The sequence below is a fragment of the Paenirhodobacter huangdaonensis genome, assembly GCF_004022465.1.
Classification (GTDB): Bacteria; Pseudomonadota; Alphaproteobacteria; order Rhodobacterales; family Rhodobacteraceae; genus Rhodobacter; species Rhodobacter huangdaonensis.
Map to the genome: position 1 here is coordinate 217910 of NZ_SAVA01000006.1, position 56193 is coordinate 274102.

Genomic DNA, 56193 nt, shown 5'->3' on the forward strand with positions numbered 1-56193 from the left:
GGAAGATCGCCGAGCCGAAGCCGATCAGCATCGCGCCGACGATCAGCAGCGGCCAGCTTGGCGCGAAGGCGAGCACCATCACGCCGAGGAAGGTGGAGACCGAGGCGAGCGGCAGCGACCAGGGCTGCGGCCGGGCATCGGTGAGAATGCCGATCGCCGGCTGCAAGAGCGACGCCGTGCCCTGAAAGGCCAGCGTCATCAGCCCGATCTGCCAGTAATCCAGCGCGAAATCCGCCTTCAGCATCGGATAGATCGCCGACAGCATCGACTGCATCACATCGTTCATCAGGTGACACAGCGAGATCGCGATCAGGATCGGGAAGACGGTCGCGCCCGCGCTGGCGCGGGCCGGGTGCGGCATGGCGGTCATCGGGCAGTCCCTCGGGTTTGCCCGATGATCTAGCGCCCGCTGCGGCATTCCGTCACGTGCGGAATTGTGACGGTTACATCACGCGCGCTGCAGCTTTACCGGCTCGGTCCGTGCGAGGCGCAGGAAGTCGGCCATGTAGCGCTCGCCCAGATCCTCGTCCCGGGTCGCGGCATAGAGGCGCTTGCGCAGCCCCGTCTCGGTCACCGGGCGGGTGATGTAGTCGGGCTGATATTTCACCTCGCGCAGCACCCAGTCGGGCAGCACCGCGACACCGCGCCCGGCCGCGACCAGAAGCAGGATCACCGCGGTCAGCTCGACCTGCCGGTGCGCCTTCGGCTCGACCCGCGCCGGGCCGAGCAGCAGCGAGAACACGTCCGAGCGCGCCCGGTCGATCGGATAGGTGATGAGCGTCTGATCGGCGAAATCCTCGGCCGTGACATAGGGTTTCGCGGCCAGCGGGCTGGTCGAGGCGGCGATGAAGGTCGGCGAATAGTCGAAGAGCGGGTTGAAGGTGATGCCGGCGATCTTCTCGGGGTCAGAGGAGATCACCAGATCCACCTCCTCGCGCGCCAGCGCCGGCAGCGCTTTGAAGGCAAGCCCCGGGCGGATGTCGATGTCGACCTCGGGCCAGTCGCGGCGGAAGGCCTCGAGCACCGGGAACAGCCAGTCGAAACAGGCGTGGCACTCGATCGCGATGTGCAACCGCCCGGCCCGGCCCGCCCGCAGCGCCTCGAACTCATCGGCAACGGCGTCGATCTCGGGCAGCACCCGCTCGGCCAGACGCAGAAGCTTCATCCCGGCGACCGACAGCCGCAGCGGTTTCGAGCGGCGCACGAAAAGCTCGACGCCGGCCTGCTCCTCGAGCCCCTTCACCTGGTGGCTCAGCGCCGATTGCGTGATGTGCAGGACCTCCGCCGCGCGGGCGAGCCCGCCCGCGTCATGGATCGCCTTCATCGTGCGCAGGTGTCGCAGTTCGAGATGCATCTTGTCGACAGACTCATAACGTTCTTGAGTATTATGAATTTGTCTCACATCCCGGAATCAGGCACAAGGGCGCCGGAAAACAAGGATGCCGCCATGACCACGCCGACCGTCAGCTTCGAATTCTTCCCGCCGCAGACGCTCGACGCGTCGTTCCGCCTGTGGGAAACGGTGCAGGCGCTCGCCCCGCTGAAGCCGGGCTTCGTCTCGGTCACCTATGGCGCCGGCGGCACGACGCGCAAGCTGACGCATGAGGCGGTGGCGACGATCCACAAGAACTATGGGCTGAATGTTGCCGCGCACCTGACCTGCGTCGACGCCACCAAGGCCGAAACGCTGGAGATCGTCGACGCCTATGCCGAGGCCGGCGTGACCGAGATCGTGGCGCTGCGCGGCGACCCGCCGAAGGGCGCCGACCGCTTCATCCCGCATCCCGAGGGCTTCGCGAGCTCGGTCGCGCTGATCGAGGCGCTGGCCGCCGACGGCCGCTTCACCATCCGCTGCGGCGCCTATCCCGAGCCGCACCCCGAGGCCACCGACGCGCTGGCCGATGTGCGCTGGCTCAAGCGCAAGACCGAGGCCGGCGCGACCTCGGCGATCACCCAGTTCTTCTTCGAGGCGGACACCTTCTTCCGCTTCCGCGATGCCTGCGTGAAGGAAGGGATCAGCGCGAAGATCATCCCGGGCATCCTGCCGATCCAGTCGTGGAAGGGCGCGAAGGGCTTTGCCAGCCGCTGCGGCGCGGCCATCCCGGCGCATGTGGCCGAGGGCTTCGAGGCGGCGATCGCCGCCGGGCGCGAGCGCGAGCACGCCACCGATCTGTGCATCGCGCTGTGCGAGGCGCTGATCGCGGGCGGCGTGGAGGATCTGCAGTTCTACACGCTGAACCGGCCGCAGATGACCCTTGCGGTCTGCGCCGCACTCGGCGTGACACCTGCGGCCGCGGCCGCCTGAAGCCGGGTGACGTTACGGAACTTTGCTGCAGGGGGGCCTCGCGCCCCCTTTTCGCTGCGCATGCGAGACGGCAGGCTGCCGCCCGAAAAGGGAGAAGACGATGACCGAACCGATGTATGCCGAAGGCCCCGGCGATTTCCTGCCCCTCGAGGCGCTGCGCGCGATGACCGGGCTCGAGTTCATGCGCAAGATGATCGCGGGCGAGGTGCCGACGACGACGCTGGCGCAGTCGATGAACTATCGCATCACCGCCGCCGAGGAGGGCCTTGTCGAGGTCCGCGGCACGCCCGAGTTCCGCCATTCGAACGCCTTCGGCGGCACCCATGGCGGCTGGTACGGGGTGATCCTCGACACCTGCCTGACCTGCGCCGTCATCACCGGCCTGCCGCGCGGCCAGTTCCAGACCACCCTTGAATACAAGGTCAACATGCTGCGCGCGATCCCGATCGGCACCGAGGTGGCGGGCATCGGCCGGCTCGAGCACCTCGGCCGCTCAACCGGGGTCGCGCGCGGCGAGATCCGCGGCGTGGCCGACGACCGGCTCTATGCCGTCGGCACCGCCACCTGCTTCATCATGGGCGAGGCGCACTGAGCGCCTCTGCCTTAGCCGGCGGATGCGGGCGCTCTTCCCGGCCAGCCAGGGGCGGATCGTCAGCCACCATTCCCGCCCGGCGATGAAGGCGGTGTCGTGCACGCTCTCGGACGGGTCGCGGCCGATCACCCGCGGCGCGCGCAGCCAGAACAGCTTGCCCCAGCCCCCCCCAGCTGCCGACCGAGGGGGCAAGCGGATCGGTCGGAAACTCCTCCTGCCAGCCCGCGGGCAGCGCCAGGCCCAGCTCCGCGGCACGGTCGAGCATCCACACCAGCGGGATGTTGGCGAGCGGCCGCGCCGTTTCGGCATCGCCAAGCTGACCGCCGATGTCGCCATGGCAGCCGCGAAACCAGACCTGCTCTATCCGCGCCGCGCCGGTGTCCTCGCTCGCCCAGAGCAGCGGCTCGAGCACCGAGCGGGTCTCGTGCAGGGCAAGCGCGTGAAAGCCGTGCCGCACCGAGGGACCGAGCCGGTGATCGTGGAAACGATAGCGCGGTTCGCTCAGCATCCACAGCAGCGGAAACTGCACGCCGAGCGCGCGCACCGTGTCGAAGGCGCCGACCATCTCGATCGGCGTCGCGGCATGGCAATGGGCGTGGCGGAAGGCCTCGGGCGACAGCACCCCCTCGTAATGGCGCCAGGCAAGGGTGACGTTGCGCTCGGTCGCCTCCTCAGGGCGCAACAGGCCCACCCGCTCGATCATGCCGGCAAGCGAGCGCGCCGCGAAGGCGCCGCGGGAATAGCCGATGAGGAAGATCCGGTCGCCCGGCCGGTAGCGCATCGCCAGCCAGCCATAGGCACGGCGGATCTGCGCATTCACCCCCCAGCCGAACCAGACGTCAGTGAGGTCGCGCCATTCGCGGAACTGCAGCCCCTTGCCGTAATAGACCGAGGTGCGCGGCACGCGCCGGCGCAGGAACCGCCAGATCAGCCCGATCGAGGTGATCCGCGCCGGATCAAGCGCGCCAAGCGTGCCGTCGAGCAGCAGCACGTGATCGACCGGCCCGCGCGTGCGCGGTGCGGGCGGCGCCGCCTCGGGCTGTCGCCGGTGCAGATGATGGCGCGCAAAGGCCACCAGCCGTTCGATCAACCCGCGCATCACCCGGAACCTCCGGGGATGCGGGCGGCGAAATCCGCGCCCATCTCCCCCTCGCGTGAAAAGACCTTGCCCCGAGCATAGGGCAAGGTCGGTAAACGGTCATTGACGATGTCGTGCGCGGCTCCCGGGGGCGCCGACGAAGGGCGCGCCCTCAGCCCTTCAGCGACAGCGCGGTGACGATCTCCATCGCCCCGAAGCCGTTGAACCGGGTGTTGGTGGCCGAGGAATAGGCGCCCATGCCATGAAAGACGATGAAATCGCCCTCGGCCAGATCGCCCGGCAGCGGCAATTCCCCCGGCAGCCGGTCGACCGAATCGCAGGTCGGACCGAAGACGGTGCGGCCGACCGGCGCGCCGACACGGCGCACGCCCTCGGGCGAGACCACCTCGATGCGGTCAATGTTGCCGATCAGCGGCAGCTCGGCCAGCCCGCCATAGACACCGTCGTTCAGGAACACCTGCGTGCCGTCGCGCAGCGCCTTCACCCGGGTGATATGGGTGAAGGCATCGCCCACCAGCCCGCGGCCCGGCTCGCACACCAGCACCGGACGATCGGCGCCGAAGGCCTCGGTCGCGACCCGGTCGATGAGCGCGAAGATCGCCTCGAGCGCCGGCGCAGCCGCCTCGTGACGATGGCTCGGGAAGCCGCCGCCGACATTGAGCCGCGCCGCCGTCACCGCGGCCGCGGCGCAGATCCCGGCCGCGGTGCGGATATAGGCGTCCCAGGCCATCGGGTCGGTGCATTGCGTCCCCGGATGGAAGGTGAGCGAGGGGAGGAACCCTGCCCCGGCTGCCCGCTTCAGCAGTTCGGCCGCGGCCTCGGCCGTCGCGCCGAACTTGGCACCGAAATGATAGGCCGCCCCCGCGACCGGCAGCTTGAAGCGCACCGAAATCTCAGAGCCCTCGGCCGGCACCATCTCGATCAGCTTCTCGAGCTCGGACCCGGAATCGACCGACCAGGTCTTCACCCCGGCCTTCACCGCATGGGCGATCTCGGCGCGCGCGCGGACCGGGTTATGGTAATGCAGCGCCGCCCCCGGGGCGAGACGGCGCACGAGATCGATCTCGAAGGGCGAGGCGACATCGAAGCCGCGCACACCGGCCGCGACGAGGTTCTGGATCACCATCTCGTCGGGGTTCGACTTCACGGCATAGGTCACGATGCCCGGAAAGCCCCGGATGAAGCGCCGCGCGCTCGCCTGCAGCGCCGCGGGCGAGAACACCAGCACCGGGTGCTCGGGTTGCTTGTGACGGATGATTTCGGACGGCGCCGCCCAGATCGTCTTCGACAGTCCCATCGGCTTCTCCCTCGCCAACAGAATTGCAGCCACCTCTTGCCCCGGCTTCACGGGTCGGGAGACGCTTACAGCGTTTCAACCAACCAGGCCAGGTGCGTATGAGGCGCCCTTTTCCTGTCTTCTCAGTCTGCGCTACATGGGGCACAGTTTCACCGATCAAAAGAGTAGATCTGTGGCGCATCTTCGTTATAATGACGAAATATCCGGTCAATCTGCAGGCACCCACAATGGATGAACTCGACACGGCGATCCTCGGCCTGCTCTCGGGCGATGCCCGGATGTCGGTGGCGACGCTGGCGCGGCGGCTGAAGGTGGCGCGCTCGACGATCCAGGCGCGGCTCGAGCGGCTGGAGACGACGGGCGTCATCGCGGGCTATACCGTCAAGCTCGGCGAGGCGGCGCGGGCCGGGCGGCTGCGCACCACCGTGCTGCTGACCATCGAGCCGCGCGCCCAGGCCGCGATCCTGACCCGGCTGAAGGCGATCCCCGAGGTCGAGCGGATCTCGACCACCTCGGGCCGGGTCGATCTGCTGCTGCAGGTCGCGGCGAACTCGACCGCGCAGCTCGACGCGGTGCTCGACCAGATCGGCGAGATGCAGGGGGTGAAAAGCTCGGAAAGCCTGATCCACCTGTCGACCAAGCTCGACCGGGCGGTCTAGGCGGCACGGCCGGGGGCGCCGCCCCCCCTTGCGACGCGCGGAAAGGCTTTTCCTTGCGGGGTGTGCGCGCTAAACAGCCGTCAAGCCCTGAAAGGACAAGACCGATGACGATGGAAAAGACCTTCGACGCGCGCGAGGCCGAGCCTCGGATCTATGCGAAATGGGAAGAGGCCGGCGCCTTCAAGGCGGGGGCCAATGCCTCGCGCCCGGAAACCTTCTGCATCATGATCCCGCCGCCGAACGTCACCGGCGCGCTGCATGTCGGCCATGCCTTCAACAACACCATCCAGGACATTCTGGTGCGCTGGCACCGGATGCGCGGCTTCGACACGCTGTGGCAGCCCGGCCAGGACCATGCCGGCATCGCCACCCAGATGATGGTGGAGAAGGAGCTGGCGAAAACCGGCCAGCCCAGCCGCACCGAGCTTGGCCGCGAGGAATTCCTGAAGAAGGTCTGGGAGTGGAAGGGCAAATACGGCTCGACGATCGTCGGTCAGCTGAAGCGCCTCGGCTCGTCCTGCGACTGGTCGCGCAACGCCTTCACCATGTCGGGCGCGCCCGGCGCGCCGGCGGGTGAGGAAGGCAACTTCCATGACGCGGTGATCAAGGTCTTCGTCGAGATGTACGAGAAGGGCCTGATCTACCGCGGCAAGCGGCTGGTGAACTGGGACCCCCATTTCGAGACCGCGATCTCCGACCTCGAGGTCGAGAACATCGAAGTCGCGGGCCACATGTGGCACTTCAAATATCCGCTCGCGGGTGGCGTCACCTACACCTATCGCGAGAAGGACGAGGACGGCACCGTCACCTTCGAGGAAGAGCGCGATTATATCTCGATCGCCACCACCCGCCCCGAGACCATGCTGGGCGACGGCGCGGTTGCGGTGAACGGCAATGACGAACGCTATGCCGCACTGATCGGCATGCTGTGCGAGATCCCGGTCGGCCCGAAGGAACACCGCCGGCAGATCCCGATCATCGCCGACCCCTACCCCGACCCGACCTTCGGCTCGGGCGCGGTGAAGATCACCGGCGCGCATGATTTCAACGACTATCAGGTGGCGAAACGCGCCGGCCTGCCGCTCTACCGGCTGATGAACACCCGCGCGCAGATGCGCACCGACGGGCTGTCCTATGCCGAAGCGGCCAAGCGCGCGATGGAAATCTCGAAGGGCGCGGCCTTCACCGAGGCCGAGGTCGACGCGCTCAACCTCGTGCCCGAGGAGCTGCGCGGGCTCGACCGCTATGCCGCGCGCGAGGCGGTGATCGCCCAGATCACGGCCGAGGGCCTCGCGGTGATGGTCGCGAACCCGAAGGCCGGCGAAGAGGGTGAGCCGAACGTGATCCCGCTGGTCGAGGCGAAGCCGATCATGCAGCCCTTCGGCGACCGTTCGAAGGTGGTGATCGAGCCGATGCTGACCGATCAGTGGTTCGTCGATGCCGAGAAGATCGTCGGCAAGGCGCTCGACGCGGTGCGCAATGGCGACACGGTGATCATGCCCGAGGCCGGCGAGAAGACCTATTTCCACTGGCTCGAGAACATCGAGCCCTGGTGCATCTCGCGCCAGCTCTGGTGGGGGCACCAGATCCCGGTGTGGTACGGGCTCGACCTCGGCGCGCCGGGCTTCCGCGACGACGAGGGCGACGGCGCGCTCGACGAGGTGGAACTCGGCCGGCTGCTGAACGACGGCGGCATGCTGCACCGCAACGACGTCTATCATTGCGCCGCGGCCTTCGAGGCGGTGACGGCGGCCTTCCAGGACGAGATCGCCGATCTGCCGATCCCGCTCAGCCATGCGCGCATCGTCGAGGTGGCCGACAAGCAGGCGGCGATCGACACTCTGGCGGCAAGCCTTGCCGAGTACAACGTGAGCCAGGATCCGACCGTTCTGGTCTATCCGGTGTGGCGCGATGCGGATGTGCTCGACACCTGGTTCAGCTCGGGCCTGTGGCCCATTGGCACGCTCGGCTGGCCGAACTGGGACGAGACGACCTCGCGCTATTTCCCGACCGACGTGCTGGTGACGGGCTTTGACATCCTGTTCTTCTGGGTCGCCCGGATGATGATGATGCAACTCGCCGTCGTCGACCAGGTGCCCTTCCACACCGTCTACCTGCATCAGCTGGTGCGCGACGAGAAGGGCAAGAAGATGTCGAAGACGGCGGGCAACGTCATTGACCCGCTCGAGATCATCGACGAGTTCGGCGCCGACGCGCTGCGCTTCACCAATACCTCAATGGCGGCGCTCGGCGGCGTCCTGAAGCTGTCGAAGGACCGCATCGCGGGCTATCGCAACTTCGGCACCAAGATCTGGAACGCCACCCGCTTTGCCGAGATGAACGGCGTGTTCGAGGGCCCGGCCGCCGCCGGCGTGCCGCAGCCCAGGCACACGGTGAACCGCTGGATCATCGGCGAGACCGCCAAGGTGCGCGAGGCGGTGGACGCGGCCTTTGACAGCTACCGCTTCAACGAGGCGGCGCAGGCGCTTTACGCCTTCGTCTGGGGCAAGGTCTGCGACTGGTACGTGGAATTCGCCAAGCCCCTCTTCGACACCGAGGAGGCCGCCGAGACCCGCGCCACGATGCGCTGGGTGCTTGACCAGTGCTATACCCTGCTGCACCCGATCATGCCCTTCATCACCGAGGAACTCTGGGCGCTGACGGCCCCCGCCGAAGGCCGCGCCAAGATGCTGGTGCACGGCGACTGGCCCGTCTATGGCGCCGAGCTGATCGACGCCGAGGCCGACCGCGAGATGAACTGGGTCATCGACCTGATCGAGACGATCCGCTCGAGCCGCGCGCAGATGGGCGTGCCGGTGGGGCTGAAGCTGCCGATGGTGCTGGCCGAGGCCGACGCGGCCGCGCGCACCGCGCTTGCCCGCAACGAAGCGCTGGTGTTCAAGCTTGCCCGCCTCGACAGCCTGACCGAGACCGCGATCCCGAAGGGCGCAATCTCGATCCCCGTCGCGGGCGCGCTTTTCGGCCTGCCGCTCGAGGGGGTGATCGACGTCAAGGCCGAGAAGGCCCGGCTCGAGAAGACCCTCGGCAGGCTCGAGAAGGAGGCGGCGGGCCTGCGCGGCCGGCTCTCGAACCCGAAGTTCATCGAGAACGCCGCCGAGGAGGTGATCGACGAGGCCCGCGAGAACCTCGCCGCCCGCGAGGAGGAGGCCGCCAAGGTCGCCGCCGCGGTGAAGCGGCTCGCCGAGCTCGGCTGAGCGATGGCGGGCTGGCTCGAGAAACTCGCCGAGCGGCGGATGCTCAAGGCGCGGGCCGAGGGCAAGCTCTCGGGCCTTGCAGGGGAGGGCAAGCCCCTCCCCGACCGCACGGGCGAGGCCTTTCTCGATGCCGGCGAGGCGGTCGGTTTCCGGATGATGGCGGCGGCGGGCGTCCTGCCCGAGGAGATCGTGCTGAAGAAGCAGGTCGAGGCGGCCCGCGCCGAGCTTGCCGCCGCGACCGACGAGACCGCGCGCCGCGCCCTGATGGCGCGCCTGTCCGAGCTGATGATGAAACAGGCGATCGCCGAAGAAGCGCGGCGCAAGTTCCTGAAGGGGTAAGTTCCCCGTCCGGTTTTTCCTTGTTCAAATACTCCCGCCGGAGGCTCCTGCATCGCGGCAAGCGCCTCCGGCGGGAGTATTTGCGCCAAGAAAAAACCGCCGCTCAGAAGACCGGCGCGCGGTGTTGCAGGTTGGCCGCGATCACCTCGAGCTGGTCGGGCTTGCCGATCAGCTTCACCTGCTCGCGGCTTTCGGCCATCAGCACGGTGTCGGCGGGCGCCGCCCAGGCGGTGGCGATCAGCCGTTTCGCCGCCCGGATTGCCGAGGGGCTGCGCGCGGCGATGGTCTCGGCCAGTTCGGTGGCGCGGGCCAGGGGATCCTCCGCGATCTCGGTGACAAGGCCCCAGTCACGCGCCTGCACCGCACCGATCTCCTCAGCGGTATAGGTCAGGCGCCGCACCACATCGGCGCGGGTCAGCTCGGGCAGGCTCACCATGCCGCCCATGTCGGGGACAAGGCCCCATTTCATCTCCATGATCGACAGCCGCGTGTCCGGTGCGGCAACCCGGATATCGGCGCCGAGCGCAAGCTGGAAGCCCGCGCCGAAGGCCACGCCCTGCAGCGCCGCGATCACCGGCACCGGCAGCGCCCGCCACACCAGCGAGAATTGCTGGAAGCGGTTCGCCGCGCCATGGCTGCGCGGCAGGATCAGCTCCTCGGCCCCGCCCTGCGCCAGACGAGCAAAATTCGCGACATCGAGCCCGGCGCAGAAGGCCCGCCCCTCGCCCGCCAGCACCACCGCGCGCAGCCCGGGCTGCGTGGCCAGTGCCTCGCCCGCCGCGATCACCGCGTCGATCATCTCGAAATCGACGGCGTTCATCTTCTCGGGCCGCGTGAGCGTGACATAGGCGATCCCGCCCAGGATTTCCGTGGTGAGCCGAGCCATGTGTCCCTCCCTGTCTGCCCTTTTTCCAGTATATGCGGAGACCTGGCGCTTGGCAGCGGGCCCGCGCGCGGATGACGCGACGAAATCTGCCCCCTTGCCGGGCGCGGGCTTTGCTCCTAGGGATTTCGCATCATGACCGGACCTCGCTACACCCCGCTGATCGATACCCTGCCCTCGACCGTGCCCTTCGTCGGGCCGGAAACGCAGGAGCGCCGCATGGGCCACCCCTTCGCCGCCCGCCTTGGCGCGAACGAGAACGGCTTTGGCCCCTCGCCGCGCGCGATCGCGGCGATGGCGGCGGCGGCAGGCGAGGCGTGGAAATACGGCGATCCGGAGAATTACGAGCTGAAGGTGGCACTTGCCGCGCGCCATGGCTGCCGGCCCGAGAACATCGTGGTCGGCGAAGGCATCGACGGGCTGCTCGGCTATCTGTGCCGGCTGGTGATCGCGCCGGGCGATGCCGTCGTCACCTCCGAGGGCGGCTATCCGACCTTCACCTTCCATGTCGCGGGCTTTGGCGGCGTGGCGCATAAGGTGCCCTATGCGGGCGATGCCGAGGACCCCGAGGCGCTGCTCGCCCTGGCCGGGCGGATCGTGCCGAAACTGATCTACATTGCCAACCCCGACAACCCGATGGGCTCGCACCACCCCGGCGCGACGATCGCCGCGATGGTGCCGCGCGTGCCCGCGGGCAGCCTGCTCATTGTCGACGAGGCCTATGTCGAGCTTGCCCCCGAGGGCACCGAGGCGCCGATCGACGCCGACGACCCGCGGGTGATCCGGATGCGCACCTTCTCGAAGGCGCATGGGCTCGCCGGGGCGCGGGTGGGCTATGCCATCGGCGCGGCGCCGCTGATCGCCGCCTTCGACAAGATCCGCAATCACTTCGGCATGAGCCGGATCAGCCAGGCCGGCGCGCTGGCCGCACTGTCCGACACCACCTGGCTTGCCTACATGCGCCGGCTGATCGCCGCCTCGCGCGACCGGATCGGCGCCATCGCGCGCGAGAACGGGCTCGAGCCGCTGCCCTCGGCGACGAATTTCGTCGCCATCGACTGCGGCCGCGACGGCGCCTTCGCGCGGGCCGTGCTGGCGGAGCTCACCGCGGCCGGGATCTTCGTGCGGATGCCCGGTGTTGCGCCGCTCGACCGCTGCATCCGCGTCTCCTGCGGCCCCGAGGCCGAGGTCGAGGCCTTTGCCGCAGCCCTTCCCGCCGCGCTGGCCCGCGCCCGCGCGGCGCTCTGAGGGCCACGGGGACTCACGTTTCCCTCGCTCAGTGGTGATTTGCCGCAGGCGCGACGCGGGCGCAGGCTCCTGTCCAAGGGAACAGGAGTTGCAGATGAGCAGAATCAACCGCACCCGACGGATCGCGATGCTCAGCCCCGTCGCCTTCGCCATCGCCTTTGGCGCCTATGCCCAGGGCCGCGGCGGCAGCGATGACCACGAGGGCCAGAAGATGAGCGGCGCCAATGCGACCGCCGATGCCGCCCCCTCGACCGAGGCGTTCCTGGCCGCGAACCGCAAGATGCACATGGCGATGGACGTCGCCTATACCGGCGACGCCGACATCGACTTCGTGCGCGCGATGATCCCGCATCACGAAGGGGCGATCGAGATGGCGCGGATCGCGCGCGACTATGGCGATGACCCGGACGTGCGCAAGCTTGCCGAGGGCATCATCACCAACCAGCAGGCCGAGGTCGACTGGATGGTGCAGTGGCTCGAGAAGCACGGCAATCCCTGAGCCTTCCGCCTTGCGGCGCCGGGGTCTCCCCTGACCCGGCGTCGTGTCGCAGGCGGCGAGGGTGTTCCCTCCCCTCGCCGCCTGCCCATGACCCCGCCGTCAGCCCTGCGCGCAGACCGCCGCCGCGGCGGTCACGCCGCCCGCGCCGTGCGGAATGCCAAGGGCGATCATCCCCGCCTCCATCACCGCCAGCGCGCCAAGCGTCATATGCGCGTTGACATGGCCCATGTGGGCGATGCGCAGGTAATTCGCCACCTCGGGCGTGCCCGGCTCGGCCATGCCAAGCCCGATACCGAGGGTGAGCCCCGCCTCCTCCTCGCACCAGGTGCGCAGCCGCGCCGCGCCACCGCCGCCGATCCGCACCGCCGTCACCGAATGGCCGCGATGCGCCGGATCAGCGATGTTCATCGTGATCTCGCCACCCTCGCCCCAGACATCGAACGCCGCCCAAACCGCGCGCGCAAGCGTCGCGTGCCGCGCCCAGACATGGGCCAGCCCCTCCTCGTCGAGCAGCATCTTCAGCGACTCGACGAGGCCGAAAAGGTGGTGCGTCGGCGCGGTGCCGGCGAAGTATTCATAATAATGCTCGGGGTTGAGACGCGGCGCCCAGTCCCAGTAGGGGGTCTTCAGATCGCTCGTCCGGCTTGCCTCGAGCGCCTTGTCGGACACCCAGACGAAGCCAAGACCCGGCGGCACCATCAGCCCCTTCTGGCTCGCCGCGACCATCACGTCGACGCCCCAGTCGTCAAAGCGGAACGCGTCGCAACCAAGCGAGGCGATGCAGTCGACGGCCAGCAGGGCCGGATGCCCGGCCGCGTCGATCGCCGCGCGCACCGCGGCGACGTCATTGCGCACCGAGGTCGCGGTGTCGACATGGGTCAGCAGCACCACCTTGATGGTCTGCGCGGTGTCCGCCCGCAGCGCCGCCTCGACCCGGGCCGGATCGACCGGCGCCTTCAGGCCGAAATCGAGCGTCTCGACCTCGACCCCCATGGCGCGCGCGTGCAGCGCCCAGTTGATGCCGAAGCGCCCGGTGGCAAGCGACAGCGCCCGGTCGCCGCGCGAGAACAGGTTGGCGATCGCCGCCTCCCACACGCCATGGCCGTTCGAGATGTAGATCGCGACATGGCTGCTCGACAGCGCGACGCGGCGCAGATCGGCCACGATGCCGCGGGTCATCGTGACGATGTCGCCCTCGTAGATGTTCGGCGCGGCGCGGTGCATCGCGGCAAGGACCCGGTCGGGCATGGCCGAGGGCCCGGGAATGGCGAGATAGGTGCGGCCCTGCGCAAGGCTCATCGGTGTCTCCTGAAACTGATCCTTCCTCGGTACTGAACCGGCCCTGCCGGGTCAACGCCCGCGGCCCCTCCCCCACCGGGCGCCGGCGGGCAAACTTGCCGGGCGGCGGGTTTCGCGCTAGATCGGGCTCACCCCGCGCCCGCCGGCGCCCTCAGCGAGGTTTCCGTGGCAAGGCCCGACACCCCCTATCGTTCGCACACGCTCTTTTCCCGGATGTGGAACCGCTACCTGCGCCGGCACTGGCCGAAGATGATGGTCGCCATGGTGCTGATGGTCATCGAGGGCTCGACCCTCGGCGCGCTCAGCGCAATGTTGGAGCCGCTGTTCGACACCGTCTTCGTGAAGGGCCAGGCCGGGATGATCTGGTGGGTGGGCGGCGCGATCTTCGGGCTGTTCCTGATCCGCGCCGTCACCTCGGTCGGCTCGCGGGCGCTGCTGTCGGACGTGTCGCAACGCTCCTCCTCGGACATGCAGGTCGATCTGGTGCGCCACATCCTGACCCTCGACCAGTCCTTCTTCCAGGCGAACCCGCCCGGCGCGCTGATCGAGCGGGTGCAGGGCGACACGCTTGCCGTGCAGGGGGTCTGGACCACCTTCATCACCGGCGCCGGGCGCGATGCGATCGCGCTCGTCTCGCTGTTCGGCGTGGCACTGTCGATCGACCCGCGCTGGACGCTCGCCGCGCTGATCGGCGCGCCGCTTCTGGTGCTGCCCACCACCATGGCGCAGCGCTACATCCGCAAGAAGACGCGGCAGATGCGCAATCAGGCCAGCGCCCGCGCCACCCGCCTCGACGAGGTGTTCCACGGCATCTCGGCGGTCAAGCTGAACCGGATGGAACCCTACCAGATGCGCCGCTTCGAGACGCTGGTGGCCTTCATCCGCCGCGCCATGGTGAAGATGGCGGTGTCGCAGTCGATGATCCCGGCGCTCATTGACGTGGTGACCGGGCTTGGTTTCTTCGCCGTCCTCGTGCTCGGCGGCCCCGAGATCGTCGAGGGCGAGCGCACCGTCGGCGAGTTCATGTCCTTCTTCACCGCGATGGCGCTGGCCTTCCAGCCGCTGCGCCGGCTTGGCGGGCTTGCCGGCACCTGGCAGACCGCCGCCGCCAGCCTCGAACGGCTCTATGGCGTCTTCGACATCACCCCCGAGATCCGCTCGCCGGCGCGGCCGGCCCCGCGCCCGGCGACGACCGAGGTGCGGCTCGACAACGTGCGGCTGAGCTATGGCGGCAAGCCGGTGCTGCGCGGGCTCAGCTTCACCGCCGAAGCGGGCAAGACCACCGCCCTCGTCGGCCCTTCGGGTGCCGGCAAGACCACCGTCTTCAACCTGCTCACCCGGCTCGTCGATCCGGACAGCGGCGCGGTCACCGTGGGCGGCGTGCCGGTCTCGACGCTCGATCTCGGCACGCTGCGCGACATGTTCTCGATGGTGGCACAGGACGCGGCACTCTTTGACGAGACGATCCGCGAGAACGTGCTTCTGGGCCGCACCGACGTCAGCGAGGCGGCACTGGCCCAGGCTCTTGAGGTCGCGCATGTGACCGAGTTCACCGACGCGATGCCGCTTGGCCTCGAAACGCCCGCCGGCCCGCGCGGCTCGGCGTTGTCGGGCGGGCAGCGCCAGCGCGTGGCGATCGCCCGCGCGGTGCTGCGCAACGCGCCGATCCTGCTTCTCGACGAGGCCACCTCGGCGCTCGACACCGCCTCCGAGGCAAAGGTGGCGCAGGCACTCTCGCACCTTTCCGAAGGGCGCACGACGCTGGTCATCGCGCACCGCCTCTCGACCGTGCGCGACGCCGACCGGATCGTGGTGATCGTCGAGGGCGAGGCGGTGGAACAGGGCACACATGACGAGCTGCTTGCCCGCGGCGGCGCCTATGCCGGCCTGTGCCGGATGCAGCTCGTCGAATGACGAAGGAACAGGCCATGGCCGAAAGACGGATCTACGAGATCACCGGTGCGGACCGCGAGCATTTCCTGCAAGGCCTCGTCAGCAACGACGTGCGGCGGCTGAAGGACGGCCCGGTCTATGCCGCCCTGCTGACGCCGCAGGGCAAGTATCTGGCCGACTTCCTGCTGGTGCCGCGCGGCGAGACGATCCTTCTCGACATCGACGCCCGCATCGCCGAGGCGACGGTGAAGCGGCTTGCGATGTACAAGCTGCGCGCCGAGGTGGCGATCGCGCCCTCGGCGCTCGGGGTCTATCGCGGCACCGGCCCCGCCCCCGAGGGGGCCGTCGCCGACCCGCGCGATCCGGCGCTTGGCTGGCGGTTTTACGGCGAGACGGCAGGGGATGACGGCAGTGACTGGGACGCGATCCGGGTCGCGCATCTGATCCCCGAGACCGGGATCGAGCTGACGCCCGAGACCTATATCCTCGAGGCGGGCTTCGAGCGGCTGCACGGCGTCGACTTCCGCAAGGGCTGTTACGTCGGGCAGGAAGTGACCGCGCGGATGAAGCACAAGACCGAGCTGCGCAAGGGGCTGGTGCGGCTTGCGATCGACGGCGCGGCGCCGGTCGGCACCCCGATCGAGGCCGAGGGACGCCCTGTCGGCACGCTCTTCACCCAGTCCGGCGGACGGGCGATCGCGCATCTGCGCTTCGACCGGACCGACGGGGTGATGACCGCCGGCGACGCGCGGCTGCACCTCGAAGAGAGCCTCGGATAGGCCCCGGCGCCGGCTGTTTTCACGTTATCGTGAGACATCTCCCCGATCATGACCCGGCGCCCTGCGCTGCCATGCCGCGCTGCGCCGAAAAGCCGCGGTTTCTTCGCACTTTGCCTGAAATCCGGCAATAAATGCCTTGATCGGTGGCAAAGCGGGCCTATATATGCGCGACTGGCCATCGAACAGGGGCCGGCCCCAAGGGTTGGACAGGGCGTCGTATGCGCATGGTGCATGGCAGGCATTCCTCGCAGGCCATATCGAATCGCCCCTCATGCGCCCTAGATGGCCGCCACGCCAGGAAACGCAAGAGCAATAACAAAGGACGGAATAATGCGCGATTTCGTTGACGGCTCCGCATTCAACTATGAGCAGGGACAGAGGGCGCGCAAGCTGTTCGCCGCCGTCGTTCTCGCTGCTCTCGACGATGCGATCGCCGATGACAAGAAATACGGCAATGGCCCGGAACAGATCGCCCGCTGGGCGCGCTCGCGCGATGGCCGCGAGGTGCTGTCCTGCGCCGGGATCGACCCGAACGAGCGCGTGGTGAAGGGCCTGATGGAATTCGTCGCGAAGGGCGTGCGCACCTCGGTGGCGCTGTCGCGCGAGGAAAGCGAACGTCGCATGGCGGCGGAAGAGGCCGAGGCCGCCTGAGACCGGGCGGATCCTCCTGATCAAACGGCGCGCCACTGGCGCGCCGTTTGCATTTCAGCGGCTGGGAACCAGCCGCCTGCGGCAGATCACTCGTAATCCTCGCCCATCAGCGCGCGCTGGATCTCGCGCCGCACCAGCTTGCGCACGTTGCGGGTGATGCGCTCGCCCAGAACGCCGCGTAGCTCTTCGCGGATCAGCTGCGCCACCAGCATCCGCAGCGCCTCCTCGTCGATCAGGCCGCCATCCATCAGCGGCTCGTCATCGAGCGCCGCCTCGATGCCCGGCAGGTCCTCGTCGCGCGCATATTCGTCGCGCAGCGTCTGATAGCTCGAGCGCAGGATCTCCGGCCGGCGATCCTCCTCGAGGGCGTCAGAGAGATGCAGGCGACGCGGGCCGGAGCCGGTCGATGCGAGGTTCAGCGCCGCCTCGGCCCAGTCCATCGCGCCCTGATCCTCGGTCCAGGCCTCGTCGCGCAGGTCCGGGTCGCCCTCGTCGTCCTCGACGGCATCCTCCGCCTCTGCGTCAAACCCCACGGCCTGATCCGGCACAGGCCCGGCCTCCTCGACGGCCACACCCTCCGCATCGGGATCCGCAACCTCGACGCCGACTTCGGCCTCTGCCTCGGCAAAATCCGCCGTGTCGAGCAGCAGCGCCTCGAGATCCTCGGGCGCGACATCCTCGGCGAAGGGCGCCTCGGCCTCTTCGCGGTCATCGCGCGGCTCGGCCGGCAGCGGCTCCGCCCCGGACAGGTCCGCAGGCTCGGCATCGTCCCCGGCCTCGGGCGCGACGTCGCGCTCAGGCTCCGGCGCGGTTTCAGGCAGGGGGTCGGCCTCAAGGGAAACGTCGTCTCCGGCCTGCGCAGCGAATTCAGCCCCATGCCCAGCCACGGCCGCTTCCATTTCCGCAATGGAGGTCTCGAGCCGGCTCAGCTCCTCGACGATATCTGCGTCGGGAACCTCGGCCACGGGTGCGGCCTCCTCACCGGCATTCGCCTCACCGGCGGCCTCCGCCTCCGGCTCGACCCGCAGCGCGGGCGTCAGCACAAGGCAGGCCGCGTCCTGCGCCGCGTCCTCGGCTTCGGCCTCCGGCGGCGGCACGGCCGCCGGCGCGGCGGCCCGATGCGACACGGCAGGGGCTCGCGCGCTGGTCGCATCCTGCGATACCAGGCGACGGATCGACGTCAGGACGTCCTCAATCTCGATATGGGTTCCGGGCTCATTCATCACGCTGGCCATCCTGCGACGGGGCGGGGCCGCTGTCCAGCCCCGGACAAGGACAGAAAGCCCCGACCGCAAAGGCCGGGGCAGGTCATGGCCGGGCCGACACGGGCCCGGTCGGGTCTTCCGGGTCGATCAGGGCTTCTTGCCGATCGCCTGCATCACGCGGTCAAGGCTCTTGCCCCGCACGCTGGTGAGCGGCGCGTTCTCGACCGCATTGTAATAGGCTGCCGGGTCATAGGTCGGGATGCCGAGTTTCAGATCCTCGACCGTCAGCAGACCCATCGCCGAAAGCAGCTGATAATAGCCGACCTGCAGATCGGCCTCGGCGGTGATCCGCGAGGCCCGGGCGTCGAGCAGCGTCTGCTCGGCGTCCAGCACGTCGAGCGTGGTGCGCGCGCCCAGCGTCGCCTCTTCCTTCACACCCTCATAGGCGATCTTCGCCGCCGAGATCTGCTCGTCATAGGCCGTGATCTGCGCCTGGTAGACGCCGATCTGCGCCCAGGCCTGGGCCACCGAATCGGAGATCTCGACCCCCGCCTCGCTCAGCGCCGCCTTCGCCTGGTCGCGGCTCGCGATCGCCTGGCGATGCGCCGAGGACAGCTTGCCGCCGGCATAGAGCGTCTGCGTCAGACCGACGCCGACATTCGTCGCCTTGTTGCCGCCTTCGTAATTGGTGAAGCCCGCCGAACCGTCGATCGTCGGCAGCCGCTCGGCCGCCGCGGCCGAAACGCCCAGCTCGGACATGCTGACGGTGTGCTGCGCCTGCTTGATCGAGGGGTGGTTGCGCAGCGCGGTCTCGCGCGCGGTATCAAGCGACTTCGGCAGTGTCGGCGCCTTCGGCAGCGGCGACAGCTTGTCGGGGTAATGGCCGATCGACGCCTTGTAGGCCTCGCGCGCGATCTGATAGTTGCCGCGCGCCGCCGCCAGCGCTGCCCGCGCCGCGGCCTCGGCCGCCTCGGCCTGCGACACGTCGGTCTTCGTCACCTCGCCGACCTCGAAACGGTCACGCGCGGCCTTCAGGTCTTCGCCATAGACATGCACCGAGTTCTCGTTGATCGAGACCTGCTCGGCGGTGCTTTTGACGCTGGTATAGGCGCTGATCGCGCTCAGCAGCACGCTCTGCTCGACCGAGCGCAACGCCTCGCGCGTTGCCAGAACGGCTTCCTTCTTCATGTCGATGGCCAGCCGGGTGCGGCCGAAATCATAAAGCGTCATCTGCGCGACAAGCGAGGTATAGGCGGTGAGCCGGTCATAGCTCTTGCCCTGCGCCCGATAGGTGGCAATCGTCGTGTCGGTCGCCGAATAGCCGTAATCGGCGGTCCACTGCAGCACCGGGCGCAGCGCCGACACCGCCTGCGCCACATCCTCGTCAGCGGCGCGCAGCGTGGCGCGGTTCTGTTCGAGCAGGTGCGAGTTGCGATAGGCCGAGACCAGCGCATCGGCGAGCGTCTCGGCCGAGACGGCAAGCGTGGACGTCATCAGCCCGAGGCCCGCCACGGTGGCGAGAAGAAGCGGTTTCAGGATCTTGCGCGTCATGCCTGGGTCCTCATCTGGGGGCGTGCCGGTCGCTTCTTTTGGCGCTCCGGGCTCCGGGCCGCGGCACGGCCCAGATATTCCAATCCGTCTATATGAGCCCTGAATACCGCGAAGCCGGGCTCAGAGCACGAACTCTTTTTCCGCGACGAAGCCCGGGATCACCGGCGCGGCCGCATTGAAGATGTCCCGCCAGGCGATCTCGCCGTCGATCTTGCGGCCAAGCCGCGCCACGCCGAGCGCGCCCTGCATGAAGATCGCGGCAATGCGGCCACCGTCCTTCAGCTGGCCGAGAATCGCGGCAGGCACGGTTTCGACCCCACCTTCGAGAAGGATCACGTCATAGGGGCCGTGCTTGTCGGAACCGGCCGCGAGCGGGGCGGCAACGACGGCGGCATTGTCGGCGCCGACGCGGGCGAGCGCGGCCTCGGCAAGCGTCGCCATGTCGCCCTCTTCAAGCGCCACCACAGCTTCGGCCATGCGCGCGATCACCGCGCTCGAATAGCCGAGGCCGCAGCCGACATCGAGGACGAGATCGGTGGGCTGGATGTCTAGGGCGTCGAGCATCTTGGCAAAGCTGCGCGGCTCGAGCAGGACGCGACCCGGCGCCAGCGGAACGTTCTCCCCGATATAGGCAGCCTCGCGGCGCGCGGGGGGCACGAAGTCCTCGCGCGGCACGGCGAGCATTGCCTCGATGATCGGGAATTTCGTCACGTCATTGGGGCGGACCTGAGTATCCACCATCATCGTGCGTCGCGTGGCGAAATCTTGCATCTTCTGAACTCTTCGGTCTGGTGTGCCTGAGATCGGTTGTGCCACAGAAAAACAGGCGGGGCAACAGATGCCGCGGTGCCGCGCCGGGGATTGTGCAAGACCACTTGCGCGAGCGCGCGCGATTGTTTAGGTGAGGACAACCTTGAGGCTGGCGGGTTGGCGGAGAGGTTACGCAGCGGATTGCAAATCCGTGAAGACCGGTTCGATTCCGGTACCCGCCTCCAAATCTTTTCAGCGACTTCGATGAAGATGCCCGATGAGGGCGCCGCTGCAGGCTGCGCTCCCCCGGCCGGCGGCGCCGCGGCCGCGGCAGGGGTGCGTTCAGGTCTCACCCAGGCAGTCCGCGCCGGGCACCCGCCGGGCACCCTTGGCGCCACACGGGCAGGCCACACTGCCCGCCCGAGTCGCCGCGCGGCAATCAGGCCGCGCTCTCGCCCGTGGCAGCAGCCGACACCGGGGCCTCGGCTTGTGCCCCCTGGCCGGTCTCGGCGCCGAGGCGGGCCTGCCAGAACTGACGGGCGGTCAGGGTCTCGTAGCCGGACCGCCACGTCTCCCGCAGCCCGTCGTAGCCCCGCCAGATCCGCCACATGCTGCGCAGGATGGGCAAGCTGACCTGAACGGCACGGCGCTTCGAATGCCGGACCGTGTAGCTGCGCTTGCCGTCGATGGAGACATAGGCGATGTCCATCGCCCCCCAGATCGGACGGATCTGGCCGCGGGCCGCGGCAGGCAGGACGATCCGGTTGCCGATCAGCCGGAAGCCGGGCAGCAGGTGGCCGTTCAGGGTGATCTTCATGAAGGCGCGCGACAGCCGCCGGTGCGGCGACAACCAGCCCCGGCCCCGGCCGCGCTGCGCCGCCTCGCTCTCCTCGGGCTTCCAGCGTTCGGCAACGGTCAGCGCGCCGATCTGCTTGCGCCGGGCGGCCACGTCGGCATTGCCCGCGAAATAGCCCGGACCCGCCTGCACGTCCTCGAGCGCCAGTGCCACGGCCTCGAGGGTCTCGTAATGGCACGACAGCAGGCTGCGCAGATAGAAGCGCAGCATGATCCCTGCCAGCCCCTTGCGCCCGATCTCCATCGAGCTCAGCGCGAGATGGTGCGCCATGTGGCTGCGCAGGTCGAGATAGACGGTGAGAGGGCTCTCCTTCACCGAGAAATCCTCGTCCTGATAGGAAATCACCCCGGGCAGCGTCACGATGTTGAAATCATGCACGAGGCTGAAACTGACATCGTCGCCGCGCACGAAGAAGGGGAAGGGCATATGGGTCACTTCCGCGACCGGGAAGGCGAAATACCACCAACCGCCATAGAAGTTGTGCGGTTGCGTCGCGGTGCTGTCGAACTCGAGCTGCAGGACCTGGCCGAAGTCGCGCAGATCGAGCCCGATATGCTGCGGCTGGCAGACCTTGTCGAAGAGCGCGCCGTTCTCCCACAGCTGCCAGCGGTGCTGGGCATTCGAGACAGCCCCCGCGACCGCGGTCTTCGGATCGGTCGCATAGGCGAGGAACATCCAGGTCCGTTCGATCGCCTCCATGTGGACGGCCGCATCGTCGTCCATGAACAGGCAATGGCTGGCGCCCCGGTTCTGCGCCTCGAGCAGCCCGCGGGCAAAGCCGCCCGAGCCGCCAAGGTTTTCATTCGGCACCAGCGTGACGTGATCCGAGACGGGAATCGCCGCGCTCTGACCATTGTCCACCACGGTGAGATGGAGGTGATCGGCCAGCGCCGAACGGCTCAGGAACGCCTCGAAGCGGGCCACGGTGCGGGCCACGGCGGCCTCGCGCCGGAAGGTGGTGATCGAGAGCATCAGCTCGGGGGTGCGGGCGGGGGCATCCGCGGTCTGCCAGGATGCGGCGCGCAGCCGGCCGCCGGCATCATCGAGGGCCCGCAGTTCGAAGAAGGCGACGCCGCGGCTGTCGAACCCGTGCGGCGTGTCGAGCCGCACCGACAGCGGCCGGCCGGGCGTCAGCGTCACCACCTCGTTTGCCAGACGCTCCCAGGAGCGCTCGGGCTGAACGAGGAAGACAATCAGTTCGAAGGTGCCCTCGCCCTCGAGCGCAAGCGACAGGGTCCTGAGGTTACAGTTCTTCGACCACTTCCCGACGTTGAAGAGGTTGTAATAGGTGTTGAAGGAGGCCTGCCCCCCCTTCAGGAAGTAGATCTCGTGGTCGCGCTGCGACATCGCGGCCCGGTCGGAGAGCCGCATGTAGAGATCGCGTTCCGTGCAAAGCCCGGCCTCGGGCCATATCAGGCCCTGCAGAACGGTGCCCTGCTGAGTGCCTTGATCCGTCATCTCATGTCCGATCCTGCGGAGGCGCAGCCTTGTTGGCTGCCGAGATCGTGCCATTGGCCACCAGTTGCTGCAGCAGCGGCGCAACGAAGCGCTGCATCAGCGCCGCGCTGTCTTGCGGGATCTCCAGCTTGGCGAGCGGCGCATCGGCGGCGGGCAGCGGATCCAGGAACAGCGTTTCCCGGTCGAAATACCGCCTGGCGATCGCGGCATTGCCCTCGGCATATTCGGCAAGGATCGCCTCCCGGAGATCCCGGGGCAGCAACTGTTCGCTCTGCTTGCCGGTATGGCCCAGGATGTCGCGGTCGACCTGTTCGAGGGCCCGCCGCAGCAGATCACGCTCCGGCGGCTCCAGGCTGTCGAGCGGCATGTGGCGGACGAATTCCACCATCTCTGCCGACATCGACGAATTGACATGCGGCGGCGGCGGGAACCCCGTCAGATCGGTCAGCCCGATGCTGTTGCAGAAGGTGACAACCGGCCCCTCCGGCATCTGCTGCTTCTCGAACACGTTCAGGATCAGGTTCTCGGCCCCGAAGAGATCTTCGAGATGGCGGACGAAGCGATCGTAGTGGATCCAGTGGAAGGCGTCACGCTGCTGCAGGAACTCCTCGAAGGTGCAATGGCTCAGCGCCGGGTTCCACTGCCACTTGATGTTCTGGAAGTACCAGCTTTCCAGCCAGAGGTCCTGACGCCGCATCGAATAGATGATCTTGACGTCGAAACGTTCGGTGAAGGGCACCAGGGCGCGCAGATCCCGACGCATGCTGACATCTTCATCGCTCAGCACCAGCGTGTGGATGTCCTCGGGCTGATTGTCCGCCCGGCGGCTCAGGCTGATGGCGACATCCCCCGCCTTGTCCCGACCCGAGAAGATCTCGTTCATCAGGCGGATATGCCGGGGCACCCGAAGCGGGTAGAAAATTCCCTGCTTTTTCAGCGGCTCGAAATTCTGATGCATAAATTGCTGGATGGAGGTGGTTGCCGTACGATGGCTGCCGATATGCAGGAAAAGTTTCCTTTGCATGGATCTTCCTTTTGAACAGACGGATCGCGGGGTCTGAGCGGGGAAATACCGATCACCCCAACATTTGGCAGGTTTTGCCCCCTCTCGCAATTGCGCTGTCACCCCGATGAGCAGGGAGCCGCCCTCCCCGGAAATGCAGGGCTGACGCGCGCGGGCCGTGTGCCTGCGCCGCGCCTCCCGCAGCGCCGCGGCACGCCCGCCCAAGACCGCGGTCACCGCCCTTGACGGCGGATGACCGAGCGACCGGGACGGTCATCCCAGAAGCCCGTATTCGCGGATCAGCTCCCCGTGCCGCGCCCGCAGGACGGCGTCGAAATTCGCCGCGCTGAAGGTCATGTTCCGCCCCGCGCGGTCGCGCGCGGAAGCGGTCGGATCAAGGGACAGGTCGAGAAAGCCGTCGATCTGCTCCAGCTCCGCCACCATCTCCGGGGTCAGACGGATCAGACGCAGCAGTCGCGCCAATTCGGCCGGGTCACCGCTGCTCTCGTAAAGCGCCATCAGCTGCGCCGAACGTGCGGGGGTGCGCTGCAGGAACCCGGTCCGGCCCTCGGCCTTCAACTGCGGCGCATAGGACAGATAGTAGCGCAGCAGCTTCAGCTGCCAGTGCAGCGGCGTCATGCCGTCGAAATGCACCAGCCAGCTCTCGTCCAGATAGGGACCGGGAACGAGGTCGCCGCCGGCCTTGCGCAGGGCTTCCTCCTTTTCGCTCAGCGGCACGGGAAAATGAATCCGGATACGCAGGTCCTGCCCGGTCCGGACAAAGGATTTGCCCGCCACATGGCCCGTCAGCCCCCGGGTCACCATCGGCGCCAGCTCGCCATAGACCCTGCGCTCGGCTGCCGGGCGCAACAGCATCCGCCGGTAACGGCCATCGAAAAGCCCCTGCTGCGGGCTGGCCTCGGAGAAGACCCGCTCGCTCATCCTCGGGCGGCAGAAGGGCAAGGTGCCGGGCAAACCGTCCAGCAGCGCCCCCACATCGCGCGAGACCGCGAGGAATTCATCCGCGTCACAGAAGAAGAACCAGTCGCTCCGACACTCGGCATAGCCGAGGTTGGCGTTCCGCAACTGCCGCATCACCTGCCCCTGCGGCCGGCTGCCGCCAACCTCCCGCCAGTATTCGTCGGTGCACAGCGTCAGCCGCACCCCGTCCATGGCCGAGAGGATGTCGATCGTCTCTTCGTCGGGGGCATCCAGAAAGAGATGCACCTCCTCGGCCCCGAGGTCGAGATAATGCGCCGCGAAGGCACAGAGCAGCTCGGGGGGTTCCGCCACGGTTGAACACACGGTCCAGCTTGCCACGGGAAAGCTCCTCATTTCTGTCCCATCCACCTCCGGGACGGCCTTTTTCAGCTTAGGCACAACACAGCGGCAGGAAAAGCCTCAGCACTCGCCAGCCCCGCCCCGCCCCACGACAGACGTCACGTCAGCGCAAGGGACAGGCAACAGGCCCTGCCGCCAGGAAGCGGCGAAAAGACGAGACCGGATCGTGCGGAAGGGTGCGGGGCCGGCGCAACAGGCCAGAGCCGGCAGGAAACCGGGCTCGCCCCGCCTCACGCGCCGCAGCGCGATCGGGTGGCCCACGCCAGAGACCAGAAGACATCCGCCGAACAGGGCAGATTTGCGGCCCCAAAAGCCGGCAAAGCAGAGATGACGTCTGACAGAGAGGGGAAGTGGTGCACCCGGAGCGATTCGAACGCCCGACCCTCAGATTCGTAGTCTGATGCTCTATCCAGCTGAGCTACGGGTGCACTGTGCGGCGGGATTTAGCCTCTGCTTCGGGGGGGCGCAAGGGCTAAATCCGGATTTTCGGAAAGTTTTTTCACCCGCCCATCCGGCGGGCCTTTTGCGCGCCCTGCGGCTCAGCCCTGCGGCACCAGCGCGACGCTCAGGATCTCGCGCAGCTTGCCGCCGTCGCCCGCGGCGTTCTGCCTGACGGTTTTCGCCGGGTCGATGCCGGTCAGCCCGGCGGCCTCGAACTCGGCCAGCAGCGTGTCGGTGGGCTTGCCCGCCATCTCGGCAAGCGCGGGGATCGTGGCATTGCCCATCGCATCCATCACCACCTTCGGGCCAAGCCCCGCCCCCTCGACCACGCCGGGGATCAGATTCGGCACGAAGGTCGCGACCAGCGCGAGCGCGCCAAGCCCGATGATCGCCGCGGCGAGCGGCCGGCGCAGATACAGCGTGAAGGGACGCCAGTTGAGCACCAGATGGGCGATGGCGCCCGCCACCAGAACGAAACCTGCCCATTCGTGCACCGTCTTCATCGTCGCGGTGTCGAGATGGAAGAACATCAGCACCCCGGTCACCCCCATCAGGAGGAAGGAGCCGATGACGAGCGGGGTAGCCCAGGAACGCAGAGACACGGTTTTGGCCTTTCGCAACATTGCTGGCGGTGGAACGCCCGCCCGGCCCGGTTCCGTCGCGACAGGACGTCGCAGGCCGGCTAGTCCTGCGACGCGATCGCGAATTCGCGCGGCAGGTGCATCTTGAACTCGGTGCCGTCGGCATCGGTGCGCACGAGGTCAAGCCGCCCGCCATGGCCGCGGATGAGTTCCGCCGAAATCGCGAGACCCAGCCCGGTGCCGCCCTTCTTCACCCCGCCCGAGAACGGCTGGAACAGGTGCTCGCGGGCGCGCTCGGGCAGGCCGGGGCCGGTGTCCTGCACCCGGATCCACCAGCCCTCGGGCTCTTCCCCCGCGCCGATCTCGATGGTGCCGGGCTTGCCCGTCGCCTCGATCGCCTGCCGCGCGTTGCGCACGAGGTTCGACAGCACGCGGTAGAGCTGTTCGCGATCGGCCCGGATCTCGAGCGCGGGCGGCACATCGGTGACGAAGTCGATCTGCGCGGCATCGGCCGGCGGCTGCTCGCTTTCCGTCACCTCCTGCACCAGCGCGGCGAGCGGGAAGCGGCACAGGCTGGGCGGCGATTCCTCGGCCCGGCCGAAGGCGAGCGTCGTCTCGCACAGGTTCACCGCGCGACCGATCGAGTTCATCAGCTTCGGCGCAGCGCGCTGCACCACCGGATCGTCCGAGCCCTCCATGCGGTCGGCGAAAAGCTGCGCCGTGGTCAGGATGTTGCGCAGATCGTGGCTGATCTTCGCCACCGCCTGCCCGAGCTGGGCGAGTCGCTCCTTCTGTTTCAGCGCGGCGGTCAGCTGGCGCTGCATCGAGGCCAGCGCATCCTCGGCCACGCGCAGCTCCTCGATGCTGGCTTCGGGGGCGATGATCCGGCGCGCATCCTCGGGTGCCTCGGCATAGGCCGCCATATGGGCGACGACGCGCTTGATCGGCACCACCATCAGCCGCCGCACCAGCCAGAACAGCAAGAAGGCGGTGATCACCGAGACCATCGCCGAGAGCGACAGCAGGCGCAGCCCGTATTCGATCATCGCGATCCGCATCGGCCCGGTGGCGAGCGTGACTTCGATCACCAGCCCGCCCTTCTGCACCGGATCGCCGATCACCCGGATCACGTGATTCTCGGGATCGGCCAGAACCGAGAGCGCATCGCGCACCCGGGTCCAGAACGTCGATTCGCGCAGGTCGTAGGTGTCGGCGATCGGCTGCGGGATCGGCGAGGACAGAACCAGCTGCCGCACCGCATCGCGGCGCAGCACGACGTTGTAGACGCCGGCGTTGTTCAACAGCTCCTGCTCGAGGTCCGGCTCGATCATCTGATCGGTCGTCAGCAGCGCGAGCGAGGCGATCTGCGCCCGCTCGAGTCGCGTCAGCAGGTAGTCCTCGCGGAAATTGGCAAGGCCCGGCAGAAGGATGAGCACTTCGGCCAGCACGACGAAGACCGTCGTGAGCAAAAGGAACCGGCCGGAGAGTGTGTTGATCTTCATCCTGATACGTGCTGCGGGCCGCCTGCCGCGGGCCCTTTCCCCGCCTGTAACACCGAACGCGGCATTTCGCATGAAATACCAGTTGTTACCGCGAATAAATAGGTGCCACCGGCGGCGGGCGGAAGGGCGCGCATCGCTGCTGCCCTGCCGTGAGCGACCACAAGCGCAGCGGCGCGAGAAAAAGACGCACAGATCAATTGACTTGCCGCCCGGTTGCCCCTAAAGCACGGGCCTCGAATATGAGCGGCAGCCGAATCCGGCAGGTTTGTGTTGCCCGACCGTAGAACGAACCGGAGTAACCGCGATGAAACGCACCTACCAGCCGTCGAAACTCGTGCGCGCCCGCCGTCACGGCTTCCGCGCGCGCATGGCGACCAAGGGCGGCCGTAAGGTCCTTAACGCCCGTCGCGCCAAGGGCCGTAAGGTTCTGTCGGCGTAAGGCCGTACAGATCTGCACGCCATGACACCGCCGGAGGCTCCCGTGACTGACCCGCAGGGTCGGGGCGCGGGCAGCGCCCCGGCGGTTTCCGTTTATCCGGAGACCGCCCCCGTGCCGCGCATCGAAGTGCTGCGCAAGCGGGCGGATTTTCTGCGCGCCGCCGCGGCGCTGCGTCAGGGAACCCCGGGTTTCCTGCTGCAGGCCCGTGCGCGCCGGCCGGAGGAAACCGCCCTGCCCGGCCTCGTGCGGGTGGGCTTCACCTGCTCGAAGAAGGTCGGCAATTCCGTGCTGCGCAACCGCGCCCGGCGCCGCCTGCGCGAGATCGCACGGCTGGTGCTGACGGGGCTCGCGCAGCCCGGCTGGGATTACGTGCTCGTCGGCCGCCCCGAGGCGACCATCAGCCGCGATTTCGCCGCGCTGCAGGCCGATCTGGCCCGCGCGCTGCGCGATGTCCATTCCGGCCGCGCCCAGCAGGCCCGACCGCGCACCGAACCGGCCAAGGGCCGGCGCCGGGGCAAGGGATGAGCCCGCTTGCGCAGATCGTCGCCCTTCCGGTGCGCGCCTACCGGCTGTTCTTCAGCCCCTGGGTCGGACACGGCTGCCGCTATCAGCCCACCTGTTCAGCCTATGCGCTCGAGGCGCTCGAACGGCATGGCGCGCTGAAGGGGGCCTATCTCGCGGCAAAACGCGTGCTCAGCTGCCATCCATGGGGCGGGCACGGCTATGATCCCGTGCCCGGCGCCGACCCCGACTTCGACGCGCACCGCCGCTGCAAGGACCATGACCATGCTTGACGACGAAGACGCCCCGATCCATCCGCTGTTTGCCGGCGCCCCCTCCTCGACCGAGTTCAAGAAGCTGCGCAAGCGCATCGTGCGCGAGACCCGCGACGCGATCGAGAAATACGGCATGATCGAGCGCGGCGCGCGCTGGCTGGTGTGCCTGTCGGGCGGCAAGGACAGCTACACGCTGCTTGCCGTGCTGCACGAGCTGAAATGGCGCGGCCTGCTGCCGGTCGACCTGCTCGCCTGCAACCTCGATCAGGGCCAGCCCGGCTTTCCCTCGACGGTGCTGCCGAAGTTCCTCGAGGACATGGGCGTGCCGCACCGGATCGAGTATCAGGACACCTATTCGGTGGTGAAGGAGAAGATCCCCGAGGGCCGCACCTATTGCTCGCTGTGCTCGCGGCTGCGGCGCGGCAACCTCTACCGCATCGCGCGCGAGGAGGGCTGTTCCGCCGTCGTTCTGGGCCATCACCGCGACGACATCCTCGAGACCTTCTTCATGAACCTGTTCCACGGCGGGCGTCTGGCGACGATGCCGCCGAAGCTGGTGAACGAGGAAGGGGATCTCTTCGTCTACCGCCCGCTCGCCTTCGTTGCCGAGGCCGATTGCGAGCGATTCGCCCGCGCCATGCACTATCCGATCATCCCCTGCGATCTGTGCGGCAGTCAGGAAGGGCTGCAACGCGTTCAGGTGAAACAGATTCTCGACGGCTGGGAAGCGCGCAGCCCGGGCCGGCGGCAGATCATGTTCCGCGCCCTGATGAACGTGCGCCCGTCGCATCTGTGCGACCCCTCGATCTTCGACTTCGCGGCGCTGATGCGCGGCGCGCCGGCCGAGGGGATGCCCGCAAGCCCCGGGGTCCCGGATTTGCGCGGCTGAATTAACCTTCCGCTGACTTCTTCGGCCTAGCGTGACGGCTGCGGGCGGGACCCGTGCGGCACGGCTTGGGGGAAGGATGATGGTCAGGTTCTGGCACATGGGCAGGGGCGGCGCCCTGCGACGCACGCGCATCGGGCCGGTCTTCGGCCGCAAGGAACTGTTGCCCTTCCTGCCGGCGATGCTGCTGGCCGGGGTCTGGTTCGGCATCGACGCGATGCTGGTGATCGGCGTCACCGCGCTTGCCGTCGCCTGGCTGACCCGCCCCCTCGCCCCCGCCGCCGACAGTGCCGGCGGCGACGGCGTCACCGGCCTGCCACTGCGCCGCGAAAGCGAGCTGCTGATGGAGGATCTGCTGCGCGAGGCGGAGCGGACCGGGCGGCACACCGCCTGCCTGGTGGTCGGCTGCGACGAGAGCGAGCGGCTGGAGCGGCAGCTCCTGCCCGACGAGTTCGAAACCCTGCTGCAACTGCTTGCAGACCGGCTGCGCGGCGCCGTGCGCGAAAGCGACCGGCTCGGCCGGCTCGGCGGCACGCGCTTCGCGGTGATGCTGCACCCGACGCAGCGGCAGGACCTCGAAAGCCTGATCCAGCTTGCGGCGCGGCTGCAGACCGGCTGCGAGGAACCCTATTCGGTGAAGGGGCGCAGCCTCGCGCCCAGCGTCCATGTCGGCTTTTGCCTGATGCGGCGCGCGCCGGTGCCGACCGGGGCCGGGCTGATCGCCGCGGCCGAGGGGGCGGCGGAAGAGGCCCGGCGCAACGGGCCAAGCGCGATCCGCGCCTTCTCCTCCGAGGTGCAGCACAGCCAGCGCGGCCACAGCGCGCTTGCCGCCGAGGTATTCGAGGCGCTCGAAGCCGCCCAGATCGTCTGCCATTTCCGCCCGCAGCTTTCCACCGACACCGGCGAGGTCTCGGGGATGGAGGCGGTGCCGCGCTGGCTGCATCGCGAGCGCGGCATCCTCACCGAGGCCGAGATCCTGCCCGCGATCGATTCGGAGGGGCTGCGCGAAAGGCTGGCGGAGCTGATGTTCTACCAGGGCTTCGGCGCGCTGCGCAGCTGGCAGCGGGTCGGGCTGCCGGTCAGCACGCTGTCGATCGGCATCTCGCCCGAGGTGCTGTCGAACCCCAAAATGGCGACGCGGCTGAAATGGGAACTCGAACGCTTCGACATCGAGCCGGAGCGGCTGCGCCTGGTGCTGAGCGGTGGCGCGATCTCGCGCTTCGACGACGAGGTGATCCGGCGCAATCTCGTGCATTGCACCGCGCTTGGCTGCCAGCTCGAACTTGCCGGGCTCGGCACCGGCGAGGTGCCGGTCAGCGCGATCCGCAGCACCGGCGCGCAGCGCGTGCGCATCCATGCAAGCTTTGTGCGCAATGTCGACACCGACCCCGATCAGCAGCGCCTTGTCACTGCGATCATCACCATGGCCGAGCAGATCGGCATCGAGACCCTCGCCGAGGGGGTATCGAGCATCGGCGAGCATGCGATGCTCTCCCAGCTCGGCGCGAACCACGTCCAGGGCGACGCGATCGCCCCGCCGATGCGCCTCGAGGAGACCTTCGACTGGCTCGAGCGCCACACCGAGAAGCTGGCGGCGACGCCGCGCATCCAGGGCAGCTGAGCCGGGCGGCGGGCGGCGGCGCAGACGGGACCAAACCCGCCTTCGCCCCGGCCGGAGCCCATGGTTTCCTCGTGATTTCGGGGAAAAGCGCTTGACCTTTGGCCGCCCCTTCGATTGAACCACCGCAAACCCGGACCGGCAGGCGGATGGACCCCCATGGATAGCCAGAACAAGAACCTCATCATCGCGACCGTCCTTTCGGCGCTCGTGCTGATCGGTTGGACCTACTTCTTCCCGCCGGAGCCCGCGGCCCCGACAGACGGCACCCCGGTTGCGGCACAGACCGCCACCCCGGCCGCGCCCGCGGCCCCTGCTGCGGTGGCCGGCGCGACGCTCGATGCCGCGACGGCGGCGGCCCAGACGAGCGATGCGAATGCCCCGCGCATCCGCATCGACACGCCGGCGCTCACCGGCACGATCTCGCTGCTCGGCGGCCGCTTCGACGACCTGTCGCTGCGGAAATACAAGGAAACGCTCGAGCCCGACTCGCCGCTGGTGCGCCTGCTTGCCCCGGTGGGCAGCACCGATCTGAACGCCAAGCCCTATTACACGGTCTATGGCTGGTCGCCCGCCGGCGGGCTCGACCCGGCGCTGGTGCCCGGGCCGAAGACGCTGTGGACCGCGCCCGCCGATGCCGTGCTGACCCCGAAGACCCCGGTCACGCTGAGCTGGGACAACGGCGCGGGCCTGCGCTTCACCCGCACGATCTCGGTCGATGACAACTACCTCTTCACCATCGCCCAGGGCGTCGAGAACAACACCGGCGCGCCGGTGCGCCTTGCCCCCTATGGCATCATCGCCCGCCACGGCATTCCGGAAAGCCGCCGCGTCTACGTGCTGCACGAAGGTGCGGTGCGGATGACCGACAACACGCTCGAAGAGATCAAGTACAAGAACCTGACCAAGCTCGACGCCGTCGCCGGCGAGGGCCAGGCCGAACTGATCTCGGCAAGCGAAAACGGCTGGATCGGCTTCACCGACAAATACTGGATGACGACGCTGATCCCGACGGACGGGGCCTTCACCTCGGTCGTCAAATACACCCCCGGCGCCGACCTCTATCAGGCCGAGACCCGCCTGCCGGTGATGGAGGTTGCCCCGGGCGCCTCGGCCGTCGCCGAAACCCGCCTCTTCGCCGGTGCGAAGGAGTGGGAGGTGATCAAGCACTATCAGGACGATGCCGGCATCACCCGCTTTGTCGACTCGATCGACTGGGGCTGGTTCTTCTTCCTGACGAAGCCGATGTTCCGCCTGCTGCACTGGCTGCACGGCGCAATCGGCGCGAACGGCCTGAACCTGCCCGGCGCAATGGGCTGGGCGATCATCGGGCTCACCATCATCATCAAGGCCCTGGTCTTCCCGCTGGCGCGCAAATCCTACATCTCGATGGCGAAGATGAAGGAGCTGCAGCCCGAGATGGAGGCGATGAAAGAGCGCACCAAGGGCAACCCGCAGCAGATGCAGCAGGAGATGATGGCCCTCTACAAGCGCGAGAAGGTCAACCCCGCCGCAGGCTGTCTGCCGGTGCTGCTGCAGATCCCGATCTTCTTCTCGCTCTACAAGGTGATCTACGTCACCATCGAGCTCTATCACGCGCCCTTCATCGGCTGGATCCGCGACCTGTCCGCGCCCGATCCGTCGTCGGTCCTGAACCTCTTCGGCCTGCTGCCCTTCGCCACGCCGGAACCGGGCTCGATGTTCTTCATGTTCTCGCTCGGCGTGCTGCCGATCCTGCTCGGCGTCTCGATGTGGTTCCAGCAGAAGCTGAACCCGGCGCCGACCGACCCGAGCCAGGCGATGATCTTCGCCTGGATGCCCTGGGTGTTCATGTTCATGCTGGGCAGCTTCGCCTCGGGGCTCGTGCTCTACTGGATCAGCAACAACACCATCACCTTCATCCAGCAGTACACGATCATGTCGATGCACGGCAAACGGCCCGATCTCTTCGGCAATATCAAGACCGGCTTCCGCAAGAGGGCCGCGCTCGAGAAACCGAAGAAATGACGGCGCATCTTGCGCATCTCGTGCGCCACCCGATCAAGTCGGTGGGCCACGAGGACATCACGGGCGCGCTCCTCGACGAGGGGCGCGCCATGCCTTTTGACCGGCTCTGGGCCATCTCGCATGCGGAGGCGCGCTTTGACGGCCCGCTCACCGAATGGACGGCGAAACGCAACTTCGTGCGCGGCGCCGCGGCCCCCGGGCTGATGGCGGTGAGCGCGCGGATGCTGGACGATGGCCGGATCGAGCTGACCCATCCCGAGCTGCGGCCCCTCACCGTCGATCCCGACCGCGCCGAGGATCAGACAAGGCTGATCGCCTGGCTGGCGCCGCTGTGGCCCGCGAACCGCCCCGCCCCGCGCCGGGTCGAGCGTGTGCCGGGGGTGACGCTCGCCGACGCCTCCGAGCCCTATGTCTCGATCCTGTCGCTCGCCTCTCTCGAGGCGCTTTCGGCCGCGACCGGCGCGCCGATGTCGCGCCACCGATTCCGCGGCAATCTCTGGGTCGAGGGCTGGGCGCCCTGGGCCGAGCGCGACCTCGTCGGCCGGCGGCTGCGCATCGGCGCGGCCGAGCTTGAGGTGGCGACGCCGATCACCCGCTGCCGCGCCACCTGCGCCAATCCCGAAACCGGCACCGAAGACGTCGACACGCTCGCTGCGCTGAAGGCGCTGCACGGCGACACGCTCTTCGGGCTTTACGCGACAGTCACCCGCGGCGGCGAGATCGCGCGCGGCGACACCGTGGAGATCCTCTGATGCAGATGCAGTTCACCCTCGCCCCCGAGCCCGACGATTTCGCCCGCGAGAAGGGCCGGCTGCTGTTTGCCGCCCCCGTCGACTTCCTGAAGGGCGTCGTCGCGATGTCGGGGATGCCGCCCGCCGACCGGGTCGAGGTCTGCTTTGCCGGCCGCTCGAACGTGGGCAAATCCTCGCTCATCAATGCGCTGACGAACCGCAAGAACCTTGCCCGCGCCTCGAACACGCCGGGCCGGACGCAGGAGATCAACTTCTTCACCACCACCGGCGGGCCCTATCTCGTCGACCTTCCGGGCTATGGCTTTGCCGAGGCGCCGGTGCCGGTGGTGAAGAAATGGCAGGATCTGCTCAAGGCCTATCTCTCGGGCCGGGTGAACCTGCGCCGCGCCTTCGTGCTGATCGACGCGCGCCACGGCGTGAAGAAGGTCGATGACGAGATCCTGACGCTGCTCGACCGCTCGGCGGTGACCTTCCAGGTGGTGCTGACCAAGGTCGACAAGATCAGCCGCACCGAGCGCGAGGCGGTGCTCGAGCAGGTCAAGGGCGCGCTTGCCAAGCACCCGGCCGCGCATCCCGAGCTGATTGTCACCTCGTCCGAAAAGGGCGAGGGCATCGACGTGCTGCGCACCATCATCACCACGCTCGAGTAACCGGGCACCGGCACCGCCGGCTTGCCCGCGGTCCGGGGCTCAGAGCGGGGCGGCGACAAAGGCCGGCATCGCGGTGCCGGCCTCGGCATGGGTCAGGAAGGTGCGCGCGGCATCGAGCGCCTCGCGGATCGTCACATCCATGTCGAGGTAGCGATAGGTGCCCAGCCGGCCGACGAAGGTCACGCCCTGCTCGGCCTCGGCACGCGCGACGTAATCGGCCAGCAGCGCCTTCTCCCTCACCTGACGGATCGGATAGTAGGGGATGTCCTCGGGCGTGCAGGCGCGCGAGAATTCGCGATAGCACACCGAGCCCTCGTGGCTTTCCCAGGGGGCGAAATGCTTGTGCTCGGTGATCCGGGTATAGGGCACGTCGACCTCGCCGTAATTCATCACCGCACAGCCCTGATAGTCGCCCTGATAGCTGAAACGCTCGAAATCGAGGGTGCGATAGCCGAGCCGGCCGAGTTCATAGTTGAACCAGCCATCGAGCGGGCCCGAATAGAACACGTGGTCATACTCCCCCGCCTGGTCGCGGCGGAAGGAGGTGCCAAGCTGCAGCTCGATCGCCGGATGGTCGAGGATGCGCTCGACCATCGCGGTATAGCCGTTTTCCGGCATGCCCTGGAACCGGTGGAAGAAATAGTTGTCGTCGTAGTTGAAACGCACCGGCAGCCGCTTCAGGATCGAGGCCGGCAGCTCGGAGGGCTGCACCCCCCATTGCTTGATCGTATAGCCCTTGAAGAAGGCCTCGTAGAGATCGCGGCCGACGAAGCGCAGCGCCTGTTCCTCGAAGGTCTGCGGATCGGCGATCGAGGTGTCGGCCTGTTCCTCGGTGATGAAGGCGCGGGCCTCGTCGGGGCGCAGGGTCTTGCGGAAGAACTGGTTGATCGTGTGCAGGTTGACCGGCAGCGAGAACACGCCCAGCTCCCCCTGCGGGTCGCGCGAGGTGGTCTTCACCCGGTTCTTGTAGGGCTGGAAGGTCTCGAAGCGGTTAACGTAGTCCCACACCTCGGCATCGTCGGTGTGGAAGATGTGCGGCCCGTAGACATGCACCATCACGCCGGTTTCCGCGTCGCGCTCGGTATGGCAATTGCCGGCGACGTGGTCGCGGGCATCGACGATGGTGATCCGGTGCCCGGCCTCGGCCAGATGCCGCCCGATCACCGCACCGGACAACCCGGCCCCGACGAGAAGAATATGCACGAAAGCCTCCGAAAACAGGACAGATTTACCCTAGCAACAGTCGCCGGGGCAGGGCAATGGCACTCGGCGGCTCTCTGCCCATGCCACCACGCCCCAGTTTTGGCTTGACGACTGCCGGCCTGTACCGGACTGGCTATTCCCGAGAGAGGCGGATGGCGGAGACGAGATGACGCGGACAGCAGGCGCAGACAGGTTGGCCGCCGTGGTCGTGACCTTCAACCGGCTCGAGAAGCTGAAGGTGACGCTGGCGCGGCTGCTCGAGAGCCCGGCGGGCGAGCTCGATCATGTGCTGGTCGTCGACAATGCCTCGGATGACGGCACCCCGGCCTGGCTTGCCACGCTCGAGGACCCGCGCCTCGTCGTGCTGCGCGAGCCGGTCAACAGCGGCGGCGCGGGCGGCTTTGCCCGCGGCATGCGCGAGGCGATGGCACGTTTCGATCCCGACTGGCTGGTGGTGATGGATGATGACGGCTCGCCCGCTCCGGGGGCGCTCGCCACCTTCCACGCACTCGACAAGACCGGCTACGAGGGGATGGCGGCCGCGGTCTATTTCCCAAACGGCACGATCTGCGAGATGAACCGCCCCTCGCGCAACCCGTTCTGGCACGGCCGCGAATTCCTGCGCACGCTGCGCGGCGGGCGCGGCGGCTTTCATCTGACGCCCGCGGCCTATGCGCTCGACCGGCCAAGCCCGATCGACGTGACCTCCTTCGTCGGCTTCTTCATCTCGCGCGCCGGGATCGCGCGGGCGGGCTATCCCGACCCGGACCTGTTCATCTATGGCGACGACGGGCTTTACACCCTTGGGCTGACGGCGAAGGGCGGGCGGATGTGCTTCGAGCCGCGGATCCGCTTCGTGCATGACATGGGCACCTTCTCCGGCCAGCAGCGCGGCGAGTTCCGGCCGCTGTGGAAGGCCTATTACTATCACCGCAACCTGCTGCTGCTCTATCGGCTGGCGGCGGGACCGATGTTCTGGCCGGTGCTGCTGGTGATCTTGCCGAAATGGCTGATGAAGGCGCGGGCGCATGGCGGGGCGCGCGGGCGCTTCACCGCGCTGATCGGGCGCGCGATCCGCGACGGGCTGACCGGGCGGCGCCATGTGCCGCATGCCGAGGTGCTGCGCTGGAGCGGAGAGGACTGAGCTGCCTCAGCCCAGCATCAGCTTGCGGTGATACTCGATCGCCTCGTCGAGATCGTCGAAGACATTGAGCCGGCCGTGGTCGAGCACGATGCCGGCGCTGCACATCTCGCGGATCTGCCCCATGTCGTGGCTGACGAGGATCGAATCCGAGGTCTTCATCCGTTCCCGGAACACCGCCTGGCTCTTGCGCCGGAAGGAGGCGTCGCCGACCGCCGTCACCTCGTCGATCAGATAGGTGTCGAAGCGGATGCCCATCGACACCCCGAAGGCGAGACGCGAGCGCATGCCCGAGGAATAGACCCGGATCGGTTCATAGAAGAAATCGCCAAGCTCGGCGAAATCCTCGACAAAGGCCATCAGCTCCTCGGTATCGACACCGTAGATGCGGGCAATGAAGCGGGTGTTCTGTGCCCCCGTCAGTTCGCCGTGGAAGGACCCGCCAAAGCCCACCGGGAATGAGATCGTCCCGTCCGAGGTGATCCGGCCGCGATCGGGGCGCATGGTGCCGGCGATCATCTGCATCAGCGTCGACTTCCCGGCGCCATTGCGCCCGAGCAGGGCCAGAGACGAGCCGGTGGGCAGCGTCAGGTTGAGATTGTCGATCACCACCCGGCGCTCGCCCTGCACCCAGAAGCTCTTGGTCAGGTTCTCGAAGCGGATCATGGATCAGCGGCGGTCCCGGATCGAATAGAAGACCATCGCCGCGATCGCCCAGGCGAGGGTCAGGAACAGCGCCATCAGGCCGAGAATGACCCAGCTGCGCGGGAATTCCGAGGTCTCGGGCAGGGTCGGGCGGACATAGGCGGCGAGATAGCGGCTTTGCCGCGCGGCATTGGCGCGGGCCACGTCGACCGCGGCCAGGGCGGCGCGATAGGTCTCCTCGGCGAATTGCTGATCGACATTCAGCCGCTCGTATTCCGAGATCAGGTTCGGATAATTCTCGGGCAGCGAGTTCGGCTCGCCGGTGGCGCTGGTGAAGCTCTGCCGCTCCTTGACGATCTGCTGGCGGATCACGTCGATGCGGCGGTTGGCCTGGTCGAGCCGCGGATCGTCGCCCGGGCTGCCCTTCTGGTCGCGCAGCAGGTCGCGGTCGATCAGCGACTGCGCCAGCTGCTGCTGCAGATTGTTGAGCACGCCCATCCGTCCGGCCAGATCCGAGGCCGGATCGACCATCTGCGTCCGGGTGCGGAACTGCGTCATCGCCTCGCGCGCCGTCTTCAGCCGGGAAAGCGAGGTGTCGAGATCCTCGAGCGCGTAGCGCATCGTGTCCTCGCGCGCCGTCGTGTTGAGGTCGTTGATCATCTTCTGGCTCTCGCGCACCACCTCGGAGGCGATCTTCTGCGCGTCCTCGGGCGAGAAGGCGAGCACCCGCACCTCGATCAGCCCGGCCGACTGATCATAGGAGATCCGCACCATCCGCTGCCAGTAGCGCAGCAGATCCTCGATCGAGGCATTGGGCGAGAGCGCGAAGACCGGATCCCAGGGCCAGTTCTTCGAATAGAGGCCGACCAGGTCGATCCGTTGCGAAATGTCCGAAACGATCTCCTGGCTCTGGATGAACTCATAGAGGATATCGCTGTCGCGCGAACCGCCACTGGTGCCGACGAATTGCGACAGCCCGCCCAGAAGCGAGGTCGCCCCCGAGGTGCCGTCCTCCTGGCGCACGGTGAACCCCACGGTCGAGGCATATTGGTTGCGTGCGACCAGCCCGAGATAGAGCGCGGTGACGAAGAGCGGGATCAGCACCACCGCGGCCAGACTGTAGAGCAGCCCGCGATGGCGGCGCTTCACCGCGGCGGCGGCGGGCAGCGGCCGCACGATGACCGTCGGCGGTTCCTTGGCGGCGCCCCGCCCGGGTCCCGGCTTGCCGCCGCCCATGCCACCGGGCCGACGCCCGGGACCGGCGCCGGGGCGCTGCGGCATCTGCACAAGTTCTGCCCGTTCTCCCGGCCCCGCAGCCTCGGTCGACGCGGTCCCCGCCCCTTCCGTCTTCGGCCCGGTTTCCAGCGCGTCTTTGCTGTCTTTGAGATTGTCTTGCTTTGTCAAACTATTATCCAGGTGCCGCCGGAATTGATCTTGCTCAGCTTATTCTACATAATGAGGGCCTGAAAAACCAGAACAACAATTTGTGCGATGCCCCCCACAGACATCTCCCCCCCGAACGTGCCAAGCCGGGTGCAGACGCGCCACTTCGCCACTTTGCGCACGATCATCGCTTTGATGCTGCGGGAGATGTCGACCCGTTACGGGCGCTCTCCGGGGGGCTATCTCTGGGCAATCCTCGAGCCCCTAGGCGGCACTCTGGTGCTTGCGGCGGGGTTCTCGCTGCTCGTGCGCTCGCCCGCTCTGGGCAACAGTTTCATCCTGTTCTACGCCACCGGCATGATGCCCTTCACGCTTTACAACAGCGTGGCCAACTCGATCGCCAGCTCCCTGAACTTCTCGCGCCCGCTGCTGCGCTATCCGAGCGTGATCTGGCTCGACGCGGCGCTCGCCCGGTTCATCCTGAACACATTGACCAACCTCATGGTCATCAGCCTGCTGTTCACCGGCATCCTGATCATCGCCAAGACCGGCTCGGTGCTCAGCTTCGGCCCGATCCTCACGGCCCTGGCTCTGGCCGCCTTCCTGGGGCTTGGGGTCGGCTTGATGAACTGCCTGCTGTCGGGCCTCTACCCGGCCTGGAGCATGATCTGGTCGATCATCACCCGGCCGCTGTTCCTGGCCTCGGGCGTGCTGATGCTGATGGAGCGGCTGCCCCACGCCGTGCAGCAGGTCCTCTGGTACAACCCGCTGTTTCACGTCATCGGCCTGATGCGACGCGGCTTCTACCCGATGTACAAGGCCACCTATGTCTCGACGGCCTATGTGGTGGCGGTTGGGCTGGCCCTGTGCGCGCTCGGGCTGGTGCTGCTCATGCGCTATCACAAGGACATCCTGAGCACCTGACGGATCGGGCCGGCGCAGGGCGAGGCGGGAATGGATTTGATGCCGCGTGACATTCTCTGGCTCGGCCTGCACAAGACCGGCACCACCTTCCTGCAGAAGTCGCTCGACCGCTCGCACCACACCCTGCGGGCGGCGGGCGTGGGCTGGGTCGGACTGGAACCGTTCCGCTCCGCCTGGACACGGCCGCTGCTGCATGCCGGCCACCCCGAGCCCCCCGCCCCGGCCGAAACCTTCCCCGCCTGCCCGCGCCGCCTCGTCTTCGACGAAAACATCCTTGCCCTGGTGCAGGACGCGGTGACCCCGGCCGGGCTCTATCCGCAAGGCGCGCAACGCGCGCAGATCGTGGCGCGCCACCTCGGGCTGCACGCCCCGCTTCTGGTGCTGGGGCTGCGCGGCTTCGCCGGCTTCCTGCCCTCGCTCTATTGCGAGACCCTGAAATCGACGCCGTTCCGGCCGTTCCGCACCTTCCTGCGCTGGCCTCCCGAGGCGATGAGCTGGCTGCCGCTGGTCGAACGGCTGTGCGCGGCCTTCCCCGAAAGCCCGATGCTGCTCTATCGTGCCGAAGACCTGCCCGGGCGGGAGGCGCAGCTTCTGGCCGAGATCACCGGCCTCGCCCCCGCCGCCTTCACCCTGCACGAGGGGATCGAGCGCCCGGGCTTCTCGCAGGCCGCGCTCGACGCGATCGCCGCGCAGGCCGAAGCCGGGCCGGTTGGTCCGGACCAGGTGAAGGCGACGGCGGCGGCGCTGCCGCGCGGCGCCGGCCGGCCCGGCTTCGATCCCTGGGATGCGCGAGAACGCAATCTGTTGCAGGCCATCGAGGCCCGCGACCTCGCCGCGCTGCGCCACCGCACGGCGGCTCCCGGCGCGGGAGTGCGGCTTTTCACGCCCTGACGCGGGGGCTCAGCCCAGCGCAACGGGCCCGTCCGCCGTCACCGTGATCGGCGGCGGGAACCGTGTTGCCTCGGGGGCATCCGCGCCATGCGGCAAGACCAGCGTCACATACCAGACGCCACCGTCCTGCACCGGCTGGCCGACGATCCAGTCCTGCGGCGCCTCGGGATCTGCGGTGTAGGTGCCGAGATCGAGCGCCACACCGTTCAGCACCAGAACATCGCCGGCAACAGAAACCGTCAGCGTGTCGTCGCGGCGCATCGGGCTCAGGGTGATGAGAAACATGTCGGGCTCCCTTCGGTCAGGTCCAGCGGCCGATGGCGCTGAAATCGACGGTGAAGTTGTTGACGTTGGAATTTGCGGCAAACAGCATCACGCTCGCCGATGAGATGCCGGTCACCCGAACCTTGAGCCAGGCCGCCGCGCCGGTGCGCAAAGACCCGTTCACCGCAAGATTGCCGGTTGCGGCGAAGCTTGCCGGGAAGGTCCAGGAATATTCCGTCGAACGCCAGATCGCGCCTTCGGCCGTCATGATCGGCCCCGCCGCGCCGACCGCCGAATAGGTGCAGATCTGCGTGCCGTCGGCAAAGCGCACATATTCCCCGTTGGCATTGCTGCCGCGTTCGATCAGCGCAGCGGTCGGCACCCCCGCCGCCTGCGCCACCGCGCCGAGGACATTGCCCCGCGCATAGGCCCGCGTCCCGCCGATCGTCGCCCCGGACGGCAGGGCCGCAACGCCGCCCGCTGAGATCGTCAGCCCGGTCACCCAGGAGGCGCCGTCGGCCGAGACCTTGACCGAGAAGTCGTTGTTGCCGGCAAGCCCCATCTCGGCCCGGCCCGACCAGCCGCTCTGGAACAACAGCGATGCGGTGTTGCCCGCCGCGGCCTTGTTGATCTTCAGCTGATGCCCCGCCCCCTCGTGGTTCAGAAGCGTCGCCGCCGCCGCGACCGAGAGCCGGTTCACCGCATCGAAGCCGGTGTTGATGCCAAGCCCGGCGCGGCCGGTGAACAGCGACACCCAGCCGTCTCCATGCCAGATCCGCAGATCCGCCTCGGTCCGGCCCCAGGCCCGCCAGCCCACGCGCGGGGTCAGGAACAGCCAGCCCGTCTCGGTGCGGAACGCGAGCTTGCCGGCCTGCCCGTCCCAGGCCCCGGTGGGACCGGCACCAAGCGCCCAGACCTCGCCCTCGCTCCCGATCTCGGGGGGTGCCACCGCGTCAAAGCCCTGCACGACAAGCTGCACCGCCGCGTCAAGCAACTGCAGCGCCTCGTTGTGGGTGACGTGTTTTTGGGCCTGCGCCGGCAGGATCCGCGGCAGGTCGAGATTGGCGGTGGTGTCGGTCATCGGGGCTCTCCGGGCAAATGCGCTGCCGCCGACTGTTCCGCGATGGGGCAAAGATCCGGTTACCACGGCGCGCGCAACCGGCTTGCCCCGCGCCGGTCTCCGCCGCCCGCAAGACGCGCAAAGAGGTAGCCGGCACGGCAGTTCCAAGCTAGGGTCGGCTCACAGGCCTCTTTTTTGCGATATACCAGCGACATGACGACATCCAAAAGTTCCAAGGTTTCCGGTGCCACTGCACGCAGTTCCGCCCGAAAGAGTTCGCTCAAACGCAAGGTCGTCCTGATCCTTGGCATGCACCGTTCCGGCACCTCTGCCCTGTCGGAACTGCTCATCGCCCTTGGCTGCGACGGTCCGGCCACGCCGATGCCCGCGGCCGAGGAAAATCCGCGTGGCTTCTTCGAATCCTTTCCGCTCTTCAAGCAGCACGAGGCGCTGCTTGCCTCTGCTGGCAGCAGCTGGAACGATTATCGCCCCTTCCCCGCCTCCTGGCTGAGCTCGCCCAAGGCCGACGAGTTCCGCGAGCGCATCCGCACCACCCTCGAGACCGAATATGGCGACTCCGGCTTCTTCGCGCTGAAGGACCCCCGGATCTGCCGCTTCCTGCCGTTCTGGACCGGATTGCTCGATGAGATGCAGATCCAGCCGATCGTCGTGCACACCCACCGCAACCCGCTCGAGGTCGCGGCCTCGCTGCACACCCGCAATGCCTTCGCCCCGGAATACGGCTCCCTGCTCTGGCTGCGCCATGTCCTCGACGCCGAGGCCGGCAGCCGCGGGCTGCCGCGCGCCTTCACCAGCTATGACCAGCTCCTGAACAACTGGGGCAGCGTGGCCGAAAAGCTGGGCCGCGAGCTCCGCATTTCCTGGCCGCGGTTCTCGCCGGTCAACATGCCGATGCTGCGCGACGCCATCGAACCCGGGCTGAAGCACCACAGCACGCCCCCCGAGGCGACGCTGCAAGATCCGCTGCTGTCCGGCTGGCTGCGCGAGACCTACAGGATCATGCAATCCTGGGCCGAGACCGGCGAGAATCCCAAGGACCATGCACGTCTTGACGAGATCCGCGACGCCTTCGACGAAAGCGCGGTGCTGCTCGGCTCGCTGGTCACGCCCACGGGCGATGCTCGCGCCAAGGAGCTGGAAAAAACGCGCTCCAGACTCGCCGAGATCGAACCGCAGCTGACCGAGCGGGCGAAGACCATCGAGACCCTCACCGCCGAGCGCAATGCCGCACGGGCGAAGGCCGCCGAGGTCGAGCCGCAACTGGCCGAGCGGGCAAAGACCATCGAGACCCTCACCGCCGAGCGCAATGCCGCGCGAGCGAAGGCCGCCGAGATCGAGCCGCAGCTGACCGAACGGGCAAAGACCATCGAGACCCTCACCGCCGAGCGCAATGCCGCACGGGCGAAGGCCGCCGAGATCGAGCCGCAGCTGGCCGAGCGGGCAAAGACCATCGAAACCCTCACCGCCGAGCGCAATGCCGCACGGGCGAAGGCCGCCGAGATCGAGCCGCAGCTGACCGAACGGGCAAAGACCATCGAGACCCTCACCGCCGAGCGCAATGCCGCACGGGCGAAGGCCGCCGAGATCGAGCCGCAGCTGGCCGAGCGGACAAAGACCATCGAAACCCTCACCGCCGAGCGCAATGCCGCGCGGGCGAAGGCCGCCGAGATCGAGCCGCGGCTGATCGAGCGCGCGAAGGCCGTCGACACCCTCACCGCCGAGCGCAATGCCGCCAGTGCGGAACGCGACCGGCTGACCGCGGAACTGGCCGAACGGGCCCGCCGGGACGAGGTGCTCAGCAGCGAACGGAAAGCCCTGCAGGACGAGCTGAACCGGACGCAGAACACCCTGACGCAGCGCAAGGCCGAGATCGACGACGCCGCCGCCGCCCTCCACCGCACGCAGGACCTCCTGACCCGGGCCGAGCTGCGGATCGAATCGCAGGCGCAGGAGATCTCCGCGCTGCGCTCGGCACGCGACCGCCGCGACACCGAGCTTTCGGAAATCACCAAATCCCTGGCGGCCGCCCGCAGCGACCTTGCCGCGGCCCAGGCCGAGCTGGCGCGCCGCGAGGCGGAGATGGCCCGGCTGCAAACCGAGCATCTGGCGCTGAAGAGCGGGCTTGCCGAAAGCGAGACGACCCTCGCACAGCGCGAAAGCGATCTGGCCCGGGCCTCGGGCCGCCTCGCCGAGGCCGAAGCGGACGTGGTCCGCCTCGCTGCGCAGCACGGCGTGCTCGAGCGCAAGGTGCAGACCCAGGCGGATGAAATTTCCGCCCTCAGCGCCTCCAACGCGGAACGCGACACCGAGCTTTCGGAAGTCGCCAAAATCATCTTGGAGTACCAGCAGGGCCTTGAAGACGCCCGGGCCAGCGCCGATCGGCAGCGCAGCTTGATCGAGACCGCCCGCGCCGCCCTCGCCGAGACGCAAGGGCTCCTGTCGCAGAAATTCGACCTGCCTGCGGCGGGCGTCTCTGCCGCGACCGAGGACCTCGCGGATCTTCTCGCGGCGCTGCGCCGACAGGTCGAAGACCTCGCCGGAACCTACGAGCAGACGAAAGAGCAGCTCTCGGCGGTGAGTGCCCATAACGATGCCCTGATGCATTCGACCTCGTGGCGCCTCACCTCCCCCATGCGATGGATCGTCAGGCACCTTCGCCGCAGCTGACCGCCCGCCGGGGCAGAGAAGCACCGACACGAGACGGCGCGCGCCGCCGCCCCTTCGCCGGTGTCCCGAAACCCGCCCCGCGGGCCAAGGGGGAGTTATATGCCGCGGCATTTTTGTGTTGCAACGGCATGCGGCTTGCAGGTCAATGAGTGCGAGGAATATCGGGGGGCGTTCATCCGACATGAAGGAAGTCTTGCTGCACATCGGCATCCACAAGACCGGATCGTCGTCGATACAGGAAAGCCTGAAGGGGTATGCGGACCAGACCACCCGCTCTGCAAGCTTCCAGGAAGTCAATCACTCCATCCCGATGACGACGATTTTCTCAAGGAATCGATACGATTATCACATCTGGAGAAAGCTTGGATTAAGCCGCGCAGAGGTCGAAGAAAAACGCGCGGACTACCTCGATATTCTCGAAAAAGACATTTCCGACAATAGGTACGAAAGACTGATCATATCGGGCGAGGATATGAGCACCCTCTATGAGGAGGAGAAAAGAGACCTGATCTCTTTTTTCAGGACGCACGGCCTGAACGTCAGGGTTTTCACCTTTGTCCGGGACCCTCAGGATTTTGCCGCATCATCGATTCAGGAACACATCAAGGGCGGCGCAAAATCCCTTCCGAAAATCTCGACCCGGTATCGCGTCAGACTGGATGAGTTCCGTAAGGGGCTGCCGGCGGACTGTTTGATCGTGAGGGATTTCCAGAAGACCATCTCCGAATTCGGCGATATCTCCACGGGGTTCGCAAAAATTATCGGGCTTGATATCAAATCTCCGGTCCGGGCGAATGAATCGCTTTCATCCGCGGCAACGAAGCTGATCTACCGGCTGAACAAGCTTCCGATCAACACATTCGGAAGCCGGCAGCGTGTCGCTGCACGCGCCAGGGTCATGGCCCTGCTCGCCAACGAGTTCCGCCAGGATGACGGGGGGCGCCTCGACCGGAATATGCTCTCGATGGCCCTCTCTCCCGCCGAGAACGACGAAATTTCATACCTGAACTCTGAATTCGGCATTGCCTATCCGAAGGTCTCCGCAACCGAGGATGTGCAGGGGGTCGAAGGATATCTGGACGATCTGTCCGGTCTGGATGTGAGCCGCCTGCACAAGATCGCTCATCTGATCGGCGCCCCCGTCGAGACAAGCGATTCCATCGACAATCTTCTGATCTCCATCTACATGCGGGCCCTGATCAGCGGCGGCCTTCGCCAGGAAGATGCCGACATGCTGCGGGATCTCGCCGTGCGCATGGAGATCTCTGCGGATTTTGACCTGAGCGATGCCTACAAACTCATGTTGCTGGCCCGACGCGCCCGTCCGGATGGCCAGCTCATCCTGAAGAAGGTCGAGCAATACGAGCATCGTCTTGCCGAGCGGCGCGGCAGGAGCTGACACCACCGCCCCTCGCGGCCGACGTCCTGCGTCGCCCCGGCCCCTACGGCCAGAACAAGTGCTTGATGACCGCCAGGTTCGGCGGCTCATGCCCCTCGTCGGGACGGGCCGCGATATGCACGTCCAGCTCTTCCGTCGGCGCGAGGTCCTTGATCTCGTGCAGGAAGGGCAGCAGGTGATGCTCGACATGATAGCGATCATAGAAGTTCTGCCAGATCGTCATGCGCGGCACATATGCCAGCCGGCGGAGCATCTCGCTGAGAACGAACCGGTCCTTGTACTCGTCATAGGCGTCGACCAACGAGCTGATGGCAAGGCACGAGCGGAGCGTGTTCGTCAGCTGCGACGGGCTGTGCAGCTTCAGCCCGTTGGTCTGCGGGTTCACCGCCAGGGCCCGCGCGCCCCGGACATGCGCCGCCAGCGCAATCGAGGAAAAGCCCCCCGCGCTCGAGCCGAAGAACAGGATCTCGGCGGGGGCGGTGCCGCGTGAGGCGGCAAGCGTCTCGAGATAGCGCGCGACCACCGGCAGGTAATGGGTCGTCCTGTCACCGATGAACCAGCCGATCTGGGTATTGCCCAGAAGCAGGGTCGGATCGGTGAGGAAAACGCAGGTATCCTCGAATTGCTGCGCCCATTTCATCCGCTGGAAATAGGGGTAGGGAAACCGCCCGGCGTCCAGAAAGCCCGGCGAGAACACGATCATCCGCTTCGTCTTGCCCGGAACCAGGAAGTAATCCAGCGCGAACCGCCCCAGATCGGCACTGTAATGCCCCGCGGCCTCGGCGCCGGGCAGCTCTCCGGCGCCAAGCACCGTGGCGACGCTGCGGCGGTCCGCGGGCGCCGCCGGCGTGGCCTCCTGGGCCGGGCTCGGCGCCGGGTCGGTCCAGGTGCCAAGAAGATCGCCGTCGAGATTGCGGATGGTCACGTCGCCGCGCCGCGCCGCAAGATCCGGCAAAGAGCAGATGAACCCCGCCACGCCATCGCCGACGCCCGCCTCGAACAGATCCGGCCGGAAGACATCCGTCGAAACGGCACCAATCCGCTCGCCCCCCCGGAAGATCTGGATTTCGCGGCCGGGAACGCGATCGGGATGGAACCAGCCCCAGATCTTCGTCTTGCCGTCGCAGCCGTCGATCCGGCCCCGGGACGTTGTCGCAACCTTGCGAGACAGCCGGCGGGTTTCGTCGGGCAATTCCCGGGCCCGCACCGACGCCATTCGGGTGAAGGTGAGCGTGCCGAAACGCGCCCCGATCGCGGCCGCGTCGGCGGCCGAGGTCATCAGCACGAGCCCGTCCTCGCCGTCGATGAGATAGCCGCGAACCCCCATTTCGCGGCAGCTGTCCAAGAGATCGTCCTCGGCAACAAAAACACAAACAGCCCGGCAGTCCTGCAGTCCAGAATTCGTCATTTGCCCGCTGTCCGTCGTCAGATTTCTGGCACGGCGCAGATGCCGGACCCGTTGGTGGTAGCGCAGTCTAAGCCAAGCCCGGGAAAGGCGGCAAGCCACTCCTCCCCCCGCAGGCCTATGCCCCCCGCCCGCGGTAGGCGGCCCAGGCCATCTGCGCCAGAGCCGCGCGGGCGGCCCGCTCGCGTTGGCGCAACGCCTCTGGCAGCGCGGCCCGAACGCCCCCCTCGCGCCAGATCTCGTCCTGCGCCTGCGCCTGCGTGACCTGCCGGCGTGGCGCAAAATAGGACACGGGCAAGCTGAATTGCCGGGCGAAGGCCGCGTTCGCCGGCGCAAAGGCCGTGTCCACCCGGTCCTTGAGCTGGGCCAGAAAGGTCTCGTTCGGGCCTGCCCCGTCCGCGCTCACCGTCCCCATAAAGTCGAAGAAATCCGTGTGCTCGCCCGGCCCGGGCATGGCATAGCCCGCCTCGATCGCCGCGCAGACGCCTTCAATGAGGGCTGGCGGAAAGCCGGGATTGCGGACTTGCTCGACCGCGGCCGCAAACTCGGCCGGCAGACCGATCCGCGCGAGAAAATCGGCAATGAGCGGCCGCTCGAAACCGGGCCGCGGCAACAGCCCGACGGACAGCGGCACGCCAAGCGCCGCCAGCGCCGCCGCCCGTTCGGACACGCTGGACGACCAGTCGAAATAGAGATGCCCGCTGAGCTGCCGCCCGACCTCCCATCCACCGAGGAGCACCGCGATCAGGTGCCGCTCGACGCCCCAGAACAGCGCGGGATCAAGGCCGTGATCGCGCAAGACCGCGGCGGTCTCGGCGATTCGCGCCGGCGCGCGGAACAGCCATTGCCCGTAGGCCGAGACCAGGAAATCCGACTGCCGCCGGACATAGGCCACGACCACCACCTCGTCGGCATGGGCGCGGGCGATCCGAGCCAGGTTGCGCAACACCGGCACCATCTTGAAGATCATCTCGTGGCTCAGCACCAGAACCTTACCGGGATGATCCGCCTGCGCCCGTGCGATCAACCGGTGAAACCGGTCCTCGACCGCGGCCTCGGGCTGTTCACGATCGAGCCCCAACAGCTCTGCGGGCTGCAGCAGCACCCCCGCCAGATGATCGTGCAAGGCGGTCGCCGGGCGCAGAATCGCGGCCTGAACAGAGGAGGAGCCGCATTTCCCCGGCCCCACATGCAAGACAATCCGCCTCATCCTTCGTCTCCCGCCATGGCTGACAGCCCTCAGATGACAGGATAGACGAAATCGGCAAGGCGGTGCATCGGGCGCCATTCCCCGGGCGGACGCAGACTGCCATCGGCAAGCCCGGCAGCGAGGGCCCGGCACAGCGCCGCCATCGCGGCATCGCCCGCCGCCTCGGCCTCGGCGGCAAGCGCCGGCCAGATCCCCGGCTCCGCAGCGCACAGCCCCCCGAGGCTGCGCAAGGGGGCCGCCTGCGCCACGCCTGGCGGCGCAAACAGGCTGGCTGTGCCCGGTGGGGCGACCGCGCCCCGCCCCGCCGCTTCGGGCGCCGGGGCCAGCGCCAGCACCGCGGCCAGCCGCTCGAAGAAATCTGACATCTCAGTCGGCTGCAAAGCGTGCCCTCCCGACCCGGCTCTCCACCCATTCCCCCTGCGCCGCGCGATGGACCAGAAACGGCCCGATCGCCAGCAGATCGAGCCCCGTGTTCAGGAAGCAGTCGATCGCGTCCTTCGGCCGGCAAACGATCGGCTCGCCCCGCACGTTGAACGAGGTATTGAGCAGCATCGGACAGCCGGTGCGCGCCTCGAAGGCCTGCAAGATCGCCCCGGCACGACGCCCGTCGCCGGGGTCGATCGTCTGCAACCGGGCACTGAAATCGACATGTGTCACCGCATCGAAAGCGCTGCCGATCGCGCCTTGCAGCTCCATCGGCGTGCTCAGCCCCTGCGCCCGCGCCGCGCCAAGGTCGGTCGCGCCGCGGAATTCCGGCCGCAGGTCGGCCACCAGCAGCATATAGGGGCTGTCCACCGGCGGCTCGAAGATCTCCGCCGCCCGCGCCGCAAGGACGATCGGCGCGAAGGGGCGCCAGTCCTCGCGGAACTTGATGCTGCGGTTGACCCGCTGCAAGGTCTCCTGCCCGCGCGGATCGGCAAGGATCGAGCGGTTGCCAAGCGCGCGTGGCCCGAATTCCATCCGGCCGTCGAAATGGCCGACGACCTGCCCCTCGGCCAAGGCCGCGGCGACCTGATCGGCATAGGCCGCGGGGTCGGTCTGCTCGACGAAGACAAGCCCCGCCGCCTGCAACGCCGCGCGGATCGCCGCGGCGGAAAAGCCGGGGCCGAGCAGGGCATGCTGCATCCGGTCGCCCGCCGGAGCCACCCGCCCCTCGGCCCGTGCCGCGGCCTCGGAGACCTCGAGCGCCGCACCAAGCGCGCCGCCCGCATCCCCTGCCGCCGGCTGGATCCACAGCGTCTCGAGTTCCGGCAGATCGAGCCGCAGCCGGCGATTGGCAAGGCAGTTGAGCGCGACGCCGCCGGCAAGGCACAGCGCGCGTGCCCCCGTCCGCGCCAGCGCCGTGCGGCCCAGCCGCACCACCGCCGCCTCGAGCACCGCCTGCACCGAGGCCGCGACATTCATGTGGAAGGGCGTGATCGGCTCGTCGGGATGGCGCTGCGGCTGGCCGAAGAAGGCCTCGAACAGCGGCGAGGTGCCGCTCTGCCGTCGGTCGAAATCGAAATAGCGCATGTCGAGCGCGAAGGAGCCGTCCTCCCGCAGGTCGATCAGCTGATCGAGGATGCGTCCGGCCCAGCTCGGCGTGCCGAAGGGGGCGAGCCCCATCAGCTTGTATTCCCCCGAGTTCACCTTGAAGCCGCAATACTGGGTGAACGCGCTGTAGAACAGCCCCAGCGAATGCGGGAAGCGGGTCTCGGCAAGCGCGGTCAGGCCGGTGTCGCGGCTGCCGTGCCAAAGCGTCGTGCTCGCAGCTTCCCCGACCCCGTCAAGCACCAGAACCGCGGCAGTCTCGCAGGGCGAGGGGTAAAAGGCCGAGGCGGCATGGCTGCGGTGATGCGGCACCAGCACCACCCGCTCCGCCGCCCCCGCCAGCGCGGTCAGCTGCCCGGGCAGGTCCTCGGCCAGCGTGTGCAGGCTGTGCATCATCCGCGGCCATTGCAGCGCCCCGGAAGGCGCGAGCCCACGCGCGGTGTCGAGAATGCGCCGGATCTTGTGCCCCGGGTCCTCGTAATAGGCGACGCGGTCGGGGCGCTCCCCCGCGGGCAAATGCGCCAGACAGGAGGCGATGGCCGCCGCAGGCCAGCGTGCATCGCCCTTGCGACGGGAAAAGCGCTCTTCCTGCGCGGCCGCCCGGATCTGTCCGTCCTGCACCAGCGCCGCCGCCGAATCGTGGAAATGGGCGGAAACCCCGAGAACACGGAAACTCATGTCGGCTCCCCGCTGCGCGCCGTCTCGCCAAGGGTGCGCGCCAGTGGCAGCAGCCGCTCGGCGTAAAGGGCGTTGGCATGGGCATTCGGATGGCGGTCATGCGGCATATGGGTATGGGCCGCGTCCATCGGCACCGAGATGTCGACGCAGCTCTCGCAGCGCGCGCGGACCGCGGTGTTGAATGCCGGCGCCAGCGCGTCGAGCAGTGCAAAGCCCACCGGGATCTGGTGCGCGGCCGCCTCTTCCCGGATCATCTCCAGCGCGGCAAGCGTGGCGTCGATGATCATCCAGTCGTCGGGCAGGAAGGCCTCGAGCCCGCCACGCGCGATCACCGGCTGCCAGATCGGCAGATAGACGATGCGCGGCCGCCCGGCACCGCCGCGGCGCAGCACCGGGACGTGCTCGACCCCCAGGGAGGACCATTCAAGCGACAGGTACTGCCGCATCCGGGACGGGTGCGGGATATTGCGGAAGCGGTGATCGCTGATGATCGCGAAGATCGCCGCATCCACCGCCCCCGCGGCGATGTCGCGGCGGAACTGCAGAAGGTTCTGCACCGTGCCCTGACCGCCGATGCCGCGATTGAGAAGGCGGATCTCCGGCAGGGCCGCCTGCAGCCGCGCGACATAGGTCTCCTCGTCGGCAAGACCGGTGCCGTAGGTGAAGGAACAGCCATAAACCGCAAGCCGCGGCCCGGTCGCGGCGCTGCGGCCGGGCACCTGACGCCAGCCATCCGCCCCGATCCGCTGGACCACACCGTCGCGAAAGGCGACCTGCACCGCATGGCCGGGCGTCAGCGACCAGCCCAGAACCGGGTCCGGCCGGAACAGCAGCCGGGGTTTCGATACGATCATGTCAGTGCCCAGTGTCCTCGGATGCGCGCGCAGTGGCCGGCGCAGGCGAATACCGTCGAAACGCGCCCACTCCGCCGCGCAGGACCACACGTTATAGGCGAAAGATCAAGCATGAAAACACCCGGAGGCAGCGCCTCACCGCCCCCGGGACTGCCCAAGCGGCCCTCAGGGATGGGGCGGATAGAAGCCGGTGGTGGCCACGCAATAGCGCACGGCCAGCGTCGGATCGAGAACCTCGACTGGCATGTTCTGCCCCACCGGCGCAATCATCTGCGCCGACATCTGCTTGTTCGGCGGCTGGTCGGAATAGATCGTCTCGTTGCCGGTGCCTCCGGTCGGTGCCGCGGCCAGGAGATTGCCGGTCGGCCCGGCGAGATTGCCGTCCAGATTGTTCGCCGCAACCCCGTGATGGTGGGGGGCAAGATTGGCCTGGGTCAGGGTGACCGCCTCCTGCCCGCGGATGAGGCCAAGAGGCGTCGGCGACAGCCCCGCCCCTGCCCCGGTTCCGACCGGCACCCTGCTGCGCAGGTCAGGCAGACCAAAGGAGCTCCTCCCGTCGCCGCCATAGGTCGTGCCGTAAAGAGAATACAGAGCCTCATACTCGGCAATCGCCAGAAGCTGCCCCTCGGCGGGAAGCGAACCGCGCGGGCAATAGCCGACCACGCCGGTCGTCCAGATCTCGCCTATGAACGGCATGCTGTCAGCCCGGGCGAGACCGGGAGCCGAGATGCCGGCCAGCACCAGCGCCGCGCCCGCAACCATCTTCGAATGAAACATCGTCATCTCCACAATATCCTTGCTCCGAAAGGCGGTTCAGCTGCGCGGCGGGAAGAGGCCCGTGACCGCGATGCAATGCAACAACGACAGGCCGGGATCGAGCACGGAGAACGCTGCCCCGCCGCCGGTATTCGAGATCATCGCATCCGACATCAGCTTGTTCGGTGGCTGGTCGGAATAGATCGTCTCGTTGCCGGTGCCACCGCTCGGCGCGCCGGCCAGGAGCTTGCCGCCGGGGCCGGGCTGATCGCCATCCGCCTCGGTCGCCAGAACCCGATGCGTATGGGCGGGCATTGTGGCGCTGGTCATCGCCACCGTTTCCTGCCCCCCCTTCGCGCCGCGCGACGGCCCCGCCAGCGCATTGGAACCGACCGTCACACGGCCCTGCAGATCCGGCAGTGCGAAGGTGGTCCGCCCATCTCCGCCATAGGTGGTGCCAAGCAATGCGAAAAGCGCCTGATTTTGCGCGACCGCCATGAGTTGGCCCTGCGCCGGCACCCAGTTCCTCGGGCAGAAGTTGAAACCGACGATCATGATATCGCCGATATAGGGCTCCTCGCCGGCCATCGCCGAACCTGCTCCGGCAAGGGCGGCGATCACTGCGAGGCTGGGCAGGCTCGCCCCCGTCGCGGATTTCAGAAAGGACATAAAGAGTCTCCGCTGTCTGAAAAATCTGTGTCAAGTATCCTGACGCCGCACAGGCGGCGGGAAGACGCGCTCTCCCGGACGCTCACTCCCGCATCGGGAATTCCCCGGACACGGCCACGCAATATTGCATCGCCAGATAGGGATCTTGCGTCGCCAGGGGCTGTCCGCCACCGGTCGGGGTGATCATCTGCAGCGACATCGTGGTATCGGCCGGCTGACCGGAATAGATCGTCTCGTTGCCGCTGCCCCCGCTCGGCGCCGCCGCCAGAACCTTGCCGGCCGGGCCGGGGAAATTGCCGTCGAGATTGTTCGCATTGACCGTATGCACATGTGCCGGCAACTGCGAAACACTCAGGGTCTGCGTCGGCTGCCCATATTTCTCGCCGATGTCGCGCGGCGTCAGCCCCGGCGCAGCCGCCCCCCCCTGCTCGGAGGCCGCACGGCTGCCCAGGTCGGGCAGGCCGAAGCTGCTGCGCCCATCCCCGCCATAGGTGGTGCCATAGAGTGCGAAAAGCGCCGAATAGCCGGAGATCGGCAGAAGCTGCCCATCGGCGGGTGCCCAGCCGACCGGACAATAGCTATAGGCGACCGCAATGATATCGCCGAGATACGGCATATCCCCGGCCCGGGCCGTCTGTGCAGGGAAGGCGAGAACTGCGGCAACGGCCATCGCGGCCGCGGCCGGCCACGCCGGTTTCGTAAGCTGTTTCATGAAAACTCCGCCCTGAGCAATCTTTCCAATAGAAAGGCCAGCTTGGGGCAGGTCCGGCATTCATGCAAAAGCAATATCGTTACAATTCAATCCTCTTCGGGGATTGCTTGCGCGGAGAAGGGCCGCGCGGCGAACGGGGCCTGGTCGAGCCGCGCGACCTCGGCCGCCAGATCCTGCGCCGCCGAGACATCCGCCGCCGGCAGGCACGACAGGTCCTGCAGCTGGGCCCGCCCGATCGAGCACGGCCGGATCAGGAACTCTTCCGGCAGCGGCCGGTCCTCGGGCTGGCCCAGGAAGCGCAGCAGCCGCTGCCAGTGCCGCAGCGGTTCGGCACAGACCGCCTCGTAGGACACCACAAGGAAACGATCTTGAAGATGCGTGCGACCGAAGTCCAGCGCCCTGCGGTTGGCCGCCGTCCAGTAGCGCAGCTGCCGCGCCGGAGACTCCGGCTCATCTTGCGGCAGGCCATAGAGATGCGACCAGTTCCGCAGCTGCTGCAAGTTGTGGCTGAACGCCATGTCGAGCCCGTCGCGCACGACGTGGATGTAGCGCAGCCCCGGCAGGTGCCGCACCAGCGCGGGCAGGAAGACATGGGTGTTCGGCTCTTTCCAGCCCCAGCGGTCGCCCCCCGCCCCCGGGCTGTGCAGGAGCGCGTCGAGATCCGGCACCTGCGCGCCGCAGCGCCAGCCGCCATTCGGCGGCAGATCCCACCGCAGGCTGTCCAGGAGCTGCACCCCGGCCGGGCCGGGCGTGCCGCCGAGACCTGCGGTCATTGCCCGCCGGAACAGCGCGGCGGCCAGCTCGAGCTCCTCGGGCCGAGGAGCGCGGCGCGTCCAGTCGATGCGCTTGAACAGCACCGTGAACCACAGGTTGTCGAGCGCGCCGTTGAGCCGGGACCCGATGTCGCAGCCGCTCAGCTGCAGCATCCGGGCAACGACACGGGTGCCGCTCCCCCCCAGCCCGCCGATCGCCACCGGCGCGGAAAACGACGGCGCGGCGTTTCCATCAGACGGCATCCCGGCGCCCCCGTCCGCGGGGGAACCGCCCGCCCCGCGCCGCGGCACAGGGCGAGACCGGCCGCGCGGGCCCCCCTTCGGGGCTGCCCCCAAGACGTCACGCCCGGCAGAAAACAGCTCGACCGCCCCGCCCTCCAGAAGTCTGGTGTTCATCATCACCCCTGGAAACCCCATCCCGGCGCGGCCGTCTGGTTTCGCAACCTCAGTCGAAGTAACAATATTTCGTTTTCAGGTGCAAGTCGGGGCTGAAATATCCATGGGCATTCCGGTGCTTGGTTTTGGACAAATGCTCCATGAATTCCGGAATGATATCGCTGGCCCGGGAAAAGTCCGCCTTGGTTATATGCTCGAAAAACCGCAGCCGAACATCTTCCGCAACCGACCAATAGACCCCGTATTTTCGGTTGATCTGATTTTTCGAAAACGTCACCTGCCGACGATGGCTCACCCGATATCGGGCCTGCTCACGGTCGGCAAACCGCATATGCACCGTAATCAGGTCGCTGGAAAACACATAATCATACATGCATTTATGGATGCCGGCCGCCACGATGCTCGCGGCTTTCCAGATCACCGGCTTCGTCTGCGACGATTTGAAATACCCGTATTTCCGCTGGGAAAATACCGGGGCATCGACATCATATTGCGCCTCAAAGACCGAATTCTGAATCACCTCGAATCCAAGCGGCGCGATGACATCGGCAGACAGCGCAAGGCAGGTTCCGACGAGATCCCCCTTGAGCGGCACGACCAGCTCATCCACATCGGAAACGATGACAATGTCATATGCCGCGCAAGCCATGCTGCCGACCGAGGAAAGCGCCATCGACTTGAAGTCGTCATCGAACGGGATATCCGGAATCCGGATCACATTCACCCGCCCCTCTGCGAGATCATGGAATTTCTCCCGGATCACGGAACTGACCGGCCTCGTGGAGGCATGGTCGATAATATAGAAATCCGCATCAGGACAATTCATCAGATAATGCTTGATATACATCTCGATGAAGTAGTCTTCATCCCGCACCATCGTGACGCATGCCAACCGCCGCACCGTCTCCCTGGCAGGCCATAATGCCCTGAAGTCCATCGAGATTTATCCTTACAAAATCAGATTTCCGTCAAGATGTTGACGAAAGACGGCCGGCCGTCAACCGGTGTCGCGCCGAGGCTCTCAAAAGGGCATCCCTG

The 56193-nt window shown here is 67.5% G+C and carries 52 protein-coding genes and 2 tRNA genes (1 of these 54 running past the window's edge); 24 read left to right on the forward strand and 30 right to left on the reverse strand.

Annotated elements, in window-relative coordinates:
• Both EOW66_RS12055 and EOW66_RS12060 read right to left on the reverse strand, forming a co-directional pair.
• Window positions 1-370 carry the start of an MFS transporter gene (locus tag EOW66_RS12055; protein ID WP_128156588.1) on the reverse strand. 833 nt of this gene lie to the left of the window's left edge, so 370 of the gene's 1203 nt are visible here — the first part of the coding sequence; it begins with the start codon at window positions 368-370; the stop codon falls past the left edge of the window.
• A gap of 78 nt (window positions 371-448) precedes the next feature.
• Window positions 449-1354 carry a LysR family transcriptional regulator gene (locus tag EOW66_RS12060; RefSeq protein WP_128156589.1) on the reverse strand — a complete coding sequence of 302 codons (906 nt, stop codon included), beginning with the start codon at window positions 1352-1354 and terminating at the stop codon, window positions 449-451.
• A 93-nt stretch (window positions 1355-1447) separates the two neighbouring features.
• Between EOW66_RS12060 and EOW66_RS12065 the strand changes: the two genes are divergently transcribed.
• Window positions 1448-2305, forward strand: a complete 858-nt coding sequence (locus EOW66_RS12065) for a methylenetetrahydrofolate reductase (protein ID WP_128156590.1) — start codon at window positions 1448-1450, stop codon at window positions 2303-2305.
• 100 nt (window positions 2306-2405) lie between these two features.
• On the forward strand, window positions 2406-2897 hold the full coding sequence (locus tag EOW66_RS12070; protein ID WP_128156591.1) for a PaaI family thioesterase: 492 nt from the start codon (window positions 2406-2408) through the stop codon (window positions 2895-2897).
• Here the strand turns inward: EOW66_RS12070 and EOW66_RS12075 are convergent.
• Window positions 2878-3996, reverse strand: coding sequence for a DUF2235 domain-containing protein (locus tag EOW66_RS12075; RefSeq protein WP_239017573.1), 1119 nt, complete (start codon window positions 3994-3996; stop codon window positions 2878-2880). The two genes, EOW66_RS12070 and EOW66_RS12075, sit on opposite strands and share 20 nt — an antisense overlap.
• A 151-nt stretch (window positions 3997-4147) precedes the next feature.
• Complete coding sequence (locus EOW66_RS12080) at window positions 4148-5293, reverse strand: type III PLP-dependent enzyme (RefSeq protein WP_128156592.1); 1146 nt, start codon at window positions 5291-5293, stop codon at window positions 4148-4150.
• A 227-nt stretch (window positions 5294-5520) separates the two neighbouring features.
• Between EOW66_RS12080 and EOW66_RS12085 the strand changes: the two genes are divergently transcribed.
• The 3 genes from EOW66_RS12085 to EOW66_RS12095 all read left to right on the forward strand — a co-directional run bounded on the left by EOW66_RS12085 (window position 5521) and on the right by EOW66_RS12095 (window position 9506).
• A complete protein-coding gene (locus EOW66_RS12085; RefSeq protein ID WP_113900629.1) occupies window positions 5521-5952 on the forward strand; it encodes an Lrp/AsnC family transcriptional regulator in 432 nt (143 codons plus the stop codon).
• A 104-nt stretch (window positions 5953-6056) separates the two neighbouring features.
• Window positions 6057-9167 (forward strand): valine--tRNA ligase, encoded by a 3111-nt coding sequence (locus EOW66_RS12090; RefSeq protein ID WP_128156593.1) that lies wholly within the window; start codon window positions 6057-6059, stop codon window positions 9165-9167.
• A gap of 3 nt (window positions 9168-9170) precedes the next feature.
• A complete protein-coding gene (locus tag EOW66_RS12095; RefSeq protein ID WP_128156594.1) occupies window positions 9171-9506 on the forward strand; it encodes a DnaJ family domain-containing protein in 336 nt (111 codons plus the stop codon).
• A gap of 103 nt (window positions 9507-9609) precedes the next feature.
• Here EOW66_RS12095 and EOW66_RS12100 read toward each other — a convergent pair whose 3' ends face one another.
• Window positions 9610-10392, reverse strand: coding sequence for a crotonase/enoyl-CoA hydratase family protein (locus tag EOW66_RS12100; protein ID WP_128156595.1), 783 nt, complete (start codon window positions 10390-10392; stop codon window positions 9610-9612).
• 132 nt (window positions 10393-10524) lie between these two features.
• Between EOW66_RS12100 and EOW66_RS12105 the strand changes: the two genes are divergently transcribed.
• Window positions 10525-11637 (forward strand): pyridoxal phosphate-dependent aminotransferase, encoded by a 1113-nt coding sequence (locus EOW66_RS12105; protein ID WP_128156596.1) that lies wholly within the window; start codon window positions 10525-10527, stop codon window positions 11635-11637.
• 94 nt (window positions 11638-11731) lie between these two features.
• Window positions 11732-12136 carry a CopM family metallochaperone gene (gene copM, locus EOW66_RS12110; protein ID WP_239017574.1) on the forward strand — a complete coding sequence of 135 codons (405 nt, stop codon included), beginning with the start codon at window positions 11732-11734 and terminating at the stop codon, window positions 12134-12136.
• 99 nt (window positions 12137-12235) lie between these two features.
• On the opposite strand, the gene EOW66_RS12115 is transcribed toward copM, so the two are convergent.
• Window positions 12236-13435, reverse strand: a complete 1200-nt coding sequence (locus EOW66_RS12115) for a pyridoxal-phosphate-dependent aminotransferase family protein (protein WP_128156597.1) — start codon at window positions 13433-13435, stop codon at window positions 12236-12238.
• Window positions 13436-13648: 213 nt separating this feature from the next.
• Between EOW66_RS12115 and EOW66_RS12120 the strand changes: the two genes are divergently transcribed.
• The 3 genes from EOW66_RS12120 (at window position 13649) to EOW66_RS12130 (ending at window position 16758) form a co-directional block, all read left to right on the forward strand.
• Entirely contained in the window at window positions 13649-15349 is a 1701-nt protein-coding gene (locus tag EOW66_RS12120; protein WP_128156650.1) for an ABC transporter ATP-binding protein, read from the forward strand.
• A gap of 14 nt (window positions 15350-15363) precedes the next feature.
• Entirely contained in the window at window positions 15364-16107 is a 744-nt protein-coding gene (gene ygfZ, locus EOW66_RS12125; RefSeq protein ID WP_128156651.1) for a CAF17-like 4Fe-4S cluster assembly/insertion protein YgfZ, read from the forward strand.
• Between the two features lie 330 nt (window positions 16108-16437).
• Window positions 16438-16758, forward strand: a complete 321-nt coding sequence (locus EOW66_RS12130; RefSeq protein ID WP_113900578.1) for a DUF6280 family protein — start codon at window positions 16438-16440, stop codon at window positions 16756-16758.
• An 86-nt stretch (window positions 16759-16844) separates the two neighbouring features.
• Here EOW66_RS12130 and EOW66_RS12135 read toward each other — a convergent pair whose 3' ends face one another.
• From EOW66_RS12135 to EOW66_RS12145, 3 genes are all read right to left on the reverse strand, one after another.
• Entirely contained in the window at window positions 16845-17981 is a 1137-nt protein-coding gene (locus EOW66_RS12135; protein WP_128156598.1) for a hypothetical protein, read from the reverse strand.
• A 129-nt stretch (window positions 17982-18110) separates the two neighbouring features.
• On the reverse strand, window positions 18111-19514 hold the full coding sequence (locus EOW66_RS12140; RefSeq protein WP_128156599.1) for a TolC family outer membrane protein: 1404 nt from the start codon (window positions 19512-19514) through the stop codon (window positions 18111-18113).
• Window positions 19515-19634: 120 nt separating this feature from the next.
• The gene (locus tag EOW66_RS12145) at window positions 19635-20285 is read right to left on the reverse strand and encodes a protein-L-isoaspartate O-methyltransferase family protein (protein ID WP_128156600.1); all 651 of its coding nucleotides are present in this window, start codon (window positions 20283-20285) and stop codon (window positions 19635-19637) included.
• 150 nt (window positions 20286-20435) lie between these two features.
• Between EOW66_RS12145 and EOW66_RS12150 the strand changes: the two genes are divergently transcribed.
• Window positions 20436-20509 (forward strand) — tRNA-Cys (locus EOW66_RS12150).
• Window positions 20510-20703: 194 nt separating this feature from the next.
• Here the strand turns inward: EOW66_RS12150 and EOW66_RS12155 are convergent.
• From EOW66_RS12155 to EOW66_RS12180, 6 genes are all read right to left on the reverse strand, one after another.
• The gene (locus tag EOW66_RS12155; RefSeq protein ID WP_128156601.1) at window positions 20704-22578 is read right to left on the reverse strand and encodes a glycosyltransferase; all 1875 of its coding nucleotides are present in this window, start codon (window positions 22576-22578) and stop codon (window positions 20704-20706) included.
• Window position 22579: 1 nt separating this feature from the next.
• Complete coding sequence (locus EOW66_RS12160; protein WP_128156602.1) at window positions 22580-23602, reverse strand: hypothetical protein; 1023 nt, start codon at window positions 23600-23602, stop codon at window positions 22580-22582.
• A 252-nt stretch (window positions 23603-23854) separates the two neighbouring features.
• Window positions 23855-24901: a glycosyltransferase family 2 protein gene (locus EOW66_RS12165; RefSeq protein ID WP_164881107.1), complete on the reverse strand. Its 1047-nt coding sequence runs from the start codon at window positions 24899-24901 to the stop codon at window positions 23855-23857.
• 372 nt (window positions 24902-25273) lie between these two features.
• Window positions 25274-25350: transfer RNA gene (locus EOW66_RS12170), tRNA-Arg, on the reverse strand.
• 111 nt (window positions 25351-25461) lie between these two features.
• Window positions 25462-25965 (reverse strand): DUF4405 domain-containing protein, encoded by a 504-nt coding sequence (locus EOW66_RS20510; RefSeq protein ID WP_239017575.1) that lies wholly within the window; start codon window positions 25963-25965, stop codon window positions 25462-25464.
• A gap of 80 nt (window positions 25966-26045) precedes the next feature.
• On the reverse strand, window positions 26046-27446 hold the full coding sequence (locus EOW66_RS12180; protein WP_128156604.1) for a sensor histidine kinase: 1401 nt from the start codon (window positions 27444-27446) through the stop codon (window positions 26046-26048).
• A gap of 304 nt (window positions 27447-27750) precedes the next feature.
• On the opposite strand from EOW66_RS12180, the gene rpmH reads away from it, so the two are divergent.
• The 8 genes from rpmH to yihA all read left to right on the forward strand — a co-directional run bounded on the left by rpmH (window position 27751) and on the right by yihA (window position 34574).
• Window positions 27751-27885 (forward strand): 50S ribosomal protein L34, encoded by a 135-nt coding sequence (gene rpmH, locus EOW66_RS12185; RefSeq protein WP_076483939.1) that lies wholly within the window; start codon window positions 27751-27753, stop codon window positions 27883-27885.
• A gap of 21 nt (window positions 27886-27906) precedes the next feature.
• On the forward strand, window positions 27907-28410 hold the full coding sequence (gene rnpA / locus EOW66_RS12190) for a ribonuclease P protein component (protein WP_128156605.1): 504 nt from the start codon (window positions 27907-27909) through the stop codon (window positions 28408-28410).
• On the forward strand, window positions 28407-28679 hold the full coding sequence (gene yidD / locus EOW66_RS12195) for a membrane protein insertion efficiency factor YidD (protein ID WP_113900588.1): 273 nt from the start codon (window positions 28407-28409) through the stop codon (window positions 28677-28679). Before rnpA ends, yidD begins: the two co-directional genes overlap by 4 nt.
• Entirely contained in the window at window positions 28672-29550 is an 879-nt protein-coding gene (gene ttcA / locus EOW66_RS12200) for a tRNA 2-thiocytidine(32) synthetase TtcA (RefSeq protein ID WP_128156606.1), read from the forward strand. The genes yidD and ttcA overlap by 8 nt, the downstream gene beginning before the upstream one ends.
• Window positions 29551-29629: 79 nt before the next feature.
• A complete protein-coding gene (locus tag EOW66_RS12205) occupies window positions 29630-31168 on the forward strand; it encodes an EAL domain-containing protein (RefSeq protein ID WP_164881108.1) in 1539 nt (512 codons plus the stop codon).
• A 156-nt stretch (window positions 31169-31324) separates the two neighbouring features.
• The gene (yidC, locus tag EOW66_RS12210; RefSeq protein ID WP_128156608.1) at window positions 31325-33172 is read left to right on the forward strand and encodes a membrane protein insertase YidC; all 1848 of its coding nucleotides are present in this window, start codon (window positions 31325-31327) and stop codon (window positions 33170-33172) included.
• The gene (locus EOW66_RS12215; protein WP_128156609.1) at window positions 33169-33924 is read left to right on the forward strand and encodes an MOSC domain-containing protein; all 756 of its coding nucleotides are present in this window, start codon (window positions 33169-33171) and stop codon (window positions 33922-33924) included. Before yidC ends, EOW66_RS12215 begins: the two co-directional genes overlap by 4 nt.
• Window positions 33924-34574, forward strand: coding sequence for a ribosome biogenesis GTP-binding protein YihA/YsxC (yihA, locus tag EOW66_RS12220; RefSeq protein WP_128156610.1), 651 nt, complete (start codon window positions 33924-33926; stop codon window positions 34572-34574). Before EOW66_RS12215 ends, yihA begins: the two co-directional genes overlap by 1 nt.
• A gap of 39 nt (window positions 34575-34613) precedes the next feature.
• Here yihA and glf read toward each other — a convergent pair whose 3' ends face one another.
• The gene (gene glf, locus EOW66_RS12225; protein ID WP_128156611.1) at window positions 34614-35777 is read right to left on the reverse strand and encodes a UDP-galactopyranose mutase; all 1164 of its coding nucleotides are present in this window, start codon (window positions 35775-35777) and stop codon (window positions 34614-34616) included.
• A 166-nt stretch (window positions 35778-35943) separates the two neighbouring features.
• Here glf and EOW66_RS12230 point away from each other — a divergent pair, with 166 nt between their 5' ends.
• Window positions 35944-36921 carry a glycosyltransferase gene (locus EOW66_RS12230; RefSeq protein WP_128156612.1) on the forward strand — a complete coding sequence of 326 codons (978 nt, stop codon included), beginning with the start codon at window positions 35944-35946 and terminating at the stop codon, window positions 36919-36921.
• 6 nt (window positions 36922-36927) lie between these two features.
• On the opposite strand, the gene EOW66_RS12235 is transcribed toward EOW66_RS12230, so the two are convergent.
• Both EOW66_RS12235 and EOW66_RS12240 read right to left on the reverse strand, forming a co-directional pair.
• Window positions 36928-37584, reverse strand: a complete 657-nt coding sequence (locus EOW66_RS12235) for an ABC transporter ATP-binding protein (protein WP_113900596.1) — start codon at window positions 37582-37584, stop codon at window positions 36928-36930.
• A 3-nt stretch (window positions 37585-37587) separates the two neighbouring features.
• Window positions 37588-38844, reverse strand: a complete 1257-nt coding sequence (locus tag EOW66_RS12240) for a sugar transporter (RefSeq protein ID WP_128156613.1) — start codon at window positions 38842-38844, stop codon at window positions 37588-37590.
• 297 nt (window positions 38845-39141) lie between these two features.
• Here EOW66_RS12240 and EOW66_RS12245 point away from each other — a divergent pair, with 297 nt between their 5' ends.
• On the forward strand, window positions 39142-39870 hold the full coding sequence (locus EOW66_RS12245; protein WP_275402045.1) for an ABC transporter permease: 729 nt from the start codon (window positions 39142-39144) through the stop codon (window positions 39868-39870).
• Window positions 39871-39909: 39 nt separating this feature from the next.
• Entirely contained in the window at window positions 39910-40761 is an 852-nt protein-coding gene (locus tag EOW66_RS12250; RefSeq protein ID WP_128156615.1) for a hypothetical protein, read from the forward strand.
• Between the two features lie 9 nt (window positions 40762-40770).
• Here EOW66_RS12250 and EOW66_RS12255 read toward each other — a convergent pair whose 3' ends face one another.
• The gene (locus EOW66_RS12255) at window positions 40771-41046 is read right to left on the reverse strand and encodes a hypothetical protein (protein ID WP_128156616.1); all 276 of its coding nucleotides are present in this window, start codon (window positions 41044-41046) and stop codon (window positions 40771-40773) included.
• A 16-nt stretch (window positions 41047-41062) separates the two neighbouring features.
• Window positions 41063-42106, reverse strand: a complete 1044-nt coding sequence (locus tag EOW66_RS12260) for a DUF2793 domain-containing protein (RefSeq protein ID WP_128156617.1) — start codon at window positions 42104-42106, stop codon at window positions 41063-41065.
• A gap of 288 nt (window positions 42107-42394) precedes the next feature.
• Between EOW66_RS12260 and EOW66_RS12265 the strand changes: the two genes are divergently transcribed.
• Both EOW66_RS12265 and EOW66_RS12270 read left to right on the forward strand, forming a co-directional pair.
• Entirely contained in the window at window positions 42395-44773 is a 2379-nt protein-coding gene (locus tag EOW66_RS12265) for a hypothetical protein (protein WP_164881109.1), read from the forward strand.
• A gap of 181 nt (window positions 44774-44954) precedes the next feature.
• A complete protein-coding gene (locus tag EOW66_RS12270; protein WP_128156619.1) occupies window positions 44955-46172 on the forward strand; it encodes a hypothetical protein in 1218 nt (405 codons plus the stop codon).
• Between the two features lie 43 nt (window positions 46173-46215).
• Here the strand turns inward: EOW66_RS12270 and EOW66_RS12275 are convergent, their stop codons facing one another.
• The 10 genes from EOW66_RS12275 to EOW66_RS12320 form a co-directional block, all read right to left on the reverse strand.
• On the reverse strand, window positions 46216-47517 hold the full coding sequence (locus tag EOW66_RS12275; protein WP_164881110.1) for a hypothetical protein: 1302 nt from the start codon (window positions 47515-47517) through the stop codon (window positions 46216-46218).
• Between the two features lie 178 nt (window positions 47518-47695).
• The gene (locus EOW66_RS12280) at window positions 47696-48787 is read right to left on the reverse strand and encodes a hypothetical protein (protein WP_128156621.1); all 1092 of its coding nucleotides are present in this window, start codon (window positions 48785-48787) and stop codon (window positions 47696-47698) included.
• A gap of 29 nt (window positions 48788-48816) precedes the next feature.
• Window positions 48817-49152: a hypothetical protein gene (locus EOW66_RS12285; RefSeq protein WP_128156622.1), complete on the reverse strand. Its 336-nt coding sequence runs from the start codon at window positions 49150-49152 to the stop codon at window positions 48817-48819.
• Window position 49153: 1 nt separating this feature from the next.
• Entirely contained in the window at window positions 49154-50995 is a 1842-nt protein-coding gene (locus EOW66_RS12290; RefSeq protein WP_128156623.1) for a carbamoyltransferase family protein, read from the reverse strand.
• Window positions 50992-51849, reverse strand: a complete 858-nt coding sequence (locus tag EOW66_RS12295; protein WP_128156624.1) for an SGNH/GDSL hydrolase family protein — start codon at window positions 51847-51849, stop codon at window positions 50992-50994. The genes EOW66_RS12290 and EOW66_RS12295 overlap by 4 nt, the downstream gene beginning before the upstream one ends.
• 165 nt (window positions 51850-52014) lie before the next feature.
• Window positions 52015-52632, reverse strand: coding sequence for a phage tail protein (locus tag EOW66_RS12300; protein WP_239017577.1), 618 nt, complete (start codon window positions 52630-52632; stop codon window positions 52015-52017).
• A 30-nt stretch (window positions 52633-52662) separates the two neighbouring features.
• Window positions 52663-53274 carry a phage tail protein gene (locus EOW66_RS12305; RefSeq protein ID WP_128156625.1) on the reverse strand — a complete coding sequence of 204 codons (612 nt, stop codon included), beginning with the start codon at window positions 53272-53274 and terminating at the stop codon, window positions 52663-52665.
• Window positions 53275-53356: 82 nt separating this feature from the next.
• The gene (locus tag EOW66_RS12310; RefSeq protein WP_239017578.1) at window positions 53357-54046 is read right to left on the reverse strand and encodes a phage tail protein; all 690 of its coding nucleotides are present in this window, start codon (window positions 54044-54046) and stop codon (window positions 53357-53359) included.
• 26 nt (window positions 54047-54072) lie between these two features.
• Window positions 54073-55002 (reverse strand): sulfotransferase family protein, encoded by a 930-nt coding sequence (locus tag EOW66_RS12315; RefSeq protein WP_164881111.1) that lies wholly within the window; start codon window positions 55000-55002, stop codon window positions 54073-54075.
• A gap of 202 nt (window positions 55003-55204) precedes the next feature.
• Window positions 55205-56092 (reverse strand): hypothetical protein, encoded by an 888-nt coding sequence (locus tag EOW66_RS12320; protein ID WP_128156627.1) that lies wholly within the window; start codon window positions 56090-56092, stop codon window positions 55205-55207.
• Window positions 56093-56193 lie beyond the last annotated feature (101 nt).

Bases quoted from the DNA above. Each gene is read 5' to 3' on its own strand.
- EOW66_RS12060 (WP_128156589.1), bottom strand. From the start codon at position 1,354: ATGCATCTCGAACTGCGACACCTGCGCACGATGAAGGCGATCCATGAC.
- EOW66_RS12065 (WP_128156590.1), top strand. From the start codon at position 1,448: ATGACCACGCCGACCGTCAGCTTCGAATTCTTCCCGCCGCAGACGCTC.
- EOW66_RS12070 (WP_128156591.1), top strand. From the start codon at position 2,406: ATGACCGAACCGATGTATGCCGAAGGCCCCGGCGATTTCCTGCCCCTC.
- EOW66_RS12075 (WP_239017573.1), bottom strand. From the start codon at position 3,996: ATGCGCGGGTTGATCGAACGGCTGGTGGCCTTTGCGCGCCATCATCTG.
- EOW66_RS12080 (WP_128156592.1), bottom strand. From the start codon at position 5,293: ATGGGACTGTCGAAGACGATCTGGGCGGCGCCGTCCGAAATCATCCGT.
- EOW66_RS12085 (WP_113900629.1), top strand. From the start codon at position 5,521: ATGGATGAACTCGACACGGCGATCCTCGGCCTGCTCTCGGGCGATGCC.
- EOW66_RS12090 (WP_128156593.1), top strand. From the start codon at position 6,057: ATGACGATGGAAAAGACCTTCGACGCGCGCGAGGCCGAGCCTCGGATC.
- EOW66_RS12095 (WP_128156594.1), top strand. From the start codon at position 9,171: ATGGCGGGCTGGCTCGAGAAACTCGCCGAGCGGCGGATGCTCAAGGCG.
- EOW66_RS12100 (WP_128156595.1), bottom strand. From the start codon at position 10,392: ATGGCTCGGCTCACCACGGAAATCCTGGGCGGGATCGCCTATGTCACG.
- EOW66_RS12105 (WP_128156596.1), top strand. From the start codon at position 10,525: ATGACCGGACCTCGCTACACCCCGCTGATCGATACCCTGCCCTCGACC.
- copM (WP_239017574.1), top strand. From the start codon at position 11,732: ATGAGCAGAATCAACCGCACCCGACGGATCGCGATGCTCAGCCCCGTC.
- EOW66_RS12115 (WP_128156597.1), bottom strand. From the start codon at position 13,435: ATGAGCCTTGCGCAGGGCCGCACCTATCTCGCCATTCCCGGGCCCTCG.
- EOW66_RS12120 (WP_128156650.1), top strand. From the start codon at position 13,649: ATGTGGAACCGCTACCTGCGCCGGCACTGGCCGAAGATGATGGTCGCC.
- ygfZ (WP_128156651.1), top strand. From the start codon at position 15,364: ATGGCCGAAAGACGGATCTACGAGATCACCGGTGCGGACCGCGAGCAT.
- EOW66_RS12130 (WP_113900578.1), top strand. From the start codon at position 16,438: ATGCGCGATTTCGTTGACGGCTCCGCATTCAACTATGAGCAGGGACAG.
- EOW66_RS12135 (WP_128156598.1), bottom strand. From the start codon at position 17,981: ATGAATGAGCCCGGAACCCATATCGAGATTGAGGACGTCCTGACGTCG.
- EOW66_RS12140 (WP_128156599.1), bottom strand. From the start codon at position 19,514: ATGACGCGCAAGATCCTGAAACCGCTTCTTCTCGCCACCGTGGCGGGC.
- EOW66_RS12145 (WP_128156600.1), bottom strand. From the start codon at position 20,285: ATGCAAGATTTCGCCACGCGACGCACGATGATGGTGGATACTCAGGTC.
- EOW66_RS12155 (WP_128156601.1), bottom strand. From the start codon at position 22,578: ATGACGGATCAAGGCACTCAGCAGGGCACCGTTCTGCAGGGCCTGATA.
- EOW66_RS12160 (WP_128156602.1), bottom strand. From the start codon at position 23,602: ATGCAAAGGAAACTTTTCCTGCATATCGGCAGCCATCGTACGGCAACC.
- EOW66_RS12180 (WP_128156604.1), bottom strand. From the start codon at position 27,446: ATGAAGATCAACACACTCTCCGGCCGGTTCCTTTTGCTCACGACGGTC.
- rpmH (WP_076483939.1), top strand. From the start codon at position 27,751: ATGAAACGCACCTACCAGCCGTCGAAACTCGTGCGCGCCCGCCGTCAC.
- rnpA (WP_128156605.1), top strand. From the start codon at position 27,907: ATGACACCGCCGGAGGCTCCCGTGACTGACCCGCAGGGTCGGGGCGCG.
- yidD (WP_113900588.1), top strand. From the start codon at position 28,407: ATGAGCCCGCTTGCGCAGATCGTCGCCCTTCCGGTGCGCGCCTACCGG.
- ttcA (WP_128156606.1), top strand. From the start codon at position 28,672: ATGCTTGACGACGAAGACGCCCCGATCCATCCGCTGTTTGCCGGCGCC.
- EOW66_RS12205 (WP_164881108.1), top strand. From the start codon at position 29,630: ATGGTCAGGTTCTGGCACATGGGCAGGGGCGGCGCCCTGCGACGCACG.
- yidC (WP_128156608.1), top strand. From the start codon at position 31,325: ATGGATAGCCAGAACAAGAACCTCATCATCGCGACCGTCCTTTCGGCG.
- EOW66_RS12215 (WP_128156609.1), top strand. From the start codon at position 33,169: ATGACGGCGCATCTTGCGCATCTCGTGCGCCACCCGATCAAGTCGGTG.
- yihA (WP_128156610.1), top strand. From the start codon at position 33,924: ATGCAGATGCAGTTCACCCTCGCCCCCGAGCCCGACGATTTCGCCCGC.
- EOW66_RS12230 (WP_128156612.1), top strand. From the start codon at position 35,944: ATGACGCGGACAGCAGGCGCAGACAGGTTGGCCGCCGTGGTCGTGACC.
- EOW66_RS12235 (WP_113900596.1), bottom strand. From the start codon at position 37,584: ATGATCCGCTTCGAGAACCTGACCAAGAGCTTCTGGGTGCAGGGCGAG.
- EOW66_RS12240 (WP_128156613.1), bottom strand. From the start codon at position 38,844: ATGCCGCAGCGCCCCGGCGCCGGTCCCGGGCGTCGGCCCGGTGGCATG.
- EOW66_RS12245 (WP_275402045.1), top strand. From the start codon at position 39,142: ATGCTGCGGGAGATGTCGACCCGTTACGGGCGCTCTCCGGGGGGCTAT.
- EOW66_RS12250 (WP_128156615.1), top strand. From the start codon at position 39,910: ATGCCGCGTGACATTCTCTGGCTCGGCCTGCACAAGACCGGCACCACC.
- EOW66_RS12255 (WP_128156616.1), bottom strand. From the start codon at position 41,046: ATGTTTCTCATCACCCTGAGCCCGATGCGCCGCGACGACACGCTGACG.
- EOW66_RS12260 (WP_128156617.1), bottom strand. From the start codon at position 42,106: ATGACCGACACCACCGCCAATCTCGACCTGCCGCGGATCCTGCCGGCG.
- EOW66_RS12265 (WP_164881109.1), top strand. From the start codon at position 42,395: ATGCACCGTTCCGGCACCTCTGCCCTGTCGGAACTGCTCATCGCCCTT.
- EOW66_RS12270 (WP_128156619.1), top strand. From the start codon at position 44,955: ATGAAGGAAGTCTTGCTGCACATCGGCATCCACAAGACCGGATCGTCG.
- EOW66_RS12280 (WP_128156621.1), bottom strand. From the start codon at position 48,787: ATGAGGCGGATTGTCTTGCATGTGGGGCCGGGGAAATGCGGCTCCTCC.
- EOW66_RS12285 (WP_128156622.1), bottom strand. From the start codon at position 49,152: ATGTCAGATTTCTTCGAGCGGCTGGCCGCGGTGCTGGCGCTGGCCCCG.
- EOW66_RS12290 (WP_128156623.1), bottom strand. From the start codon at position 50,995: ATGAGTTTCCGTGTTCTCGGGGTTTCCGCCCATTTCCACGATTCGGCG.
- EOW66_RS12295 (WP_128156624.1), bottom strand. From the start codon at position 51,849: ATGATCGTATCGAAACCCCGGCTGCTGTTCCGGCCGGACCCGGTTCTG.
- EOW66_RS12300 (WP_239017577.1), bottom strand. From the start codon at position 52,632: ATGACGATGTTTCATTCGAAGATGGTTGCGGGCGCGGCGCTGGTGCTG.
- EOW66_RS12305 (WP_128156625.1), bottom strand. From the start codon at position 53,274: ATGTCCTTTCTGAAATCCGCGACGGGGGCGAGCCTGCCCAGCCTCGCA.
- EOW66_RS12310 (WP_239017578.1), bottom strand. From the start codon at position 54,046: ATGCCGGACCTGCCCCAAGCTGGCCTTTCTATTGGAAAGATTGCTCAG.
- EOW66_RS12315 (WP_164881111.1), bottom strand. From the start codon at position 55,002: ATGCCGTCTGATGGAAACGCCGCGCCGTCGTTTTCCGCGCCGGTGGCG.
- EOW66_RS12320 (WP_128156627.1), bottom strand. From the start codon at position 56,092: ATGGACTTCAGGGCATTATGGCCTGCCAGGGAGACGGTGCGGCGGTTG.